The following is a 57671-nucleotide window of genomic DNA, read 5'->3' as shown; positions in this document are numbered from 1 at the left end:
GATCCCATCACTCGATTATCATTGTCGTGAATTTCTATCTAAGTCTCCTTTTCTAGTAATATCTACTTCAGATGAATTTGGTCATTGTGATGCATCACCAAGAGGGGATGCACCTGGATTTGTATATGTTTTAAATGAAAATCAAATTGTAATTCCAGAAAGACCGGGGAATCGGAGAGTGGATTCTATCCTTAATATTTTATCTAACTCACGGGTGGGACTTATCTTTTTTATTCCAGGGCTTGGAGAATCATTACGGATAAATGGGCGTGCAACTATCACAAAAGACGAAGAGATTTTAGAGAAAATGCAAGTAAGGGGTCGCAATCCACTTCTCGGAATCGTTGTAAAAATAGAGGAGTGTTTCATCCATTGTGCAAAAGCATTTATACGTTCTGAATTATGGAATCCAGATTCTTGGTTAGAAAAAGAAGCATTACCATCAGCAGCAAAAATGCTTGCTGATCATGCAAAAGTAAATGCAAATGAAGAAGAAGTCGCACGTTCTTTAGAAGAAAGTTATACAAAAAGATTATATTGAAAATATTGCATAGTACATTGATTGATAAAATATATAAATATAATTAATGATTTAGGAATCTAAAGAGCATTCATTCTATTGGTAATCAGTATTTAAAATCAAAAGCATAATTGTTTTACTTGATATTTTTATCCCGCATTAACGGGCAGTAAGACCCCCACCTCAAAATTTGGAAAAGCAAAGAAGTTAGAAGGGGGATGAACTGCCCGTAAAAGCCCGATTGGTGAGGGCTAATAATCAGTGGGGGATGAAGAAAACCCCCACTGATTAAAGTTTCACTTTATGTGAATTCAAATTTAAAAAGGTAATTATGTAGGTTTAATCATTTTTTTAGTAGTTTAAATTATTATCTTGAAATAAGTTATAAAAGTGTAATTATCTTGTGGAAAATAAAAGGTATGATTTTTTTCTCAAAAACGGGATTGATTTTTCGGATTTTCGTAATTATAATAATTTAACAAATAGACATGAACGAAAAGTAACGATAAGGACATGAGATAATTTTTACGGTTTACAGAGAGGGAAGCCAAAGGCTGTGAGCTTCCTAACACGGGGACTTCTCTTACCACCTTTGAACTTCAATAGTGAACGAGTAATCTAGTAATTATTGACGGTCTCAGCCGTTATCTGATCTTGAGCAATCCGAGGTGAATGTATATTTGGATTGGAACAAGGGTGGAACCACGAAAGCACATTCGTCCCTTTTATAGGGATGAGTGTGTTTTTTTATACAAAGTTAATATTCGAAAATTAAAAATATAAAAAATATTCCTTGCTTTTGTATGATATGTACGTATAATAATTTAACAAATAGATATGAACGAAAAGTAGTGATAAGGACATGAGATAATTTTTACGGTTTGCAGAGAGGGAGGCCAAAGGCTGTGAGCTTCCTAACACGAGAAATAATCTTACCACCTTTGAACTTCAATAGTGAACGAGTAATCTAGTAATTATTGACGGTTTCAGCCGTTATCTGATCTTGAGCAATCCGAAGCGAATGTATATTTGGATTGGAACAAGGGTGGAACCACGAAAACACATTCGTCCCTTTTATAGGGATGAGTGTGTTTTTTTTATAAAATGTATTACTGAATTGAAAGGAGGTGCAGTGGAGTGAAACGAGTGATCCGAACGAGAATCACCATTAACTGCGCAAATAGGAAGAAGATAATGGTCAAGTAGTTTAAAAAATAGGAGGAGATTAAAAAATGAGCAATGTAGTACATGTTGGAGTATTAGGACTTGGAACAGTAGGGAGCGGTGTCGTTCATATTTTGGAAGATCACAAGGAGAAAATAAGTCTTGATACAGGATATGAAGTAAAGGTAAAGGCAGTGGCAGTACGTGATGTGGAAAAAGAACGAGATGTTTCAATTGATGGAATCATGATAACAAATGATGCAGATGAAATTTTAGAAGATCCCAATATTGATATCGTAGTAGAGGTGATGGGTGGAATTCAAGAAGCAAAACAGGCTATTATAAGGGCGTTATGTAATAAGAAACATGTCGTAACTGCAAACAAAGATTTAATGGCTGTATACGGTAATGAATTGTTAAAATTAGCGAATGCAAATGGTTGTCAGTTGTATTATGAAGCAAGTGTAGCTGGAGGAATTCCAATTTTAAGAGGACTAGTAGACGGCTTAGCTTCTGATCATATTGAAAAGATTATGGGAATTGTAAATGGCACAACGAATTATATACTAACAAAAATGAGTCAAAATGGTTGGTCGTATGAACAGGCGCTTCAAGAAGCTCAAAAGCTAGGCTTTGCAGAATCAGATCCGTCAGCAGATGTAGATGGGCTGGATGCTGCACGAAAGGTAGCTATTCTTGCAAACTTAGGATTTTCGATGAATGTTTCTTTAGATGATGTACATGTTCGAGGTATTCGAAATATAGAAAAAGAAGATTTAGAAATGGCTGGGAAGCTAGGTTTTACTATGAAGCTAGTCGGGAAAGCGGAGAAGCAAGGTTCAGCTGTTAATTTAAGCGTAGCACCTACTTTATTACCGAGTCAGCATCCATTATCCAGTGTGAATAACGAATTTAACGCTGTATATGTACACGGTCATGCGGTTGGTGAAGTTATGTTTTATGGGCCAGGGGCTGGAAAATTGCCAACAGGATCTGCTGTAGTAAGTGATATTATTTCAATCGTTAAAAATATGAATCAAATAGTGAAAAGTAAAGGTGTGTTAAAAGAGTCAGTGCCTTATACACTAAAAGGGGATGAAGAAGTTGTCTCGAAATATTTTTTACGCATTTTATTACGTGATGAACCAGGGATGTTTCAGGAAATTACAGAATGTTTCGTCAATGAATCGATTAGCTTAGAAGAAATTGTGCAACTTCCATTAAATCAAGAGCTTGCGGAAATTGTGATTGTGACGCATCAAACTTCAAAGTACCAATTCGAAAAAGTTTTAACATTACTAGAGAATGTAGCAAATGAAATAAAAAGTTATTACGCTATTGAGGAGGAAAAACAATATGTATAAAGGATTATTAAAACAATATGCTTCTTATTTACCAGTGAATGACAATACACCAGATGTAAGCTTGATGGAAGGGAATACACCACTCATTCCACTTCTGAATATTTCTAAAGAATTAGGGATTCATTTGTATGGAAAATATGAAGGTGCTAACCCTACAGGATCTTTTAAAGATAGAGGGATGGTGATGGCAGTTGCGAAAGCAAAAGAAGAAGGATCACAGGCAATTATTTGTGCATCAACAGGTAATACATCAGCAGCGGCAGCGGCATACGCTGCTCGTCTTGGGCTGAAGTGTATTATCGTTATACCAGAAGGGAAAATTGCTCATGGGAAATTAGCACAAGCTATTGCGTATGGAGCAGAGATTATTTCAATTGAAGGAAACTTTGATGACGCACTTCGAGCTGTACGTCAGATTGCAGATGAAGAACCAATTACATTAGTAAACTCTGTTAATTCATATCGAATTGAAGGACAAAAAACAGCTGCGTTTGAAATTTGTGATCAGTTGCAAAAAGCACCAGATGTCCTTGCTATTCCGGTTGGAAATGCAGGGAATATTACGGCATACTGGAAAGGTTTTTGTGAATATGAGAAAGAAAAGGGATTCAAGAAACCTAGAATTCACGGTTTTGAAGCCGAAGGAGCAGCTGCAATTGTAAAAGGTCATGTCATTGATTCACCCGAAACAATCGCAACTGCAATTCGTATTGGTAATCCAGCAAGCTGGTCCTATGCTGTAGAAGCAGCAGAGCAATCAAACGGTGAAATTGATATGGTATCAGACGAAGAAATCTTAAGTGCCTATCAGTTGCTAGCAAAAACAGAAGGAGTTTTTGCAGAACCAGGGTCAAGTGCTTCTCTAGCAGGTGTAATTAAACATGTTCAAGCAGGGAAAATCAAAAAGGGAGAGACAGTTGTTGCTGTATTAACAGGAAATGGTTTAAAAGATCCTGATATTGCTATTGCCTCTAATCACTTAGAGATTGCAAGTGTTTCAAACGATATGGAACAAATAAAAGAACATATTAAAGGAGTGATTGTTTCGTGATTCCATTTAAAGTTCGTGTTCCAGCTAGTACGGCAAATGTAGGTCCGGGTTTTGATTCTGTTGGAATAGCATTATCATTATATTTGGAAGTGGCTGTGAAGGAACAATCAGCTCATTGGCATGTTATACATTCATTCGATTCTTCTATCCCAAATGATGAGAGAAACTTAATTGTAAGTACAGCACTTAAAGTATGTCCTTCGTTATCTTCCTATATAATAGAAGTTACTAGTAATATTCCACTTACGCGAGGATTGGGGAGCAGCGCATCAGCGATTGTAGCAGGAATAGAACTTGCCAATGAACTTGGAGAATTACATTTAACAACAGATGAGAAAGTTCATCTTGCTACAAGTTTTGAGGGACACCCTGATAATGTAGCTGCTTCTATTTTAGGAGGTACTGTTATTGGCGCGATGGATGGGAATCATGTATCTGTTGTTAGAATAGAGAGTAAAGAATTAGGTGTAATCTCTCTTATTCCTGATGAAGAATTAAATACAAATAAAAGTCGTTCTGTATTGCCAGAAATATTTCAGTTTCATGATGCTGTTCGTGCAAGTGCAGTCAGCAATGTTTTAGTAGCAGCGTTATGCCAAAAGAAGTGGGAAATTGTTGGTGAAATGATGGAAAGAGATCAATTTCATGAACCATACCGTTCACAGCTTGTTACATTTTTACCCGCAGTTCGGATGTATGCGAAAAAGTTTGGAGCATATGGGACAGCACTTAGTGGGGCTGGTCCATCTCTTTTTATATTGACTCCATATGAAAAACGCGAGGAAGTTGCTGAACAATTAGCAAAAGTATTTCCGGCGATGCAAGTTTGTGAGCTAGAAATTGATCATGAAGGAACAGTTGTGAAAAGGGAACAAAGTGCTGGTAGAACAGAAGAGAAGTATAGTATATAGATAAGGGATTAAAGAAGAGAAGTTTCTTATATAATAGACATAAAGGAGTCGAACTCTTTTCTTGTTTTAGGTTGGTGTAGTAACGACCGTAATACAAGAATTTTGAGACAGGCTTCTTTTTGTATGCTCTTTGCCATATTCCTGTAACAAACCACCTATATATTCAGTGGTGGAGGTGCAGAAGATGAAAAAAATGATGACAATATGTCTTCTTACAACAATGACAATTACGGCTTTGACGGGATGCAATTGGAAACAAAAAAATGTTTCACAGGAATTCAAAGCAAAAAAAGTAACATATAAAGATTTTACGTATGAGGTTAATCCAGAAACGTTTGCTTTAACAATAGACCATGATGGAGTGAAGGAGCAAGCATCACAGCCTTTACCGAAAATGAAAGTATCAAAGTTGAAAAAAGATGATACACATACATCATGGGAATATCCTGATCAGAAAATAAAAGTGAATTTAGAAAAGAAAAAAGATCATGTAGATATTGCGATTGAATCTACAGGTGCAGAAAGCTTTACTTGGCCAAAAGTACAAGCTGAAAATTATACACTTCCTTTATGGGAAGGTAAGTATATTCCGAGCAATGATGAAAATTGGAAGAAATTCTTAAAGGATGAAACGTATTCATTTGCGGAATCATTTTCAATGAAATTTTTTGCGTTAAATGGTTCGAAATATTCCATGGTATTTGTTGCAAACAATATGTTTAATAATGAAGTTGAATTTCATTCTGATCCGAAAATTGGATTTGATTTTACTCATGAATTTCCGAGTATTAACAAAAATAAATCGTACGGTTTTCAACTGTATGTGACTGATAATGATGCGGTAAATATTGCAAAATTGTATAAGAATAATATTGTAGAGAAAGGTGAATTTAAAACATTACAAGAGAAAGCAAAACAAAATAAAGAAGTTGAAAAGTTATACGGAGCAGCTCACTTTTATTTTTGGAATCAAAATGCTTTATCGCAAAGTAATGTAGATTGGCCAAAACTAAGACAACAAATCAATAGTCCTATATTTGGGTGGATGAAAGAACTGATTCAAAAATATAGTAAAGAGCCTGGCGAATTAAATGTATTTGATCAAATTAATAAGCAAGATTTTATTGATAAGTATCAGAAAAATATTGTTTTACGTTATATAAATGAAGTATTGGGAATGAAGGAGTTTTATAAAGAAGATATGTTTCCGAAAGTTGATGATGAGGCAAATCAATTATTGAAAAAAGGCGTAGATCACTTAACTGAAACGGAATTGTATAATTTAAATAAACATTTGTTAAAATCAACACTTGGTGATGCAGTTGAGGATGTTGACAAATGGGGTAGTGCAGATGGAACGAATGTATTAAAAGAGATGGATGAAGCTGGTATTGAACATGCATGGATTGGACTGCCGAACTGGGAACAAGGATTCATTCAACCAGAATTTGTGAAGCTAGCTGAGAAAATAGGATATTTAGTTGGTCCATATGATTCTTATCATTCCATTCATGAAAAAGGAGATAAAAATTGGAATACAGCTTCCTTTAAAGATCCTTCACTATTTGAAGATGCAACGGTTGCCAAAAAAAATGGTGAGAAAATACAAGGATTTCTAGGAAAAGGTCGTAAATTAAATCCGACATTATCTTTGCCTAGTGTGAAAGAACGAGTTAGTGGCATATTAAATAATGGTACCCCATTTAATTCATGGTTTATTGATTGTGACGCCACAGGGGAAATTTATGATGATTATTCTCCAAAACATATTACAACACAAGAACAAGATTTAAAAGCACGTTTAGCACGAATGGATTATATAGCGAAAGAAAAAGGTATGGTTGTTGGCTCTGAGGGTGGAAATGATTTTGCAAGTCAAGTGATTGCTTTTGCACATGGTATTGAAACACCCGTTATTAAATGGGCCGATGAAGATATGAGAAAGAATAAGACAAGTCCATATTATGTTGGGGGTTACTGGTCGCCAAATCAAAATGTTCCAGAAAAGTATGTAAAACAAGTACCAGTGAAGGAAGAATATAAACAAGTGTACTTAAACCCAGTGTATTCAATACCTTTATATAAATTAGTGTACAATGACTCTGTCATTACAACGCATCATTGGGAATGGGGTAGCTTGAAGGTAAAAGATGAAGTCGGAAATCGTATGTTATATGAACTATTGTATAACGTTCCTCCTTTATATCACTTAGATGAAGTTGAATGGAAGAAGCATAAAAATGAAATTACACATCATTTAAAAACATGGGAAGCATTTCATAAAAAAGCAGTAAAAGAAGAGATGACGAATTTTGCATATCTTTCAAAAGACAAACTTGTGCAAACAGCTTCCTATGGAAAGGACATAAAAGTAATTGTAAACTTCTCTGATCAAGATGTAAAAACAGAAGATACAAAAATACCTGCAAAATCGGCTATTATTTTTGACGAAGGTAAGAAAATGATTTACAAACCTGAAATAAATAAACAGTGATAAATGTAGCAGGTTCCCACTGGTATGGTAACGAAAGTGCTAAACTGGTGGGGATTTTTTACTAGTATACAAAATAATTGTAAATTTTTTGAAATTATCATTTGATGTCTTGTTAAAATCCAACACGAGAGTATAATGTGAAATGAAATACATATTGATTTTACTTCTTTATAACGAAACCTTACAAAAATGTAAGGTGAATGAAATGAAATTCAATATGAAGATTGATAGACATGGAGTATACTAGGAAAAGAGAAGGAGAGGAGAATAGACATGAGCTCTGAATTAGAACAAAACACAAGAAGTAAAAAGAAACGTTCTAAAAGAAAATCTGTGAAGTGGTTCATTTTGATTCCATTTTTACTACTCATTTTTGGTGGAGTAGGATATGGTTCGTTTTTATATAATAAAGCAAATGCGGTTGTAAGTGATGCGTATGCAAAAATTGAGAAATCAACTAAACGCGATAAAGAGGTTGAACCGTTAAAAGATAATATTTCTGTTTTAATTATGGGTGTTGATGGAAGTGATATTCGAAAAGGACAATATGGAGAAGCTGTTCGTACGGATGCGCTATTATTGGCAACAATTAATAAAGATGATAAATCAGTAAAATTAGTAAGTATTCCACGTGATTCTCGCGTGTATATTCCATCAAAAAAGAAATTGGATAAAATTACGCATGCCCATGTATTTGGTGGAGTTGAAAGTACACGGGATACAGTAGAGAGATTTTTAAATGTTCCAGTTGACTATTATGTGAAATTTAACTTTGATTCCTTTGTGAAAATTGTAGATTCACTTGGTGGTATTGATGTGGATGTACCAGTTGCATTTACAGAACAAGATAGTAAAGATCAAGCAGGTATGATTCATTTAGAAAAAGGTTACCAACATTTAAACGGAGAGCAAGCTCTTGCGTTAGCACGAACTCGTAAAATTGATAGTGATGCAATGCGTGGTCAAAGACAACAGCTCGTTATTGAAGCAATTGCGAAAAAAGCAATGTCTGTTCAATCGATTAGTAAATTAGGTCCCCTTTTAGATGCAGTTGATAGCAAAATGAAAACAAACTTAACATTTGATGATATGCTTTCCATTACAAGAAATATGGCCGGAACTGATTTACAGATGGAGAAAATGCAAATAGAAGGTACGGATAAACGTATCGGTGGTATTTATTACTACATTCCAAATGAAAAAAATGTGCAAGACATTTCTAAAAAGTTAAATGAACATCTAGGTGTTACGCCAAAAGCAGCACGAAACTAATTGTAAAAGGTTGGCGCCTGGCCAACCTTTTTTGATTTATAATATATATGGGTATTAAATAAATCAAAATATTATTGGAGTTATTTAAAAATGTTTACATATATAATAAAATGCATATATATAGTTAGCGAGGAATTACGAAGTACACGAATTAGGGTAAAACTTCCTTTGTATACAGTTTGTTAATGTTCATTTTAGAAGATTGAAAAGAAATTGAATAGATATACTAATATGAATGGAAGAATTATATAAGATTAATAGAAAGGAATTTAATAGAATGGGAAATGTATTTAATGTAAAAAGCATTGTAGTCACAATAGTGGCTGTTGTTGCGATCGCAGTGGGGTATTTTATGTTTCAATCAGTCACATCACCAGCTAGGGCAGTAGCAAATCAAGCGAATTCTATACAGCTTGCAAGTGAGCAGTCAAAAGTGGAGATGAATAAAACAGCACCAAGTCAATTTAATGGTCAAGTTAGAAAAGTTGCCTACCTTACATTTGATGATGGGCCAGGAAAATATACGGCTGAACTACTTAATATATTAAAACAAAATGATGCGAAAGCAACATTTTTCTTAATCGGTGCAAATGTAAAACAATTTGCAGATTTAGTAAAGCGTGAGAAAGCAGAAGGTCATTATGTGGGTATGCATAGTATGACACATGATTTTAAAAAATTGTATACAAATGGCGAGTATGTGAATGAAATGAAAGAAGATCAAGGCTTAATAGCAAATATTATTGGAGAATTTCCGAAATTAACACGTCCTCCGTACGGTTCTATGCCTGGTTTAAATGAAGCGCTTCGTAATAAAGTAGTAGAAGATGGCTTAAAAGTTTGGGATTGGACGATTGACTCTTTAGATTGGAAATATAATAAAATGCCTGTTGATGCTGCTTCAGCAAAAATTGTTGAAAATGTAATTACGGGTGCAACGAATCCTAAAGAAGTTATCTTAATGCATGATATTCATCCGCAATCTGTTGCAGCAGTACCGGCAATTATAAAAGGGTTAAAAGAAAAAGGTTATGAATTTGAAGCGTATCATGAAGGTGATCACTTCCCGTTGAATTTTTGGCATGACAAACGTATGTAACATAGGAGGAAAAGAAGTTGGGTTATAGAAAATTAGCACTAGTTGGAGCATTATCAGTAGGATTATTATCAGGTTGTTTTGGCGAAAAGCCAGAAGAAAATCTATTTGTTGCATTTGAAAACGCAGCTAAACAAGAAAAGTCATTGTTTGAAGATGCGAAAAAATTAGAGACGTTGGAAAAACAAGGCCAGGAATTATATGCTCAAATTATAAAAGAAGGAAAAGAGCATAATGAAGCTGTTGCCCAAAAATTAGACCAAGCAGTTTTAAATGTGGGCGAGCGTGAAAAAATATTAAAAAATGAAAAAGATGCATTAGAGAAAGCACAGAAAGAGACGAACTCAGTTCAAAGTAATGTAGAGAAAATTGAAGATAAAAAAATACAAAAACAAGCGAAAAAAGTAGAAGAATCTTATAAGAATCGTTATGATGCTTTTCAAAAAATGAACGAAAGCTATGTGAAATCAATGGCGATTGAAAAAGAACTTTATGCGAAGTTAAAAGTAAAAGAAACAAAGTTAAAAGAAATCGGTGAGAAAGTGAAAGCTGTAAATCAATTAACGGAAGAAATGCAAAAAGAAAAAGAGAAGTTTAATGGATATACAAAAGAGTATAATGAAGGAAAACTAGCATTCTATAAGGAAGCGAAAATCAAGGTTAAGGAACAAAAATAAAGTATATAAATCCAAATTAAAAAACCGACATAAATCCTTTCTTTTTAGGGGAGAGAGCATCCGGCCATGCATAGAAGCGGTCAGATCATCTTCTTGCCCTATGCCAAGTGAAAACAGAGAGAGAAAACGAGTGCAAGTCATCTTTTTTCTTCGTAGCAGCGATTTATATGTCGAAAAATCAAAGTGGATTTATATAGTATGATGTTAGGTAATACATAAATTTAAGGTGTAAGGCTCAAATGCGAAAAGGTAATGAAATACCTTAATCAAATAATATAGACAAAAAAGCTGAAAGACATTTAAATTATAATGTTTTTCGGCTTTTTTAACTTGTAGGACAGAAAAGACTGGAAATGAAATTCTAAAAGAGTTATAGTTTAATGTTTAAGGAGAAAAAAGATGTTTAAGAAAAGAAATGATGAACATCATATAAGTAAGGAGAATGAAAAATGACATATGAATTTTTACTCAAATTAGGTTTGGCACTCTTTTTAGGTTTATTTATAGGCATTGACAGGCAACTAAAGAATAAACCACTCGGTGTGAAAACAAGTATGGTCATTTCTGTAGCAAGTTGTTTAATTACGATGGTTTCGATTGAATCTGTGAATGTTTACTCTTCACCAGGACATACAAATATGGACCCAATGCGTTTAGCAGCACAAATTGTAAGTGGTGTTGGTTTCCTTGGAGCAGGTGTAATTTTAAGAAGAAATAATGATGTGATTTCAGGATTAACAACAGCATCAATGGTTTGGGCAGCATCTGCTTTAGGGATTGCAATTGGGGCAGGTTTTTATATACAAGCAATCGTTGCAATGATTCTTATTATATTAGCCATAAATGTATTGCCACACCTTGTTAAAATAGCAGGTCCTTATTCTTTAAGACAAAGGGATTTAGCGATTAAAATTATCGTAAAAGAGCACCGAGAATTAGATGGCATTTTTAAACAAATTAAAAACTTAAACATGCAAGTGAAACGCGTGAAAATTAAAGATATTGATAGTGAATCTCAGCAATTAGAAATGGTTATATTAGCACCTGAAGATTTATATACAACCGAATTATACAGTTCCTTAAAGGAAATTGATCATATTGTTTCGGTTGAGGTTGAAAGTAGATAATTATAAAGTTTAATGAGTGAAACAAGGTTAAATCAAAAAAGGGTGATGAAATTCACCCTTTTTTATTTGAAAAGTATTGTTTTTTTACACTATTATGAGTAGTAATAACCAACCTTCAATTTTAGAAAAAATAAAGAAGTTAAGCGAATGATGAAGAACCTCCCATGATTAAAATTCCACTTTATCAGTAGGGAAAACAAGACCGATTTGTTGTCTAGCCTCCTTCATAATTTTTTTGCTCTAACCTTGAATAAACCGCTGTAAGAGAAAAGTCTTGTAATATACGTGAATCTTTGATAGATCTAGTTGCGATTGTATTTGTTCCAACTATTCCAACTTTAAAATGTTTTTGATATGAATTGCCATAGGAAATTAATTATATAGGGAAGAATGGGAAATATTAAATGATTTGCTTAATTGATATAGATGCTATGTTACCCTTTGGTATAATGAGGGACAAGAGGGGGAGACGAAATGGATATAACAATTAGAAAGGCAACAGAAAAGGATATAAAAGGGATCGCAAAAGTGCATGTTGATAGTTGGAAGATAACATATAAAGGAATAATATATGATGAAATCATAGACAATGCAACGTATGAAAGTCGGGAAAAGCAATGGGAAAATATCTTTAAACAAGCGGTAGGAAATGAATATAGGTATGTGGCAGAAACGTTTGATCAGAAAATTATAGGATTTATTGATGGTGGTCATGAAAGAACAGGAAAGTATAATTGTGACGGAGAACTGTATGCGATTTACTTATTGAAAGAATATCAAGGAAATAAATTAGGAAAGAGATTATTTCAAGAACTTGTGTCAGAATTTATAAAAAATGATATGTCTTCTGTATTAGTATGGGTTGTTTCTAGTAATCCTTCTAAGCTTTTTTATGAAAAATTCAGACCAGAACTTATTGATACAAAATTTTTGGAAAGGTTAGCTGTAGAAGAAACGGCATATTGTTGGAGAAATATTAAAAGTCTGTATAAGAGCTTAACATATTGAACTACCCCCACCTACCTCTATAAGAGCTTGAGGTGGGGGATTCTCCTGTCTCTGTCCTCACAAAAACAGTTCCTCTCGTTCAACAAAGAGGATACAACAATATAGAGTTCGGTAGTGTCTGTATGTAATGTAAGACGACCCATTCTATCTTCCGACGAAAGGTAAACAAAATAGGTACAGCTACTTTGTTCTTATATCGAGGATAGAACACTTTGTCATGCATCCAGTTCCTAGACTTGTTATCTGCTCTGGTAATAAGCGTGAAAATCTGGGACAAAGTGCTCTTTTTTATCATGCAAATAGTTTTGCTAGTTTTTTCTTTTCATTTTCAAACAAGTGTAACCGTTCGATTTGTAAGACTTCTTTCGGTTGATCTACATCGTATAGCTGATAGAAATGATGCGTGCGAATATCCAATCGATTGTTTAATTGATGCCAATGGCTCCAGTGATGTGCGTCTTTCTTTGGAATATAAGGCTGAAGCACCCCAGGTACTTTTTCTTTATACCCTAACCCTCGGCGCCCAATCGTAAAAGCCGCGGATTGATGAATAGAGATGCCGAATTTCCGCATGTATTTCATCTTTCCGGAGATTGAAGTGTAAGCGGGATTCACTTGAAAGACAGCCACACCCCTTTTATCTGCACGATTCAGAATTGCACTTGTCATCTTCTCATAAGCAAACATACTCCTCATTCGATTCGCATGTTTATTTCCATATCGATTCCCTGTTTTCGATTGGGTTGTATCTAACTTCTCGATGACAATCGGCTTGTTATACCGCTCCGCTAAGTCCACTAAGCGAATCGCTTCCACTTCGATGATCTTTGTGATTTGTCCTGTGGATTTACCCATGATAGAAAAACCAAGGGAACCACTTCCTTTGTAATTCCCATCCTTCGTTACATTCGCCCACGCAAAATGCTCAAGATTACAATCCAAACCAATGACACCATCTGATTTACTATAATTTGTGTGAGGATTTTCCGGTACATCGACTAAACATTTTACAATGTAATATTCCCCATAGTCTTCCACAGACCACGTAATTGGTTTACCGTGTTTTTTCTTATTTTCACACTGTAATTGAGTTATGATCACTTCCTCAATGATTTCTTGTCCATACGGGAACGTAACAGCTGGAAACATCAGTGTTTTTCCGGAACTTGTCGTCATCCATAATCCCTGTGTCTCAGGCACATACTGAAACACAAAATTCCCATGTTTGGCATCTTTACGGCCAGATAGAATGAGTTGTTTATTTCGAGAACGGGAAAAGAATGTTTTCCATTTGTCGTGGTTACGTACAAACTCGCGGGTGGTAAATTGAGAGCGAAATAGTTTTTTGCTTCCAAATACTGCGCTTGGAATATGCGTTTTATATGATGGAAGTTTCTGAGTTAAACGGTATTGGCTGTGGGTTAAAAGGCCGATTTTCGCCTGAATCCTTTTGATTTGAACATCTAAGTATTGGGGCTCAAACAGATATTCATTCAGCCAAATCAATGTGTCTTTTTTACGGGATAAGGAAATGAGGTTGTTGTGCTTTGCGAAGCGAGTGTTTTTTGGAAACGTCAGCTTTCCTTTTACACAACTTTGTTTGATTTTACGAAGGTTTGTCAGTTTTGTCCGTTCTTGTTTCAACTTTTTCTTAAGTTTCTTAATTTTCTCTTGTGTTTGTTTCTCATATCGTTTTTGTAATTCCATTAAACCTGTAAACAACGCCTTCGCTTCTTGCGCCGCACTGTTTGCATAGTAATCATTCAATTGATATTTCCGCTTGAGAACGAGATGAAGACTGTCTGTATATATCTTACGGTTCCAACGTTTTTCCCGAACAATCGTTTGAAATGCAAATCGTTTCGCCCGATTACATGTTTCGATTGTCTGTGTGACTACATCTACCATCTCATGGGGTAAATCTGTCTTATAGATCCGTTTCGAAAAATACGCTTTCTTCACCTGTTTTCACCTCATTTTATTTGATAAGATCATTATACATCAAAACAAACATACGTTCTGAAAAAAGAGACGTTTTCTTTAAAAAGAAAAAACCGAGAAGACCCCCACCTTCACTTGGTCTAGAGGAGGGGGTCTTTTCGGTTAACATAATAAAATATGAAGTTTTCAGCTTACGAATGTATTTAGCCCATGGGAAGGTGTATTCATACTAGGACTTTTATTCCAAAATTAAAAAATGTATTTTTTTACCAATAAATACCAAGTATAAAACGTGTAATTTTTAAACATTTTAATATATAAAGGAGGTGAACGGTAATGGCTAGAAATCGTAATTCAAATCAGTTAGTATCAAACGGAGCACAAGCAGCTCTTGATCAAATGAAGTATGAAATTGCACAGGAATTTGGTGTACAACTTGGAGCCGATACTTCTTCACGTGCGAATGGTTCTGTAGGTGGTGAAATCACAAAACGCCTTGTAGCTATGGCAGAACAACAGCTTGGTGGCGGGTATACTCGTTAATTTAAAGCAGTATGAGAGAAAGGAAGAATTCTTCCTTTCTTTTTTGTATAGTTTTTACTAAAACAAAAGTGAGTTTTCCATTTAATAGCACGAATATACTGTTGTAAGGATTGGAAAAATAGAAGTAATGCTATGATATACTCCAATTTCTTTTGTTATATAAGTTGAAAAGCAGACAAAATGTGATAGCCCTGATGAAATTTAAAAATGAATTTCATCAGGGTTACTATATGGAAAGAAATACGTGAGGAAGGGTCTCGAAATCAACATGCTAAAAAAAGAAAACTGTTGTTTAATTGCACTTGCATCTGTTCCACTTGTTATGACATTAGGAAATTCCATGCTAATTCCAATCCTTCCGACACTTGAAAAAAAACTCCATATCTCTTCTTTTCAAGTATCCATGATTATTACAATATATTCTATCGTTGCTATTGTATTGATTCCGATTGCTGGGTATTTATCGGATCGCTGGGGACGTAAAATGGTAATGGTTCCAAGTTTGTTAATTGCAGCTATCGGTGGTGCAATAACGGGTTGGGTATCATGGAAAGTGGAAAATCCATATGTTTGGATTCTAATTGGAAGAGCGATTCAAGGGATAGGTGCTGCTGGAGCGATGCCAGTTGTAATCCCATGTGTTGGTGATTTATATAAAGATGAAAAACAAGTAAGTACGGGATTAGGGATTATTGAAACGTCAAATACATTTGGGAAAGTTCTAAGTCCAATATTAGGTTCTGCTCTCGCAGCAGTAGTATGGTTTTTACCATTTTGGGCCATTCCAGTTTTATGTGCTGTTGCTATCATCTTATTATTACTGTTAGTAAAAGCAAAGAAACAAGAAAATCAAGCACCACCTTTCAAAGAATTCATTCAATCAATCGGTTCAACTTTCCAAGAAAAGGGAAGATGGTTAGTCGCAATTTTTGCATTAGGTGCTATCATTATGCTCATATTATTTGGAATTCTTTTTTATTTGTCTACGATATTGGAAGAGAAATATAACATTCATGGAATTTGGAAAGGCTGTATACTTGCGATTCCGTTGCTTGTATTATCAATAAGTTCATACATGGCAGGAAAGAAAATTGGTGATGACCAAGATGTTATGAAAAAATGTATATATATCGGATTTATATTAGCAGCCGCGTCTGTTATACTTCCATTATTTTTAAAAGGCATTTACTTGTTAATTCTTTGTCTTGTTGTTATGGGAATGGGAATCGGGATTGCTTTACCGTGTTTAGATGCTCTTATTACACAAGGGATTGAAAAAGAACAAAGAGGAACTGTTACCTCTTTTTATAGTTCAATGCGTTTTACTGGTGTAGCAGCGGGACCACCTCTGTATGCTTACTTTATGAAGGGGACAGATCATGAAGTATTTTATTTAACCTGCATATTTGCAGTTGCTGGAGCAATTATTACAATAGTGTGGATTAAGCCTAAAAAGAATAATAAACCTTTAAATTCAGTTCCGGAACCTACATCTTAATTCAAAATTTTATAAGGTCTATCAAAAAGTCCATCTGCAAATGATTGCAAATGGACTTTTTTAATATATCATTTCAACCTGTTAATTCTCTTTCGTATGATCAACATAGTGATCATAATCAGGTATTGCCAGTTAATCAAAATTTTCAACAAGTTTATTTAGGCACGCTGTTAATGGCTTACCGGATATCGGAATTCCATATAAGTAACTGCTCCTTTTATGAACATTATACAAGAAATACAACTTTAATTATTGTTTAACAATTATCTATAAAGTGAAACTTTAATCAGTGGGGGGTTTCTTCATCCCCCACTGATTATTAGTTGAACTAATCGGGCTTTTACGGGCAGTTCATCCCCCTCCTAACTCCGTTGCTTTTGCCAAATTTTGAGGTGGGGGTCTTACTGCCCGTTAATGCGGGATAAATATACTGAACCGTTATACTTTCTTTTCTAAAAAATGAGTTGTTTTAACATGTAAAGAGCAACTCCCCAAATAATAACCCCTGAAATTTTATTTAGAATTGCAATTGAGTTTCCTGATGAATTTAATTTTCCCAGCACGTGCCCTGCAAATGCTAAGCCAATAAACCAAAGCCAAGAAACTATAATTGTTGTAAAAGTAAAGGCCCATTTTTCGTTGCCTACATATTGAATAGAGTTTGTGCCAATGACGCCAATTGTATCTAAAATTGCATGAGGATTCAATAAGGAAACAGAAGCGGCAAAGATAATTTGCTTTTTGATAGTCATCGTTTTTGCTTCAATCGTCTCTTTTGTAGAATCACTTTTCCAAATCATCCATCCCATATAAATCAGAAAGAAAAATCCAATTACATAAAGTATTGTTGTTAGCCATGAAAAGGTCAGAAGCATAAGTGATACACCTTGTACTGCAATCAAAATTAAAATTGTATCGCAGATTGATGCGGTTAGAACAACTGGTGTAGCCCGTAAAATATTTGGCTGACTAGCACCTTGGTTAAAGACAAAGACGTTTTGTACACCTAATGGAATAATGAGTCCAAACGCAAGAACCATTCCGTGAAGAATTGCTTCAATCATTTTATTTCCTCCCATATAAATTACTGAAATATGATAGTGTATATTGTATAGAAGAAAATCGAAATTGTATCCATCCATATGGTTGGATAATAAACCAACCAAAAAGAAGTGAGGTGATAAAATGGAGCGATTTGACTGGAAGCCAAATGGATTCTCTCCGATTCCCTTATATAAACAAATTGAGGAATATATAAAAGAGAAGATTATAAATGGAGAATGGACGATTGGTACAAAATTACCGTCACAGCGAGCTTTTTCACAAGCATTTGAAGTGAATCGAAGTACAATTATAATGGCTTTAGATGAATTAGCAGCGCAAGGATTGATTGAGGGAAAGGGTAGAAGAGGAACAATTGTGAGAAACGATACATGGAGTGTATCAACTTTGGTGCCTCCTCCTAACTGGAATTCTTATGTAGAAACAGGTATTTATTATCCGAATCTTCCCACCATTCAAGAGATTAATGAAGCCGAATTTTATCCACATATCATTCGATTGGGTACTGGTGAACTTTCACCAGAACTTTTACCTGAAAAGAAAACGAAGCAAATCATGAAAGAACTTTCTCGTGGGAAAATTCCTTTAGGATATGAGGAACCAAGAGGAGACTTCAAGTTGAGAGAACAAATAGCCACGTATTTACAAAAATATGATATTTTTGCATCGCCGGCATCTATATTAATTGTTTCGGGAGCAATTCAAGCACTGCAACTTATTTCGATGGGACTTCTATGCAAAGGCTCATCCATTTTACTTGAAAAACCATCTTATTTATACTCCCTCAATGTTTTTCAATCTGCAGGAATGCGTTTGTTTGGTATTCCGATGGATGAAAATGGGGTTCAGCCATCACTTATTTCAAAATATAAAAGACGATTCAATGGTTCAATTTTATATACTATTCCGTCTTTTCATAATCCAACAAGTCTTGTCATGAATGAACAAAGAAGGCAAGACGTTATGAAAGTATGTAATGAAATTGGATTACCTATAATTGAAGATGCCGTGTATCAAGATTTATGGCTTGATTCGTCTCCACCAAAACCATTGAAGGCATATGATACAAATGGGATCGTATTACATATTGGAAGTATGTCAAAAGTCATTAGTCCGGGTTTAAGAATCGGCTGGGTTGTTGGACCAGAACCAGTCATTAAAAGATTGGCAGATATAAAAATGCAAATGGATTACGGCTCGAGTTCGTTATCACAACGAGTTGCTGCAGAATGGTTTGCAAGTGAGTTATATGAGAAACATATACAGCAAATACGAATTGAGTTGAAAAAACGGAGAGACTTTATGCTTGCAATGCTAGAGAAATACTGCAGAGATATAGCAACTTGGCAAATACCAAGCGGTGGATTTTATATTTGGCTACATATTGAACAAAACATTTCGATGCGGGAGTTGTTTGAAAAAGCATTACAAGAAAAAATTCTACTCAATCCTGGAAATGTGTATGATAGAAATGCAAGCCAATATTTACGTCTTTCTTATTCATATGCCTCAATGCATGATATAGAGAAAGGGATTGAAATGGTTGCGAGATTGATAAAGAATCTCTCAGTACAATAATCACAATTTTTAGAAGTGAAAAATGATATCATAAATACCAGTAATTGGAAAAGGAGAAGAAATATGAAACAATATGTCATTTGTCAGGTTATCGATGGAACAAAGTATTTAGCTGCCTATGCAGAAACAAAACAAGAAGCGATTGAAAAAGCAGAATTATTAGGGTTAAGGACGGGAAGCCGCTACGTTGTTGTTACTGCTGAAGAAGCGGAGGGATTACAGTATCCCTAATTGTTAAGCTACTAAAATAGAGAAAAAGAGTGAATCTAAGATTCGCTCTTTTTTCATATTTGTATAAAATTAACTTCAAATATCATTTCTTTGTTTCTAAGATAATACTATACTTATTTCTGTATATTATAATATTTTATTTGGAAACAGTAATAAGAATGCTGTATGAGCTTATAAGTATTATTTTAACCATAGAAAATACATAGATGATAGAGGAGAGAATAAAATGAATGAAGTAAACATACGGCCTAAAAAAAGGTCTAAGTATCGTATTATGTTAGGAACGTGGTATTACTCTGTAAAAAGGAATATTCAATGGTTAACGGATGGGAAAAAGTATGCTAAAACTTTTCAACAAGAAAAGTTACCTTGTACTGTTATACAGCATCGAACAATACTGCTTCGTAAACTTAAAGATGTAGATATGTGGTATCAAGAGAATAAAATTATTAATTTGAAAATCGCTATTAAACAGTTAAATGGTGTTGTAATTAAGCCGGGAGAAACATTTTCTTATTGGCGTTTAATAGGTAAGACTACAAAGAGAAAAGGGTATGTAGAAGGAATGGTATTGCATTATGGTACTTTTAAACCAGGAGTTGGAGGTGGGCTTTGTCAACTTTCAAATTTAATATACTGGATGACATTACATACAACACTAACCGTAACAGAGCGATATCGTCATAGCTATGATGTATTTCCTGATTCAAAGCGTACACAGCCGTTTGGAAGTGGTGCGACTTGCTCCTATAACTATCTTGATTTACAAATAAAAAATGAAACAGATCAAGCTTATCAACTTCATCTTTACGTGACAGACGAACACTTAGTAGGGGAATGGAGAACAGCCTATCCTCAGCTTTACCAATATGAAGTATATGAAAAAGAACATGCAATTAAGCCAGCGTATTGGGGTGGCTATATCCGATGTAATGTCATACATCGTAGAGCGTTTAATCAACAAAAACAGTTTGTTGAGGATCAATATGTAACGGGAAATCACGCAATAATGATGTATGAGCCACTTCTGGCTTATAGTAGTGGTAAAAGTGAGGAGTAGTACTTTATGAAGAAGCCTAATAAAATGAAACTTTAATTTTACGGGTAGTTAATCTTACCTCTAACATCTTTACTTTCGTTGGACTTTGAGTTGGAGGTATTATTGTTCGTAAGTAGTAGGATAAAACATTTAGTTTATTAGGCTTATTTCTTTTTTATGATTTAGTGGTCTTACAATATCCATGTGAAAATAATGAAAAAAGTAAATGAATACAGTAAGAAGTATTTTTCTAAGGATTCTATGGATAGTAATGCTAATTTCTTTTTCAAATTCGATTCCCATTTCTAAATCGATTAATATATGTTTTGAAATTCCAAGACTGTAAAAATTTTTCGGCAGCGTGAAAACCAGACTGATAAAGCCATTCTTTTTCCTCAGTAGTTAATTGGAATTTTGTACTTGTAATTGTTCCAGTTGGAATTGCAATGGTTCTTGCTTTCGATTCTTTATCTAGATGGCGTAAGTCATGTGCTTGCATCATCGTTTTGAATAAGCCTTTAAACATCGAGATGGGATCTTCATAAGGAACAGGTTCAGCTTGTATTTCATTTTTTACAAAATGAAAGCCAAAAGTTGGCCAACGGGGTATATTAGGTGAGTCAAAAATCCAAATTGGATAATTGCTAAGAAGACCTCCATCAACCATATAACAAGGTTGTTTCCATTTAGGTGTTTTCCATTTTACTGGTTCGAAATAGAAAGGGATAGTACTGCTCATTCTAACAGCTTTTGCGATAGAGAAATCTTGATTTGTAAATCCATAGTTTGGTAAATCATCAGGGAAAATAACCATCTTTCCATTACTAATATCTGAGGCAATGATTTTTAAGTTTTGTGGATTAGATAAGTCGCTAAAATTATGAATCCCTTTTTTGTGTAGTAAGTCTTCTAACCATGTTTCTAAAAAAACATTTGAATAAATCCCTAATTTAGCCCATGCATTTAATCCCTTTCCTACAAAAGGAATTTTATCAAGTAAAGTTTTTTTTATAAATTGATGATAATTAACGTTACTAATAATTGTTTTTAATTCTTCACAAGAGTAACCTGCTGCCAGAAGGGCTGCAATAATAGCTCCAGCTGATGTTCCCGCTACACGTTCACATTCATAGCCTTGCTTTGCTAATGCACAAATTGCACCAACATGTGCAATTCCTCGAACGCCGCCACCTTCAAAGACACCATCGATTTTCATAGGAATAATTCCTTTCAAAGATTGGATTTGCCGTATAGCAAAAAAGCACGTGATTCACGTGCTTTTTTACAATAGTTTTTAAAGCCACTTAGCAACCGATGAAGCCGCCACAGCAGCTAGCTCCAATGATGATTAGAAGGATGAATAAAACGATTAATAAAGCGAAACCGCCGTAACCGCAACCACCACCATAACCGCCGTAACCGTAACCGCCACCACAACTGTAGCCGTAACCGCCACCATAACCATAACCCATATGGAATGCCTCCTTATAATAAAAGTTGAAATAAAGAAAAATGAACAATTTGAGGATCTGCTATAAGGAATTATGAAAGATCGTGTTTGTAGGAACACTGTATACTATGCTGTTTTAAACTTATTCGCGTCCTAGGGATAAGCCTGTTTTTTTGAATAACTTATTTCGATTTTTTAGGATGAAGGATGTACTGTATGTGTGTTATGATACGGATAAGCACATTTACGTAAGGAGAAGTTATGAGAAACCAGATTGATTTATTAATTGATAAATATGATTTAACACATATAAAACCAGAACTATTAGCTACTATATTTCCATGTGTAAAAGTTATTCCGAGACAAGAGGAGTCACTTTCAATTGGCTGTTCAAAGATGGGGGGAATGCCTGATGTTCCATCTACATTTGAATACCCAACTTATGAAGGGAAAGCGTTAGATTTTATTGCACAATTCAATCTAGCTGACCTACAAGGCGTGAACATAGAGCATGACTTACCTGAAACAGGTATGTTGTATTTTTTCTATAATGGCAATTATCAATATGATGGTACTTGGCGTGTTCTATATTATAACGTTCCGCTAGAACAATTACAGAGGATAAGTGATCAACCATCAAAATATACACAATGTGCATTATCATTTAAGCTAACATATAAACTCCCTGAGCTATTTATTGAAGATGAAGCTGATTCGGATCGTTTTCTACAACTATTAGAGGAGTTAATGCCAGATCATTATGATAATCATCAAGTATTTGGTGAACCGTTCTCAGTGCAAAGAGAAGTATTTGAGGAGGCTGGAGAATATGCTGGTATTAATGATCAGGATATGACATTGTTATTCCAAGTTGACTCTGACTATACAAATTGTAATATGATGTGGGGAGATTTAGGGATGCTGTATTTCTGCATTGGAAATGAAGATTTAAAGCAACGTCGTTTTGAAAATACATGTTGTGTATTGCAGTCTTGTTAGAAGGAAAAGCAGTAGTTAATTCTTATTGAAGAGTTTACTGCTTTTCTTTTACGATATATTTTTTAAAAATTCGATATTTAGTGATGATAAAATAATGATTAATAAATATGCACAATCCCATATTTTCTTTTTGAAAAAGTATTGTATACTTTAAAAGTATATGAACATTTTTTATGATTTTAAGTAGAAGGGCGTGACAAGATGAGATGAAGAAATCAAACAAGTACTTAACAGCTGTCGCACTTTGTTCAACGATTATGATTGGTGGTTTACAAGTTCCTGCAGTATCTTATGCAGCTACAAATGAAAAAGTGGACGATATAAAACCGGATACCAAATTATTAAAAAATTTCCAAAAAGAATTAAAAAAACATATTGATAATCGTGAAGAAAATATTACAATCACATATAAAACAAAAGCTAAGAATGGTAGAGAAGTGATGGATACGCTCTATAAAGAGTATACTAAGATAGTAGATGCAGATGAGTACTTAAAATACAATGTAGCAAGTACAAAATATTCAATTCGTGGTATACCAGAAAATTATACTTTTACATTAAAAATTACATATCGTGAATCAAAAGAACAAACGCAACATGTAAAGGCGCAAGCAAAATCAATTATAAGTTCTATTTTGAAGGTTGGCATGGATGAGCATGAAAAAGTGAAAGCAATTCATGATTATGTTGTGAAACATGTTTCATACGATACTTCCTATAAAGCTTATACGGCGTATGAAGCGTTGGTGAATCGTTCAGCGGTTTGTCAAGGATATACATTATTAACCTATCAATTATTAAAAGAAGCAGGTATTCAATCCCATATCGTAACTGGGATGGGGGATGGGCAAGCGCATGCCTGGAATCTAGTGAATATCGATGGAAAATGGTATCATCTTGATACTACGTTTGATGATCCGGTTCCAGATAAAGAGGGACGTGTAACCTATTCATATTTTAATATGTCTGATGAACAATTCAGTAAAGATCATAGCTGGGATCAGAGTAAATATCCGGCAGCAACAACAAATTATTATAATGAATTAACAAGTAAAATCAAGGTAGGAAGTCCAAAAACACTGGTATATCAGCAAATGTTAAAGGATACAAATCTTGTATATTTATCTGCTAAATATGGAGCGGATAACTACAATGAATTAAAGAAAAAATTACAGAAGCAATTTGCAGGACAACCTAAAAAAGTAGAAGTGCGCTATAAGCGGTCTATGGATGGAACGATGCAAGATGTTAAAAAAGTATTAAATGAAATTTCTTGGCCAAACGGAGTGAAACGAGTTTCTTATCAAGTAGCCCCATATAGTGCGCAAGCTGACTATTCATTGGCGACGATTACGTTTAAGTATTAATGAAAAGAGTATCTTCCGTAGATACTCTTTTTTCTTAGTTGTTAGTAGAAAGAGAAGCTAAAATAGCTAAGTCATATAAAATGAAAATTTAATCAGTGGGGCTTTCTCCATTCCCCACTGATTATTAGCCCTCACCAATCCGGCTTTTACGGGCAGTTGATCCTCTTTGCTTCTGCTGAATTTTGAGGTGGGGATCTTACTGCCCACAAATAGAAGAAAACTATTATTTTTAGAATGGATAACACATAATTAAAACCCTATTTATTGTAAAGTTATGTTGAAATCATCAAAAATAGGAATCAGGTGAATGATGTGTCTTTATTTGAAAATGATATATTTGTAATGATTTACTTGTGCGTCATGATAGGCCTTATTGTGTTATTTGTCGTATCTTTCACTCTTTTCATTCGGAGATTACTAATAAATTCTTCCACAAAAAATGTTCATTCCGATCAGATAGAGAAGAAGCTCGATAAAATTATAGAATTACTTGAAAAAGATAAAAAATAATTAAATAGAATAGGTGAAGGATATATTGGAGGAGTTAAGATGGCTGATTATATTAGAAAATTAAGAACAAAAGTAGGGCATGATTATGTAATTTTGAATTTTTCTGGCGGCTGTGTTTTTAATGAAGTAGGTGAAGTGCTTCTTCAAAAAAGAGGGGATAATGGTGCATGGGGATTTCTTGGCGGGGCAATGGAAATTGGAGAATCGGCTGAAGAAACTGCAATTCGAGAAATAAGGGAAGAGACTGGGTATATGGTGCAAGTGGATGAGCTTATAGGCGTATATACAAAGTATTTTCATACATATCCGAATGGAGATCAAGCACAGACGATAGGAATGTTCTTTAAATGCTCCATAATTGGTGGAAGTAAAAATATAGATGGAGAAGAAACTTTAGATTTACAGTTTTTCCCGTTAGATCAAATGCCTGTACTATTTAATGAACAGCATAAGGATTGTTTGCAAGATATTCTGAAAGGGAAAACAGCTGTATATCGTTAACGAAAAAACTGCATTAAAAAGAATATCGTACATTTTTTATTTAGTTAATAGTTAGTTTGCTCTATTAGACAATAGACTTTAAAGACAAGAGGAAAAAGATATGACTTATGAATTTGTTTTTAAAGATTCCTTTATGGACCTGAGAAAAACTTATATACAAGAAACGAAAACGAATGAGGAAATACTACTTTATCCTAGATGGAGCTTTCCAAACGGAAAATATTCATTTTTTTGTAGGGAAGAAGAGTATAAGGCAATATCAACAAAAGAAAGCGTTATGTATAATGTATTTATAGTGTGTCATCCGGATGGAAGCGAAATTGCGAGAGTTAAAAATATACCATTGTTAAAAAAAGAGTCTATATTAAAAGAACTTAATTTAGTGTATGGTAAAAATAGTTATCAGATAAAGACTACGCTTGCATTTAAAAATATTACTATAAGTAAAGATGAAGAATTGATAATGACAGCCAATAAAATCTCCTCGATATATAAAAATGTTTTGAGTATGTATGATTACAATGTTAATGTTCATAATACGTTAGACTTGCCATTTGTAGTGTGGGTGGCAATTTTTAAAGGGATAGTGTTATTGATGAGACATTAATGCTTAAAAAATCCAGAAAAAGAAGCCAATATAAATTGACTTCTTTTTTCTTTATATGTTTATTTCCACCAATCATCAAACATTGATGCCGGTGTTTGTCTTTTATGTTCACTTACTGTATAACGTTTTTCGATTTTTTCTGCAACGTCTTCAGGAACTGCTTTTCCTTCTAAGTAATCATCTAGTTGATCGTATGTAATGCCTAATTCTGTTTCGTCAGCTTGACCTGGCTTTTCGTCTAATAAATCAGCTGTTGGCATTTTTAAGTAAAGACGCTCTTCAGCACCTAATTCTTGTAATAAAGCTCTTCCTTGACGTTTTGTTAAGCCTGTAAGTGGTAGAAGGTCAGCACCGCCATCTCCGAATTTTGTAAAGAATCCTGTTACAGCCTCAGCAGCGTGATCTGTTCCGATAACAAGTAAACCTTGTTGTCCACCAATTGCATATTGTGTGACCATACGAATGCGAGCCTTGACGTTTCCTTTATTGAAGTCTGTTAATGACTCTCCTAATAAGTCTTTATATTGATTTGAAAATGCATCAACTGTTGATGCAATATCAAAAGCAACAGATTGATCTGGCTGAATGAATTGTAACGCTAATTGTGCATCATCTTCATCTTTTTGCACGTGATATGGAAGACGTACAGCAATAAATGTTGCGTTGCCTCCTTCATTACGAACTTCTTCAACTGCAAGTTGTGCTAAGCGACCCGCTAGTGTGGAATCTTGTCCACCGCTAATTCCAAGCACAAATCCTTTTGCGCCGGTTTTTCTTAAATAGTCTTTTAAAAAATCAATTCGTTTACGAGTTTCTGCCTTCGGATCGATTACAGGTTGAACATGTAGTGCTTTCATAATTTGTTCTTGTAATGTCATTATGTTTTCCTCCTATTCATATAGAACAAGCAATACGTTTATATGTACTGATTCATATATCTCCACCCTTATTATTTCGCAAAATTAGCGAATATACAATAGGTTGAACGTATGAATATGAATGTAGTCATTATAAAAAAACTACGTTGTTTAATCAATTTTTCTGTAACCTTTCAAAAATGTAAGGTTTTTGTCATTTGAATCGATGGAAGATATTTCTTCGCTTCATTATGATTGCAGTATAGTGATTGGAAGGGCGGAGAAACAATATGAATATTAGGGAATTAGCGTTTCGTAATGTAACGCGAAATAGACGAACATATTCAGCTTATTTTTTGAGTAGTGCATTTGCAATTATGGCCTTTTTTGTTTATTCATTTTTTGCATTTCATCCAGCATTAAGCGCAGGCCAATTAGGTCAATATGTATTTGTAAGTATGTCTGTTGCACAGGTCATTATTTATCTTTTTACGTTTTTCTTTATTTTGTATTCAATGGGAATGTTTTTAAAAACAAGAAAGCGTGAATTGGGAATTTTAATGATGCTAGGTATGACGAAATTTCAATTAAAGCGTCTTATCTTTTTTGAAAATGTTATGATCGGTATCGCTGCAATTATTACAGGTATCATTTGCGGCATGCTGTTTTCGGGTATATTGATTTTGGTAGCGCCATTATTACTAAAGTTAGATTTATCTTTATCATACTATGTACCAACAACAGCAATCGGTGTAACAAGCATTATGTTTTTCATATTATTTATTATCATTTCATTCTTTAGTGCAGGGCTGATTCGTAAAAATCAGATTATGAAACTACTTAGAGGTGCAGTAAAAGCAAAGCCTGAACCAAAAGCTTCAATTATTTCTTCGTTCTTAGCTATAGTATTGCTTGGAGCGGGATATATAGGTGCTTTAATTTCGCATGGTGCCATGGTATTTATTATGTTGATTCCTGTAACGACAGTTGTCATTATTGGCACATACTTATTTTATAAGCAGCTCAGCGTATTTATTATTCGAGCATGTAAAAAGAGTAAACGGTTGTATTGGACGAGAACGAATATTATTACTCTTTCAGATTTAGCGTACCGTATGAGAGATAACGCGCGGATGTTCTTTATTGTTACCATTATTTCAACTGTAGCATTTTCAGCTATTGGTACATTAGTCGGCTTTGCTTCCATGACAAAGGGAATCATGAATCAACCAATTGCATTCCATTATCACTCTAAACAAGGGGATGAAAATGAGCCACAGCACGTACGATTCATTGGACAAACATTGAAGAGATATCATATATCTGCTGAAAAAATAGATATTGTATCAAAGAAAACTGAAAATAAACCACTAAGAGATGCGACATTTGTAAGAGAATCTGATTATAAAAAGTATGCAAAGTTAACGGGGGAGCCAGTTGATTTATTAACTGAAAATGCAGTACTATTTCTATCGATAGAAATACCAGGTCCACCGAAAAAAGAAAGAACAACAATTGAATTACCGAATGATAACAAATCGTTGCAGGTAAAAAAAGTTAACACATCTTCTCTTGGTAAAGTACTTACTGGAAATATCTATGTAGTTTCAGAAGCTCAATATAATTTACTACAAGATGGATTCAAAGAAGTAAAAGATTACATGTATAAAACAAACGAAACAAAAAATGAAATTGAAGCTGGAAAAGAACTTACCCACCAGATAAAAGCTTATCAAGAATATTCAAGATTTAGTGCTGCAGAATATGATCAAAATCAGGCTTTACAATTTGCTGGACCTATCTTTTTTGTAGGATTCTTTATTGGTATTGTATTCTTTGTTTGTGCAGGTAGTTTTTTATACTTCCGCTTATTCTCTGACTTAGAAGAGGACTATCGTTTATTTGATTCCATTCGAAAAGTAGGTTTAACAAGTGGTGAGTTAGCAAAAGTAGTAACGATCCGATTAGGGCTATTATTCTTTGTTCCAATTGGTGTTGCGACATTACATGGTGCAGTTGCGTTAACAGCTTTAGGGCAAATGTTTGAGTATTCACTTGTAAAAGAAAATGCGATTGTATTAAGTATCTTTGTAGGGATTCAAATTGTGTACTTTATCCTGATACGATCACGTTATTTAAAGCAATTGAAAGAAAGATTACGAATGAGTTAACATATAGTAGTTCATAAAACTCCCCTAACACATGAGGTTAGGGGAGTTTTTATTATATAAATAAAAACTTGGATATTTTTAAGAGTTTACATGTAATGTTTTAATAATTGTATATACAAATAGTAATTTGTAGTTTTTGTGAACAGTCTTGTTTTTCACATATATTTGTCCTACACTTTATTTGTTTGTAAGAAAGCAATATACATATAGTGTAAAGTTAATGATTAACTTTATTAAATGTTAATAATGTGTAAGGAGGGTTTGTATGTTGAAATGGTTACAGAGCACAACAGACTTTGCGAGTAGTAAAAAAGGTGCGAAAATCATTGTTGTATCTTGGATTATTATTATGCTTGTACTAACAGGAGTCTCCAAACCAGCAAAGAAATACGCAAATAATGTAAGTGGTGATGGCATTCCGAAAAGCGCAGCATCCTTGCAAGCTGAAAAACAAGTAGAAAAGTATTTTCCAAATGATGAAGGATTACCGGCTATTATTGTATTTGATCAAAAAGAGGAAATGAAGGAAGAAGAGTTACAACATATTCAAGAAATGACCAAGAGGCTAGAGGATAAGAAAATAAAGCATGTCGAGAAAATTGTACCAATTAGTGAAATGCCAGTTCAAATGTTAACAGGTTTTTTATCTAAAGATAAAACAAGTTTTATTTTACCTGTTACAATGACAAATAATCTAGAAGTAAAAGAGATTCACAATACTGTAAATCAAATAAAAAAAGAATTGAAACAGGAATTACCTTCTAGTATGGAGGCGAAGGTAACGGGTCCAGCGGGGATTGCTGCGGATACGTTAGAAATTTTTAAAAATGCTGATGTAGTACTTCTATTATCAACAATTGGGTTGATTTTTGTATTATTAATTATGATTTATCGTTCGCCACTATTAGCAGTTATTCCACTCATAGCGGCAATTATTGTGTACCAAGTAATCGACCGAACCCTTGGTTTATTTGGTAAATTTGGCCTCGAAATAAAATCACAATCCTTGTCGATTATGTCAATCTTATTATTCGCCGCGTTAACGGATTATGCTTTATTTATTTTTGCAAGGTACAAGGAAGAGTTGCAAAAGCGTGAAGATAAATATGAAAGTATGAAGCAAGCGATGAGAAGGGTAGGCGAACCGATTTTCTTTAGTGGGAGTACTGTGCTTGCTTCGATGTTAATGCTGTTTTTCGCAGTATATAATGGTTATCGAAACTTCGCCCCGCTATTTTCTATTGCGCTTGTTGTCATTATTCTAGGTGGAATTACATTACTACCTGCCCTCTTTACGCTGTTTGGTAGAAAAGCATTCTGGCCGTTTATTCCAAAAATTGGGCAGCAAAAAGAAAAACACGTGATATGGAAAAAGGTGAGTCATGTCGTAGTAAGTAGACCATATATTATTGGAGGAGCGGTTGCTGTATTTCTAATTGTATGCTCAATGAATATTTTTCAAATTAAGTATTCATTCAATCTATTAAAGTCTTTCCCGGACAATTTAGAATCCAGACAAGGATATGAATTAATTGAAAAGAAATACTCTCCTGGTCAATTGGCACCAATTACAGTTGTAGTAAATAAAGAGGGAAAATTATCAAATGAAGAAATCGTACAGTTTGTAGAAAAGCTAGACAAACAAAAAGGTGTAGAAGGGTTGAATCCTTCTATTGAAACGATTAAAAAGAACACAAGTCAATTATTGTCTGAGGATGGAAAAGCGGCAAAAGTACAATTAATTTTAAAAGATCAACCATACTCATTACAAGCAATGGACACGATTCAATCGCTTCAAAGTAAAGAAAGTGAATTTGTAAAGGATGGTCATGTTTATTTCGCAGGTGAAACAGCAAAGCAAGCGGATCTGTATGATATTAATAATCATGATACAACATTAATCGTTGTGTTAATCTCTAGCTTAATTTTTATTTTATTAGGTATTCAAACAAAATCACTCATTGCACCAATTTATATGATTGGAACGATATTGTTATCATATTGTGCGGCATTAGGGCTTAGTATGTTCTTATTCCAGCATTTGTTTGGATATACTGACATGAGTTATCGAATTCCATTATATACGTTTGTGTTCCTTGTTGCACTTGGTGTTGATTACAATATTATGCTCGTTTCACGCATTAAGGAAGAAGCAGCACAGCATTCGTTACAAGCAGCAATTGAAAATGGGTTAACAGCGACAGGAGGCGTCATTTCTTCTGCTGGTATCATATTAGCGGCTACATTTGCTGTATTAACTACTCAGCCCTTATTAGAGCTGTTTATGTTTGGATTTGTAGTTGCACTAGGGGTTATTATCGATACATTCCTTGTGCGGACATTGCTTGTTCCAGCAATTATGCTTTTATTAAAGAAATGGAGTTTGTGGCCGCAAAAAATGAAGTAATATAGGATTTCAAAAACGTCTTTTTCGTCAGAATATCTGGTGGAAAAGATGTTTTTTTTATATTGACAAAAATATTGAAGCAGGAAAATGGAAGTGAGAAAACGAATGTTATTTATAAATGTAAGCGCATTCAACGGGAGGGTAATATATTTTTAGGAGGGGTTATGGTGAACAGTAGTACAGCGAATAAACAAAAAGGTATTCAATTAATTCCGTTTACGGTCGATAAAGTAATAGAGCAAGTGAACGAAATTCCACCAGGTGTACAACTGATTCATGCTCCTGGTGCTTGGGAAAAGAGTGCAAAAGGAAAAGACATTGTCGTTGCTGTTTTAGATACAGGTTGTGATATAAATCATGTTGATTTAAAAGATCGAATTATTGGCGGGAGAAATTTTACTGAAGATTATGAAGGGGACCCGAAAGTCTATCTTGATAATAATGGTCACGGTACGCATGTTGCAGGAACAATTGCAGCAGCAGAAAATGGGGTAGGGGTACTGGGCGTTGCTCCACTTGCTAAGTTATTAGTGTTAAAAGTATTATCAGGAGATGGTTCAGGAAGCTATCAACAAATTATTGAGGCTATTGATTATGCAGTGCGCTGGAGAGGGCCTAATCAAGAACGGGTACGAATCATTTCTATGTCACTCGGCGGGCCACAAGATGTTCCAGAGTTACATGAAGTCATTCAACATGCGGTGAAACAGGACGTACTCGTTGTATGTGCAGCAGGAAATAATGGAGATTGCAGTGATGAAACAGAGGAATTAGACTTTCCAGGTGCTTATTCAGAAGTAATTGAAGTAGGTGCTGTTAATTTAGAAAGGAAACTTGCTTGTTTTAGTAATTCAAATCAGGAAATTGATTTAGTCGCTCCAGGAGAAGAAATACTTTCTACTTATCCTGAAGGAAAGTATGCGGTATTAAGTGGGACGTCAATGGCAACGCCGCATATTGCGGGAGCATTAGCCCTTCTGATTAAACAATGTGAAAGAGAATATGGAAGAAAGTTATCAGAACCAGAAATCTATGCACAACTCATTAAACGTACTGTACCATTAGGATATGAGCGAACATCTGAAGGGAATGGTTTAATAGATTTATTAAAAGAATAATTGCTATTAAAAAACATCTCATATTTATATGAGATGTTTTTTAATACGGTTCCGTTGCTTGCAAGACAGCATCTAATAGTCCAGGAAATCGAGCGTTTAAATCTTCCGTTCGAATCGAAATAAAACGCTGCGTTCCTTCTATACGTGTATACATTACACCTGATTCACGCAAAACTTTAAAATGATGGGATAAGGTTGATTTTGCCACAGGAATATTTAGTGCACCACATGATTGTTCATTTTGTTCCATTAGCATGTTTACAATTTGTAAACGAATTTGGTCGCTGAGGGCATATAAGACAGAAGAAAATTGAATTTCTTCTCGGTTTGGATGGTATAGTGTTCGCATATTGTCACCTACTTTTATAAGTTCTTTCAGTTGAAATATATCATATAGCATGATATATTTCTATTGTTCGAATATATTCGAATAATAGAAATATAGGGGGATGAAAATGAATTATACGACGTTGCAAAAGGGAGAATTACAGATTTCTCAAATTGGTTTAGGAACGAATGCAGTAGGGGGTCACAACTTATATTCGAATGTGAATGAACAAGAAGGTATGAAAATGATTGAGGAAGCTATAAGGCAAGGAATTACATTTATAGATACAGCGGACGCATATGGGGTTGGAAGGTCTGAAGAATTAATAGGGGAGACAATTAAAGGAAAACGACAAGATGTTGTGCTTGCTACAAAAGGAGGAATACAGCCTTTATTTAAGGGCTCTACTTGTATTAACAATGAACCAAATTATTTAAGAAGTGCAGTAGAAAATAGTTTGCGCAGACTTCAGACAGATTATATTGATTTATATTATTTACATTTTACCAATCCAGAAACTATGTACATAGATTCAATTGGGGAACTTGTTCGTTTAAAAGAAGAAGGAAAAATTCGTTCAATCGGAATATCAAATGTAAATCTAGCTCAGTTAAAAGAGGCAAATCAGTTTGGAGATATTGATGTACTGCAGGCTCCCTATAATATGTTAGATCGTACAGCAGAGAAGGAACTTTTACCATATTGCATAGAAGAAGGGATTTCATTTATTCCATATGGACCTCTTGCTTTTGGAATTTTAGGTGGTAAATATCCGGAAAATTTGAAATTAGATGAAAAAGATTGGCGCCATGATGTTTCATTATTTGAGGAACGTACATATAAGAAAAACTTTATGAAAGTTGAAAAATTAAAAGAGTTTGCTAGAGAAAAAGATACAACGTTATCTAATATAGCGTTAGCTTGGCTTCTAAATCAAAGGGGAATTGATACGGTGATTCCAGGTGGGAAACGTGCAGAGCAAGTAAGAGAAAATGTAAAGGTAGTAGATGTCTCGTTAAATGAGTGTGATTTGGAATATGTACAATCTATTCTAGAGGATTAACAAAGAGGGGGAAACGCTTCTTACCCCTTTCTTACCATTCTATTGTAAGTCGTTATAAACAACTATTAGGAGATTCTAAAACCTCACTTACTTACTTTGCATATTTTCTTTTTCAAACTGGTAACTTTGCAGCATTTTCATTTTTGGGAGTATGGTTAACAACTCAATTTAAGTTACAAGTAAATGAAGTAGGAACAGCAATGCTTATACTTGGACTAGGAAATCTAACAGGAAATATTGTAGGACCTAGACTTGTAAAAAGTATGCATTTTATGGTGGTATTTTTGTCGTAGCTGGCCTATATGTTATTTTACCGTATTTGAAACATATTCTATTGGTTGCGTTATTTTTCTTTATTGTATTTTTTATTACAGGAATTCTATTTGTACTCATGATGAGTCGTTTGCAAAAGATGTCTAGCACAGCCAGGGGAACAGGAGCGGCGTTAGCAAACTCTTCTATGTATATTGGACAAACAATTGGGGCGGCAATAGCGGGGGTGCTAATTGCAGCATTTGGTAATTTTATTTTCATTGGTTTATTTACGGCTATCTTATATGTGGTTTCACTTCTAGTGTTCCGAAAAAGCGATCGATACATGACGGGAGAAATAGGAGAAAAACAGAAGACCGCCTCTTTATAATCAATAATAATATTGTTATGTAAACAAAATGACAAAAAGCACTGTTTTAGTGATGCGTCTAAAACAGTGCTTTTCGTTTGGATTGAACAGTTGCAGCATTTTCATCTTCGATTCCTGCTTCTTCAATAATTCGTTTTTGGGCTTTATCCAATAGGTGATTGACTGCCTCACCAAAATAGTTAGCTTCGCGCTTTGTGCGGGCTGCTCGTAAACATTTATAGTTTTCTATCAGTTCCTCTTTTTCAGAGTCTGTTAAGAAATCTTCTATTGTCTTTTTTGGCATACGAAACACCCTTTCTTCTGACAGACGACGCAATTCAGAAATATTTATTCCCCATTATAACAGTAATTTTTAAATGAAGTATAGATTAACGCCGTAATAATTTGTCAATTTCTTGAATTTTTTCATCGGCTTTACTAATCTGTGTGTTTTTTGCCTGTTCACCGCCGAGGGCTTGATGAAGTAAGAATGTTTGCCCTGAAATGGCAGTGACAATGGACACTTTAATAATTTCTTTTATAGTAATCACATCAAATAAGACGAGTCCCAGAAGTGCAGCAAGACTACCAGTCAAAATATCAGTGAAAAACCCAAGATGAAAAAATGTTTTTAAACGGCGTGGAAGCAATAACTTGCCTTGGTTATTGATAAGATGGGAAACGAAACCAGTAATGCCACCAATGAGAACAGCAGTTAGCCATTGATACATCTCCATCAAATCCACTCCTTTTAGTGAATAAGATTCGTTTTTTACATCCGTATTCCTTTTTAAATTTTATATAAGTATATTGAGAAAATTTGGTTTGGCTACATGCTCGTTCACTTTTATTATAACAGAAAATTCTGGTATATTTCAGTCTATTATGTGACGTTCTTTTTCATTATCATAAAATCTAGAAAAGGAGGATGAAAAAATGAAAATAGATTACCGAATACGAAGTATAGAGAATTATACGCCAAATGTAGGACAACTTGTTAGCATGCAAGAGCGGTTACATTGTATGAAATAAAAGATTTAACAGTAGAAAATTTAGATTTTATCTTGGTCGATGGTGGGAATTCTATCGGCGCATTGCTAAAACATATTGCCGCAATAGAAAAAATTCATCAGCTCATTTCTTTCCAGAACCGAGATTTTACAAAAGAGGAGTTGAAGGGATGGAATAACGCTCTTTTCTTAGGAGAAGCGGGAAGAAGAATTCGCGGGCATGAGGTGCAATACTACGTACAACTTTTTAATAAAGTTCGAGAAGAATCGCTGCGATATTTAAAAGAAAAAGATGATGCTTGGTTAATGTCAGAAGGTCGATGGGATAACGGGGGCATATATAATCAGTACTATTTGTGGTTCCATGTACTAGAAGATGAAATCAGCCATCGCGGACAAATAAGGACGATAAAAAAGTATATATCTGAAAATTTAGTTAAATAAAGTAGCTTTTCAAAATAATATTACATATAATGAGATTAACGAAACTAAGAACGGAGTGATGTATTATGGCGATGATTTATATGGATGTTAAAGTAAGTACAAAGGTGGATGGAAAGAGCGAGACTTTGTAAAGAATCGCGTCATCCTTCCACTGAGCTCAAAATAGGGAGGATATAGATTTGAATCAAAATTGTTTAGAAACATTCGGATGGGATTCTTTTTTTGAGGATCAATCTTTAGAAAAGTATGAAATAGGTCGAATTTTACTTGAACATAAGCACATGTACCGTATTATTTGTGATGATGGCGAATATATGGCAGAGTTATCTGGAAAGTTTCGTCATGAAGCATTAGATAAAGGTGATTATCCAGCAGTTGGTGATTGGGTGCATGTAAAGAAAATAAAAGAGGAAAGCAAGGCAATTATTCATAGTGTTTTTCAAAGAAAAAGTTCCTTTTCTAGGCAAGCAGCTGGCGAAAGAACGGTTGAGCAGATTGTGGCAGCAAATGTTGATTATCTATTTTTAGTAAATGCGCTTAATCATGATTTTAATGTAAGAAGAATTGAACGTTATTTATTATTAGCTTATGAAAGTGGATCAATGCCTGTTATTGTTTTGACGAAAAGTGACTTGTGTGAAGATGTGGAGCAAAAGATATTGGAAACAGAGGCAATAGCTATTGGTGTTCCAATCTTTGCAGTGGATAGTTTACAGCAAGCGGGAGTTGAGTCCTTGCAACAATTTGTCACTTCTGGAAAAACGATTGCTCTTGTTGGTTCTTCAGGCGCCGGGAAATCTACTTTGCTAAATGCATTAATGGGAAGTGAAGTTGCAAAAACAGGTGGTATTCGCGAAGAGGATAGTAAAGGACGGCATACTACGACACATCGTGAGTTGTTTCAATTACCAAGTGGTGGTTTAGTAATTGATACGCCAGGAATGCGAGAACTTCAACTGTGGGAGGGAAGCGAAGCGATTCATGCGACGTTTTCTGATATTGAAAAATTTGCAGAAGAGTGCCGTTTTCGTGATTGCCAGCATGAAAATGAGCCTGGGTGTGCAGTTCGCACCGCTATTGATGAGGGGATTTTAGAAGCAAACCGTTTGCAGAATTATAAAAAATTGCAAAAGGAAATTGCATACGCAATGAGAAAACAAGATCTAGCGCTTGCTCGTGCTGAGCGGGAGAAGTGGAAAAAAATAGCGAAGCAGAATCGGAGAAAGTAGAATAGAATGAGAAGCCAAAAGCTAATAGAATGCTTTTGGTTTTTTGTCATTTATTCTATAAAAATAGGCAATTATAGTCGAAAAATAAAGGAATTTGTTATAAGTATGTATAATTATTGAAAAGTAGACTATTTATAAAGGAGAAGAGTATGGGAGTGTATTGGGGAACGAAAAGATATTCTTGGCTTAGCTATGCCTCATTTTGGTTAAGTATTTCATTTTTTCTTATCTTTTTGATTGAGGTGTTTGTACTTAAAACACTTTTAAATAGTTCGAGTGGTGCAATGCAAATTATTAAATATTTTTATTTCATATTTGTACCATTAAATATCGTGATTAGTTTAAGACTATTGTTTAAAAAGAATGAAAAGAAAACATTACCAATTTTCAGCTTTATTGTATCGGTACTATTCGCCAGCTTGATAGTGGTATTAGCTTTAGTTGCTATAGGGAAAGTATTTTGATGAAAAACAGGAATGATAAATGTCATTCCTGTTTTTTCATGATTTATATACAGTGAAACTTTAATCGGTGAGGCTTTTCTTCTCCCCACTGATTATCAGCCTTCCCCAATCGGGCTTTTACTGGCAGTTCATCCTCAACCTAATTTCTTAGCTTTCGCTGAATTTTGAGGTGGGAGTGTTACTGCCAGCAAATAGCGGGATAAAAGTAGTGGAGTATAATAGGCAGAAGAATATAGCAAGTCAATTGATGTATGGTACAATAAGCTTGATAGTGATAGAGAAAAAGGGTATATAAAATACTCATCGTTTTTTAGTAAGAGAGGGGTTATCTTATGCTATACGAGGATTTAATGTCATTATTTCAAGCTGCTCCAATGGAAGATGGAAAAAATGGCTGGAAATATGTAATCCAAGAAGAAGATGGTAAGTACTCAATTGTTAATAGTGTATCAACAGAACATATGAGTGTAGAATTGTTTTTTAATGAATATGATGAGTTGCGAATTACTTTATATAAAGAGGGTCAGCCGATTACAACTATACAACGAATAGTAATCTTAAAAACCGAGTTAGAAGAGGATGAAGAAGGTATTCAGTTTGTTTTAGAGCGTATGCCAAGCCGAATGATTCGGTTACAATTAAAGCCATTCCTCGCAGTAGAAATGGGTTTGTATTGGGAAGTATGTGAAGATTGTGAGTAAAAAAGCATCCGTACATAACGGATGCTTTTTTACTATGTTTTTTCAAGCTGTTTATATGCGATAATTGGAAGAAGAACGATGCTAACCCATCCGATTATTGGATACAAGATGTGAAGAAGTTCACTGTAACCAATATAGCTAAAACAATAACTAATTAGTAAAATAAAATAAATAATATTGTTGTTCTTCCAACCAGTGATAGACTGCATTTGTTTTGTCATCCCAAATACATTTCCAACTAATGTTGTAAACACTTCCCCAAAAATAATCAGGACAAAGAAGAAATGGAAGGTAGCATTAAATCTTCTTACTACTTCAGCCATAGGAATATTATATTGATAAAATTGGTCAATAGATAAAATGGCTAAATGACTACATAATAGAATAAAGCATAGTCCAGCTCCTCCTAAAATTCCGCCCCATAGAATCGCTTTTCGATCTTTTACTTCACTTGCTAACGGTACTAAAACACTTTGGGCGAGAGAAAGATTTAAGGCGACATATGTAAGTGGACTTGTTATCCATTTCATGTTCCAACTTTCTGTAGGAACAGTGTTAAAGATAGGTGTTGTGCCATGAATAAAAGTTGTAATAGCAAGTCCGATAATGAAAATCATCATAATTGGTACTACAAGTGTATTCACCTCAAATACACCTTGTAATCCACGACTACCAATAATGATACATGCGATAACTGTAATGAAAATACCGAGCTGTCGTGGTAGCCGAAGTTGTTCTTCGAATACAGCACCAGCGCCTGATAGCATAACACTTGTCACACCAAAAAGTACGAGTAATAACAAAGTGTTTACCACATTTCCAAATACATCACCAAATAAATATCTGTTAAATTCCTGAGCGGAAAATGCACCGATTTGTGAAGAGAGCAACATCATTTTCGTTCCTAACCAAATGAAAAAAAATCCACTTACGCATATTCCAATTGTTCCGTATAATCCGTTAATCGTAAAAAACTCAACAATTTCTCGCCCAGTTGCAAATCCAGCTCCGACGACAGTCCCAATATAAGTAGCAGCAACTTTTTTAGCTACTTGCCATTGTTGATTATCCATGTAATCCCTCTTTCTACTATGATGAGCTTGACCTATTATTATGCATATGTGTGAGCTTGGGCAATTAGACATGTGAAGTGCAAGAAAGGGTACATGGATTTCTCAACATTTAGGAATGATTAAAGTTGTTAAAACTTTGTTACATATAAGCGGATGATTTGGACGAGTAGGGAATTTATGGTACAATAAGAATGTATTATTAAAAGAGAATAATTCTAAAAATAAAGAGGAGTGGATTGAATGAGTACGAAAACAAATGTTGTTGAAGTATTAAACAAGCAGGTAGCAAACTGGAATGTGTTATATGTAAAAATTCATAACTATCACTGGTATGTGACAGGCCCACACTTCTTTACATTACATGAAAAATTTGAAGAATTTTATAATGAAGCAGCAACATATATTGATGAATTAGCAGAACGTATTTTAGCGTTAGAAGGAAAACCACTAGCAACAATGAAAGAGTATTTAGAAACATCTACTGTACATGAAGGAACAAGTAAAGAATCAGCTGAAGAAATGGTGAAAACATTAGTAAATGATTTCTCAGCAATCATTCAAGAATTAAAAGAAGGTATGGAAGTAGCGGATGAGGCTAAAGATGAAACATCAGCAGATATGCTATTAGCTATTCATACAACATTAGAACAACATGTTTGGATGTTGAGTGCCTTCTTAAAATAAGACAAAAAAACCTATTGAAAATTCTTTCAATAGGTTTTTTTATGATTTTTCAGCTTTCTTTCTATGGTATAATATAGTAAAAAGGAGGCGATGCAATGTTTCGCTTTTTCAAAAGTGGAAAAGAGGAGAGGTCAATTACGAAAGACGAATTAGAGCAAGCAATGGCTAAATTTCTGGAAACAAATGCAAATATTGTTTATACAGTATTAGTCAATGAAGATTATACAGTGAATTATGACTTGTTAAAACCGTATTTACCAGCATTTCCTACAAATACGTTCATTATAACGAAGGAAACGCTCGAGGTATTTGAACATACAGAAGAAAATCTAAAACTCGTAAAAGAGATTGATCTTGTGCAAAAAGCAGTAGACCAATATGTTACAGAAAAAGAAATGTTTCCTATTGTAGAAGATGATGAGGATCGTCTTATATGTGGAATGAAACTAGCGCCGTATTTAGATCGTATATTAAAGCGAAAATTATATATTTCAGAGAAGCATTATTTAGTTTCAAGTCAGCCAGATAAAAGTAAAAAAAATATTGTTTAACATGAAAACAACAATTATATATTGTTGTTTTTTTGTTGAAAAGAAATGTGAAAGTATAGTATAGTTCGATTTATAGATTGACTTTTCTGTTAATTCTGTATTTAATTGTATGTAAGAGATAGAAAGGAGTGATGTATTATGAAAAATTGTAAGTCAGTTAGCAAACGTCATCCTAAGAGTAGGGGGAGTTACTGTTAATCTGATATTCAAAAATTGACAGTATGTATTTACCGGAACCTTAGGATGACTGAAACCGTGTTAGAGAAGTATATATTTCTAAAAAGGTTACGGGAGGTAAGTGTGGATGAGTAAGATTACTTATATTGGTTTGTTAAATGAGACATTAGAATGTTATGCAAAGGATGGTAGTTTAGAAGCATACCATTATATTACCAAAAATGCTGATAAGATAACTGGTAATAAAGCTCAAATATATAATTTTAAATATGCATTAGCAAGCGCATCTGGGCTTGAGAAAGAAGCCTTACATATAATGAAAGAAGCGATTGTAGAAAATGAGTTTTGGTATGGGTATGAGTATTTAATTACAGATGCCGATTTGAACCCCCTTCATAGATATGAAGAATTTCATCAGATGATTCAGTTATGTAAAGAAAGAGAAGAAGTAGCAAAGAAATCTGAACAATTTGATTTGAAAGTTATACAAGGAAATAGCGGTATTCATAACAATCTACTTATTGCATTGCATGGTGATCAAGAAAATATAAAGATAGCAGAACCATATTGGCAATCCGTTGTATCTCAAGGGTATTTATTAGCATTACCGCAGTCTTCTCAAATTCAATTTTCAGAAGGATACGTATGGGATGATATAGAAAAGGGCTCTCGTGAGTTAAAGGAACACTATGAAAGTATTGTAGCTAGTAATCATGGTGAGGTAGAGCATGTAATTATTGGAGGATTTTCCGCTGGAGCAAGAGTTGCGTTACATGCAATCTTAAACGAACATATTATTGTAAAAGGCTTTGTTTTTGTAGCGCCATGGATTCCTGAAATTGAAGAGTGGGAAGACTTGCTGGATAAATTGAAAGATAAAGGTATTAAGGGATATATTATTTGTGGAGATCAGGATGAAGATTGCTTTGAATGTACACAGAAGTTTGTGAAACGATTGGAAACGAAAAATATAAATCATGAGTATAAGGTTATTTCTAACTTAAATCACGATTACCCTGAGAATTTTGAAGAAATCTTACAAGAAGCAGTTAAATATATTGAGGGTACAGATTTATAAAAAACTTAGGCTGAAAAAAAGTGCATCACTTTATGTGACGCACTTTTTTTTGTATATTATAAATGAAAAGCTTCTGCTAATAAACGATACGATTTTAATTTGTCCTCAAATTGATGGGTGATGGTTACAATCATAAATTCCTCAGTATTGTAAGCTTTACTCAAGTTTAAGATTTGTTCTTTGACGTAACGTTGATCACCTACAATCATACGTTGCCGATTTTCTTTAATGCGGAACAAATCATAGGCACTATAAGGATAGTTTTGTGCTGTTTCAATGGAAGGGGTACCAGTTGTGCGTTTTCCTTGTTCTAATAATAGAATTGATAAATCTAGACTAGACGCAATTTTCTCAGCTTCTTCAGTCGTTTCTCCACAAACAACAAAAATAGAAACAATTGATTTTGGTTTGTCTCCTAAGAAAGATGGTTGGAATTGTTCTTGATAAGCTTTCATCACTTCAGGACCACCATAGCCGTTGATAAACTGAGCGAAGGCAAAAGAAGCCCCTTGTTTTGCTGCAACCATGGCACTTTCTCCACTGGATCCAAGCATCCATATTTCAGGTGCAGTAGGAATGACAGGCGAAGCTTTTAGGTTTGCATATTGATGATTTTCAGGTACGTTGTCATGTAAGTACATGGCTACATCCTGAATTTGTTCTGGATATTGGTCGAGTGAAATCATTTTTCCTTCTTGCAGCGCGCGAGTTGCGATGGGCATACCACCTGGTGCTCTACCAACTCCAAGATCGATTCGATTTGGATAAAGCGCTTCTAATACACGGAAATTTTCAGCGACTTTATATGAGCTATAGTGTGGAAGCATAACGCCACCGGACCCCACACGGATGCGATTTGTTTTCGCTGCAATATGAGATATGAGCACTTCAGGACTTGAACCAGCTAAACTGACAGAATTATGATGTTCAGACACCCAAAAGCGAGTAAATCCTAGTTTTTCCACTTCTTGAGCAAGTGTTACTGTATTGGAAAAAGCTTCAGTTGCTGTACTGCCATCGGAAATAGGGGATTGATCTAATACACTTAGTTTAATCATAGAAAATACCTCTCTATCTTAATGTACATTCTATTATATATTTACTTACGAAAAATGCGTAAAGAAATGCTCACATGAAAAAGCGAATGCTTTCACATCCGCTTGTTATGAGAAATTCCACGTTCATAATGATTCATTTCCACTAATGTTAAAATATATTCGTAGTTATCGATTTCCATCTTAATTTGATTACGATCATCTTCACTTAAATTTACATCCAATAATTTTTTGCATAGTAGTTGTTTTTTCAATTCCAAATGTTTTTTTGTTTCAGGATAGTCGTAAGTACGTTTCATATTTATCAATCCCTTCCTTACATTTCCTATCTATATCTTCATTATATGATAAGAAAGGGATGATGAGAGCAAATCTCTGTGAATTATTAGTGAATATTCAGAAAAATGTGTTGTTCTACTATACTCATGAATACAATTCAGAGAATCACTGTTTTGTATTTTCAAAGTAAGGGGTGGAATGATGCGAGTGCATACACAATCCCATGTCACAACTGATGAAATGGTGGGAATTATTGATAAGGGATTACCGAAAACAGTAGAGCCAAAACAAATCATTGTAATTGGTGCTGGAATGGCTGGTTTAGTATCAGCATCCTTACTTAAAAGCGCAGGACATCATGTGAAAATTTTAGAAGCGAATAACCGTATAGGAGGCCGAATTGAGACTATTAGAATGGAAGACACCGGATTATATTTAGATGTTGGAGCAATGCGCATTCCATATATACATACATTAACGATGGCTTATATAAGAAAGTTTGGGCTACAAGTGACCCCCTTTATTAATCGAAATGAGACGGATATTATTTATGTGAATGGTAGAAAAACGACATTACAACAATACGAGAAAAATCCAAGTATTTTAAGATATCCAGTAGTGATGAATGAAGAAGGAAAAACATCTGAAGAATTATTATTGTTAGCAGTGCAGCCAATTATTGATTTCATTAAAAGAAATCCAGATAAAAATTGGGAAATTGTTGAAAAAGACTTTGGGAAGTATTCAACAGCACAGTTTTTAAAATATCATCCTTATCAATATAATACGTATTTTTCACCAGTAGCAATTGAGATGATTGGTGTACTTTTAGATTTAGAAGGATTTTTAGAAAGATCATTTGTTGAAACGTTACGTTTTATATATATTTTGCAGCAAGAAAGTGGTTTTTGTGAAATTAGTGGGGGCAATGATAAATTGCCAAAATCTTTTTTGCCTCAGTTAAAGGGAGATATTATTTACAATCAAAAATTAATGAAGCTTCAACAACATGATAAAGGTGTGACAGCATATTGCAGACATGAAGAGACATTTGGATATAGCAGTATAACAGGTGATTTAGTTATTATTACAATTCCATTTTCCACAATGCGATTTGTTGAAATTGATCCATTTGATTCTGTATCACATGAAAAGTGGAGAGCAATTCGTGAACTACATTATATGGCGGCTACTAAAATAGGAATTCAATTTAAAAGTCGCTTTTGGGAAGAACAGGGTCAATTAGGGGGGAGGATTATTACAGATTTACCAATTCGCTATGCGTATTATCCAAGCCATGGTATTGGGACTAAGGGACCGGCTATGATGCTTGGGAGCTATACATGGTCGTACGATGCATTATTATGGGATGGATTGTCGAAAGGTGATCGTATTTATTATACATTACAAAACTTAGCGACTATATTAGGTGGGCAAGTATATGATGAATTTATGTCAGGAGTAGCAAAAAATTGGACACTGGACCCGTATGCATTAGGAGGGTTTGCGATTTTTCAAGCGGGTCAAGAAACAGAACTGCAGCCAGCTATTGTAAAACCCGAGGGGAAAATATATTTTGCAGGAGACCATACAACACTTTATCATGGGTGGATACAAGGCGCAATTGAGTCTGGAATACGTACAGCTGTAGAGGTGAATCAATTGATTGTATGAGTATTAATAGTAAGAGGAAGGAAAGTGTCGTGACGAATATAATTAGAGATAGGTATGTATGAATTTGGTTTGAAAATAAGTGAAGTTCAGAAAAGTTATTTATTATATAAGTCGCTGCTACGGAGAAAAAAGTGACTTGCACTTGTTTTCTCTCTTTGTTTTCACTGGGCATGGGGCAGGAAAAGGATTTGACCGCTTCTATGCATGGTCGGATGCTCTCTTCCATCTGAAAAAGAAAGACTTTATGCCGTTTTTTAATTTGTATTTATATATAGTGTTAAATGTTATTATATATAAAAGAACAATAGGGAGTGTTTGTAATGAATCCATTATTACTTGATTTTCCTTCTGAATTTTACACAGACAGGCTTCTCATTCGAATGCCAAAGCCAGGGGATGGAAAGGCAGTATATGAAGCTATCAATGCATCGTTAGAAGAATTAAAACCTTGGATGACTTTTGCTCAAAAAGAACAAACAGAAGAAGAAATCGAAGCGAGTATAAGAAGATCATATATTCAATTTTTACAACGTGAAGATTTGAGATTACTAGTATTTTTAAAAGACACAGGCGAATTTGTAGCTTCTGCTGGATTGCATCGTATTAATTGGGAGATACCAAGATTTGAAATTGGATACTGGATAGATTCGCGCTTTGGTGGAAAAGGTTATATGACAGAAGCTGCGCAAGGTATTATGGATTATGCTTTTTCTGAGTTAAAGGCAAACAGGATAGAGATTCGCTGTGATTTACGAAATGTAAAAAGTAGAGCGATACCTGAGAGGCTAGGTTTTAAATTAGAAGGGATTTTAGAAAGCAGCAGTGTAGCAGTAGATGGCAAGGGACTCAGGGATACATGTGTGTTTGCGATGACAAGAAACAGGTATGAAAAAGAAGAGCTATAATGTATTAGCTCTTCTTTTTGAATTGTATTATTAATTAAGTTTTAGTCATTATAAGAACTGTTTAATGATTTTTACCCATCCTAAATAGGAAGCTCCTAAAATAATAGCCCATAAGAATGCAAGTCGTGCACTTCTTGGAATAGATAACCAAATTTCGAATAATTTCCAAGAGTAATTTTTATTTGAGTTATTCATTAATGGATATCCTTTTTGTGGCAATTATAACATAAAAAGGAGTGGGGTATTCAATACCTACTATAATGTGCTAGCACATTAAGGTACGGGATGTCCATTCGAACTTTCAAAGATGGTAAACCATTGCTGACGATCTAATGTAAGTTTTGTTGCAGCGATAGCTGACTTCACGCGATCTAATTTACCAGAGCCAACGATTGGCATCATTTTTGCTGGATGAGCAAGTAGCCATGCATACATGACAATATCGATGCCATCAGCATTCAGTTCATTTGCGACTTTTTGTAAAGTTTTGCGTAAGCGTACAGCACGTTCATTTTGTCCTGTAAAGATTTCTCCACCAGCAAGAGGAGACCAAATCATAGGGCTAATTCTTTTTTCTTGGCATAAGTCGATTGTACCTTTTTCAAAATGTTCAAGCTGCATCGCAGATACTTCAATTTGGTTTGTGATGAGCGGGAAATCTAAGTATGAGCTAAGCATATTAAATTGAGACGGTAAAAAGTTAGATACACCGAAATGACGGACTTTTCCTTCTTGTTTTACACGTGTGAAAGCTTCTGCCACTTCACTTGGGTCCATAAATGGATCAGGTCGATGAATCAGTAACAAATCAATATAATCAGTATGTAAGTTTTGTAGTGACTGTTCCACGCTTTTTACAATATGTTTCGTACTTGTATTATAGTGAGCGACATATCGCTTTGGAAACTTCGGAGATAAGGGAGCGATTCCACATTTTGTGACAATTTGCATGTTATCACGTAAAGAAGGCTGTAATTGTAATGCTTCCCCGAATAATGATTCACACGTATATCCTCCATAAATATCGGCGTGGTCAAAAGTTGTAATCCCCATCTCCATACAATTTTTGATAAAAGAAAGTAATTCTTGTTTTGGCATATTCCATTCTGCTAAACGCCAAAATCCTTGAATGATACGAGAGAATTCAAGGTTATTAGCCATTTGAATTCGTTCCATTTTGAGTAGACCCCCTTGATGAATGATGATATTTTTGAAAAGGCTTTCTTGTTCGGTACTATTATATAGTTATTGGACTGTACTTACAATGAATATGTCTTTGTTGTAAAAAACGATTTTACCTCGCATTAACGGGCAGTAAGCCCCCACCTCAAGAGTAAGAGCGAAACGAGGAAGATAGGTGGGGGATGAAGAAAAACCCTACTGATGGAAGTTTCACTTTATCTGTATGGTATAATGTACGAAGATATAGCTATAAGGAGATGTACGAAATGATTCCAGTAACAATTTTAACTGGTTTTCTTGGATCGGGGAAAACAACATTATTAAATCGTATTTTATCGGAAGAACATGGAAAGAAATTAGCGGTTATCGTAAATGAAATAGGGCAAATTGGCATCGATAATCAATTAATTATGAATGTAGAAGAAGAAATTATGGAAATGACAAATGGCTGTTTATGCTGTACAGTGCGTGAAGATTTACTTGTTGCTTTAAAACAGTTATTGGATGTAAAAGCAGAAGGGAAAATGGATTTTGATGGTCTAGTGATTGAAACGACAGGTCTTGCAAACCCAGGGCCGATTATCCAAACGTTCTTTTTAGATCCAGTTATTCAGTCAGCATACAAAATTAATGGTGTTGTGACAGTGGTAGATAGTTATCATATACATAAACATTTTGAAAAAGGGCTAGAAGCGAAAGAACAAATTGCTTTTGCAGATATGGTTTTAGTAAATAAATTAGATTTAGTTGGAGAGGAAGAAGAGAAAGAACTCCTTACTGAATTACAAGGGATTAATCCAACAGCAAAATTAATCCCAACGACAAATTGTGAAGTAGATATACCGGTCTTGTTAGAAATCCAAACGTTTAAAACGCGTGATACATTAGAGATTTATCCACATAAAGAGCATCATCATTTAGAAGGTGTAAAATCATTTGTATTACGTGAAGAGCGGCCGTTAGATTTGCAAAAGTTAAACGAATGGATGTCAGCTGTAGTTCAAGAGTTAGGAGAGTATTTATATCGATATAAAGGAATTCTATCGATCGATGGAGTAGATTGCCGTATTGTTTTTCAAGGTGTTCATACACTATTTGCTGCTTCTTACGATAGAGAGTGGCAAGAGGGAGAAGAGCGCGTGAGTGAAGTGGTCTTTATCGGGAAAGATATTAATAAAGAATGGTTCCAAGAACATTTTAAAGAGTGCGTAAAATAAGCCTGCTAATTTAGCAGGCTTATTTTTGTTATTAATCTCTGCCGGCTTCAACTAATTTCTTCGCGACAATTGCTGGTTTAGCATGAAACATAGTCATGTGATCACCTTGTGTAGTTACTAAACGAAATAATCCAAGGCGATTTGACATGTGAGGGTGCCATCCTGAATCTTTACCTTGTGGAACTGCCATATCTTCAGTTAAATAGAAATAACTTTTTGGAATATTTAATTGATAAAATTTCGTAAGGTCCAGCTTTTCAAAAAGTGGTCCAGCTGGTTCTGGTGTAACAGTTTCGTAAATTTTTTTCGCTAAGTCGAGATTAGCATTATTCATAAAGGTTTCTCGCCAAATAGGAAAAGGCAATTGGATAGCATTATTTTTCGATTTTTTCGCAAGCTCGGTCCAAAGCGTTTTTCCTTCGGCTGGGATTTCATCAGCTGCACTTTCTCCATTTGCTAGAACAAATGCATTCATAAAGACAAGTCTGTGGATTCGATCTGGAATTTGTTCGGCAACTTTTGAAATAACAGTACCACCAAAACTATGACCAACAAGAACAAAATCCGTTATGTTTCTTTCCTTCACATAGTTGACTACTGATTTGACATAATCAGTGTGTTTTACAGCTTTATTCGTATCTTTTCCATGCCCAGGTAAGGTAGGAGTATATACTTTATGTCCCATTTGTTTCAACTCATTAGCTGTTTTATCCCAATAGCTAGAATCTCCCCAAGCGCCGTGAACGAGTACAAACGTAATTGGTTTTTGACGTATTACATCAATATCTGTCTCTATTTTAGCTTCTGCTGGGATATGGAAGCTATTACTGCTAAGCATGATTAAAATAGCAGAAAGGCTTACGAATAAGAACTTGAATATTTTCAAAACAAACCCTCCATTTACTACTGATTTTGCATATATGTACATATATTTTCGCTGAAAGATTGTTTTTATTCTTTTGGAGTATAGTTATTAAAAGTAGTAGTGTTTACTTTGTAGAAAAAAGGACATTATTGTACGGTAAATGTTTAGCATTACATCTTTAGTTAATGAAAAAAAGTGAAACAATTATATTTTTGATGCGGAGGTAGAATAGGAAACATGACCATCTTGTTCTTCTATTAATAAACAAAGATTAGTAGAAAATAATAAAAAGCCTGTTTTCACAGGCTTATACTTTCATTTATCCGTAATTCCATTACAACACCAACAACTGGTCCTTCATCGTCTATATCACCAGTTAAGTGAAAACCGAAAGACTCATATAGTTTCATTGCTAGTTTGTTTTCTGGATGAAAACTTAAATAAATCTTTTTGCATTGAAATTTTTGTTGTAAATACTGGATAAGCAGATGGAGAAAACGTTTCGCATAGCCATTTCCTTGAAAATGGTAATCAATCATAAAACGATCTAGCCATACGCTATCATCTTTTTTTGAATACCAACCATACATTGCGTAGCCAACAAGTGTTTCTCCATCATATAAGCCTACTGACGTTCCGTTTTCTTCATATAGGGATTCCGCTAAAGAAAATGCATTGCTTTCAATAAATTGCTGCTGCTCCTTTGCTACGTCTAAAGCAGCGACTGAACGCCAATTATTTGCTGTTACTTCACAAATGTGAAGATTCATAGTTCCAACTCGCTTTCATAACATAGTATATCTTTAAAACTAATATGGATAATTTTACTTGTTATTTTGTTGAAGTCAAGCTGCTGAATATGAAAAAAGACAGTTGAATATGTTTCAACTGTCTGAAAGGAAATATAAATTTAGTTTGTAGCTTCTTTTAAAGTGTTCACGTTTTCTTCCATTAATGTGAAGTAATCTTTATTTTTCTTTGCATCATCTTCAGAAATAGTAGCAAGGTGATTTAAACGTAAAATTTTCGTTCCTGTTTCTTTTTGAATAACTTCTGCTACTTTTGGAGTAGAGAATGTTTCAAATAAAATATATTTTAAACCATGCTCTTTTGCTGTTTTTGTAATGTTAGCAAGTTCTTTTTGTGATGGTTCATCAGAAGCGGAGATGCCAGCAACTGGTATTTGTTTTAAGCCATAGCGTTTTTCCCAATATCCATATGCAGCGTGAGAAACTAAAATATCTTTCGTTTTTGCCTCTGAAACAACAGATTTAAAGTGATCATCTAAGTCAGTGAACTTTGTTTGTAGGGCGGCGAAGTTTTTCTCAAATTCTTTTTTATGATCTGGTTGCAATTCTACGAGTGCATCTTTAATTTTTTCAGCCTGCTTCATCGCGAGTGTAGGATCAAGCCATACGTGTGGGTCTTTGTCATGATGGTGATTTTCTTCTTCTTTATGACCTTCCTCGTGCTCATGCTCTTCTTCTGATGAAGCGATAAGATCGAAACCTTTAGATGCATTAACAACTTTTACGTTCTCTTTTTTTAATGTTTTTTCCATTTTTTCTGCAAACGGCTCTAATTCCGCGCCGTTATATACGAATAGGTCTGCCTTCGCAACTTGTACCGTTTGTTTTTGACTTGGCTCATATGTATGAGAGTCAGCGCCAGGTGGATAAATTGTTTCAACATTTACATAGTCACCACCGATTTTTTTAGCGAAATCAGCAAGTGGAAAAATAGTTGTATATACAGAAAGTTTTCCATCTTTTTTTTCAGTTCCGTCTTTTTTGCTGGCACACCCAGCAAAAATTAATGTAAAAATAAGTATAAAAGAAAATACCATTAACCTTTTCTTCATGTAATTCTCCTCTTTTCTTTCTTTTCCAATTTTATTTTCTCCAAAATAAGAGAAAAAATATCTTTTTGTTATAAAACGGAATAATTACGTTTTAAGTTGCGAACTTAGTATAATACATCTTTACGAAAGTTGCAATAAATAATAATCATTCCGATTTGATTTTGTTATAAAGTTGTCAAAAAGAACAGTATTAATTTTTATGAATGTCGCATATGTGACAACACTCCTTTCATATATTGAGGTAGAGGGTATGAAAAGGGGATGAGTAATTGGATTACATAATGGAAGCAATCTTATTGATACTAGCAGTAGTTTTGCCATTAACATGTGTTTTGATTTTCCTCAAGACATTAATAAGTAATCTAGGTGACTCTAGGATAATAACCAAGCTACCAACAGAGAAAAAAGGAGAGAAGAGTAAGTAAAGCACTTGCATCACGCATAGTGCTTTACTTATGATAGAATAAGAAAAAGGAAACTCCTAGAAATAGGATTTGTACTGCCTGTTTGGACGGTATAAAATTGGATAAAGAGGTATAAAGATAAATGAATAAAAGAACAGCCTTAGTACTCGGTGCGAGTGGTTTAGTTGGACAAGAAGTGACGCAGCTATTACTTGACTCAGATTACTATGATTCGGTTATGGTTTTTGTAAGAAAGCCACTGCAATGGGAACATGAAAAGTTACAGCAGAAACAAGTTGACTTTTCTATATTAGAAGAGTATAAAGAATTTTTTGCTGTTGATGATGTTTTTAGCTGTCTTGGGACAACAATTAAGAAAGCGAAAACGAAAGCGAATTTTAAAAAAGTAGACTATGAATATACATTACGAGCGGCCTGTTTAGCAGAAAAACAAGGTGTACAAAATTTTCTTGTTATTTCTTCTATGGGTGCTAATCCAAAATCACTTTTCTTTTATTCACAAGTAAAAGGGAAGATGGAGGAGGAACTTCAAAAGTTAGTGATCGGTGGGATTCATATATTTAGACCATCACTATTGCTAGGAGATCGAGAAGAATTTCGTTTTGGAGAAAGAATGGCTGAGAAGATATCTGGTGTTTTGCCATTTGTATTTAATGGTACTTTAAAAAAGTATAAGCCGATTACAGCTGAGCAGGTTGCAAAAGGGATGTACTTAGCGGCACTACGTGAAGAATCTGGTGTCCATATTTATAATTCTACAGAGATTACAATGATGGAATAATGAAAACGAGAAGGGGAGCCCTTCTCGTTTTCATTATTGTGTATTAGCGGCGAGTCGGGGCTGTTTTACCACGAGCACGTTGATATTGGTGGGGCTCTTGTAATTCAAATCCAAGTTCATTAGCTGCTGTTCTTGGAAAATATGGATTGCGAAGTAACTCGCGACCGATAAAGATTAAGTCCGCTTCATTATTTGCTAAAATTTCTTCTGCTTGTATCCCGCTTGTAATCAATCCTACTGCACCTGTCGCAATGTGTGCTTGTCCTTTTATATGATTTGCATACTCTACTTGATAGCCAGGGTAAACGTCGATTTGTGCAGGTATAACTGCCCCAGAACTACAATCAATTACATCTACATCTTGTTCTTTCATCCATTTTGCAAATTGAACATAGTCATGGACTATTAATCCTTTAGGGTGATAGTCATTTGCAGAAATACGAACGAATAAAGGACCATTCCAAACTTCATTTACAGCATCAATGATTTCTTTTAAGAAACGGTAACGGTTTTCAGGTGATCCGCCATATTCATCAGTTCGTTTGTTTGATAATGGAGAGAGAAATTCATTAATGAGATAGCCGTGAGCCGCGTGGAGTTCAATAATATCGAATCCTGCTTGTTTGGAACGACATGCGGCATCTTGAAAAGCAGAAATTGTTTTTTTGATTAGCTGTTTATTCATTTCTATTGGGGTTTTCATTGTATCATTAAATGCAATAGCCGAGGGTGCTACAGAGTCTGTATGTAATTCAGCTTTTCGACCAGCATGGGCTAACTGAATAGCTGCTTTTGCCCCATTTTCATGGATGAGGGACACCGTTTTTTGTAACCCTGGAATATGATCATTATTCCATATACCTAAATCTTTATTAGAAATACGTCCTTCAGGTACAACAGCTGTAGCTTCAAGCATAACAAGGCCTACTTGACCAGCTGCGCGAGACGCATAATGGATATGATGGAAATTTGTCACTTTTCCATCTTCGTTTTCTGAAGAGTACATACACATCGGTGACATAACAATACGATTTTTTAATGTAACATCTTTAATCGTATAAGGTGAAAAAAGCTGATAGTCCATATCTATTCCCCCTTATTGTAGTTTCCTTTATTGTATCATCATCATTTTTGTTTCCATAATGAAACGCTTATTCCCGAAATTTTGTACATTTATGTTACAATTATTGAAATAAATTAAATTGGGGGATAGGGGCATGTACCGAGCTTATTATGAAAGCGAAATAGGTTTGCTTGAAATTACTGCAAATGATGAAGGAATTACTTCTGTTATTTTTGTAGAGGAACGGAAAGAAGAGAATAAAAATCAAATTGTAGAACAGTGCCTCGCTGAATTAGATGAATATTTTAATCGAAAGAGAACTGAATTTACAGTACCACTGTCAGCGGTTGGAACACCATTTCAAAAGAGTGTTTGGGATGCACTTTATACGATTCCATATGGAGTGAATGCTTCCTATCTGGATATTGCAGAAAAGGTTGGTAACACAAAGGCGGTGCGTGCGATAGGAGGAGCGAATAGTCGCAATCCGATTTCTATTATTGTTCCGTGTCATCGTGTAATTGGAAAAAGTGGAAAGTTAGTTGGATATGCAGGTGGTCTATGGCGAAAAGAATGGTTATTGAAACATGAGGGGATTTTGCAATAAGATAAAACTCTTTTCAAATGGAGATAGTAGTTTTCATTGCTTAGAGGATAACAAAGTCTAGTAGAAAGTAAGTATTTCTGAGTTTCATACGAATGGTTTAACCTGTTATTTGCGGGGAAGAATCATCTTGTTAAATAGCTAAATTTTTTAGTATGCTGGACAACAGAAGTATAAGTAGGGGATAAATCAGGGAAAGAGGGATTATTTTGCGTTGTATAAATTGTGGGAATCCTTGTCCTGACGGTCAATTTAATTGTGAAGATTGTCAGCAAACTTTACATAATGGAACAAAAGAGGAGACCTCACCAATCGAAAAAAATATGGAACAATATGTGGGAGCGCATTATCCATATTATAAAAGAAAATGGGACAAAGAAAAGAAACGAATAGCAAGGTGGAGCTGGAATGGATGGGCTGCTATTTTCAATGTCGGATGGTTTGGTTATCGAAAATATTACGTACCTGCTTGTTTGTTTGTAATTTTATTAGTAGCTTGTGATGCATTTTCATACTATATGGGATTCAATGTAGCACTCCCCATTATTAACATGGTTCCCCTTACCTTTTTATTGCTCATTTTAATGATGATAGGGGTCGGAATTTTTGCAAATGGGTTATATTATCGATTTGCTGAGCGGAAAATATACCGGATAAAAGCAAGAGGGGTAACGAATGGAGATGTTGAGCGTTATCTCATCCGTGATAGTGGAGGAACAAGCAAAATGGGAGCGGCTATTGTTACAATTTTGACAGCTGCTAGTATATTCATGAGTCACTTTTTCTTTCCTACAGATCAAGATGTTATTCAAAAAGTACGAGCAAGTTCCCTTTATGAGTATCCTTTTTTTTCTATTGGGGAATCTTTTGAACAGCATTTTAAGCAACCAACCTGGGTTTATTACCGCGGGGGAGATGGATTGGAATTAGTAGAATTTCATGGATACAATCATGGTATGACAAGACAAAAAATTATCATTCAATTTGTTGTCGATTACAGGTTGCATGAAATTGAACCCTATTCTCTTACAGTTAACGGTGAGCCCCAAGGTGAAAAAGAGTTTTTGAAAATGATGGAAGATGTGTTTCGTACGCAAGATCTTTTTGAGTTGGATGACGGATTACAAAAAGATGAAAAAAAAGAAATGTTATAAGAAATGAATGTAAAAGCAGATGGAGCAGCTTTTACATTCATTTCTTTTTTTATTTTAGGAAAGAAAAATATTTAAAATAATCAGAATTTTTTGTATAATAATATTATACATGCTTTATTGTATACATACAGATTGGGGGAAGGAATAATGAAGAAAAAAGTTTCAACGCTTGCTGCACTTGCATTATCAACAAGTATGTTCGTTGCAGGTTGCGGGAATGGGGAGAAAGCATCGACAACGAAGAAAGAAACAGGTAAGGGGATGGCCGATAAACAAGTGCTAAACTTACTAGAAACAGCAGAAATTCCTTCGATGGATACATCAAAATCAACAGATTCCGTATCATTCCGAGTATTTGTAAATGCAATGGAGGGTTTATATCGATTAGATAAAGATAATAAGCGAACTCCAGGTATGGCAAAAGATGTGAAGATTAGTGAAGATAAGAAAACATATACTTTTGAATTACGAGATGCAAAGTGGTCGAATGGTGAGCCAGTTCGTGCACAAGATTTTGTATATGGCTGGCAACGTGCGCTTGATAAAGCAACAGCAGCTGAATACGCATTTATTTTATTTGATGTAAAAAATGCTCAAAAAGTTAATAAGGGGGAGCTACCACTTGATCAGCTAGGTGTAAAAGCAAAGGATGATAAGACACTAGTGGTAGAACTAGAACAACCAACTCCATATTTTCTTGATCTTACATCATTTCCAACATTCTTCCCTTTAAATGAGAAGTTTGTAAAAAAACAAGGTGATAAGTATGCATTAGAAGCTGATAAAATTTTATACAATGGACCATTTACGTTAAGTGAATGGAAGCATGAGCAAAGCTATCAATTAAAGAAAAATCCAAATTATTGGGATAAAGATACTGTAAAACTAGAAGAAATTAATGTCGGTGTCGTAAAAGAAACGAGCACAGGTGTGAACCTATATGATAATGATCAAGCGGACCGCGTAATTTTAACTTCAGAGTTTGTTGATAAATATAAAAAGAATAAGCCAGATGAATTCAAAACGAAACTAGATCCGCGTATGTATTTCTTACGTTTTAATCAACAAAATGCAACATTTAAAAATCAAAAAGTGCGTGAAGCAATTGATTTAGCTTATGATAAAAAAGGTATTGCAAATGTCATTTTAAATGATGGCTCATTACCAGCATATTTCTTAGTACCAGAAAAATTCACAACAGGTCCGGATGGAAAAGATTTTCGTACTGTAAATAAAAACTTCCGTGATAATAAAGACAATGCGGAAAAAGCGAAGAAGTTATGGGAAGAAGCGAAAAAAGAACTGGGTCAAGATACAATTACGGTAGAATTACTAAACGATGATAATGGTAGCCGGAAAAAAGTTGGCGACTTTATTAAAGAAGAGCTTGAGAAAAATTTACCTGGAATTAAAGTGAATTTGAAACAACAACCGTATAAACAGAAATTAGATTTAGAGAAGAAATTACAATATGAGTTTTCACTATCAGCATGGGGCCCGGATTATCCAGATCCAATGACATATATTGATATGTTTATTACAGGAAGTACATTTAATGAAATGGCGTATTCAAATCCGAAATATGATGACTTAGTTGCTAAATCGAAAGGTGAGTTGTTAAAAGATGATGCAGCACGCTGGAAAGCACTTGCAGAAGCTGAAAAAATCTTAATTGGAGAAGATGCAGCGATTTCACCTACTTATCAGCAAAGTACAGCATATTTAGAAAAAACATATGTAAAAGGAATTGCAAATCATACATTCGGCGGCGATTTTAGTTATAAATGGGCGTATATTACAAAAAAATAGTATAATAAGAGATGCGCGAATTTTCGCTCATCTCTTATTTTGTAAGGAGGACTTATGTTGATAAATGGCTTTAATCATCTTTGTTTTTCGGTTTCAGATTTAGAAAGATCTATTCAATTTTATGAAACAGTATTAGAGGGAAAGTTATTAGTAAAAGGAAGAAAACTCGCATATTTTGATATATGTGGAGTGTGGGTGGCACTCAATGAAGAAGCAGATATTGCACGAAATGAAATTCATCAGTCATATACACATCTTGCATTTTCTGTTAAACAAGAGGATTTTGGTCGACTATTAAAGCGATTAGAGGAGAATAAAGTTCATATTTTACAAGGAAGAGAACGTGATGTAAGAGATTGTCAGTCTATTTATTTTATTGATCCAGATGGACATAAGTTTGAGTTTCATTCAGGTACACTGCAGGATCGCTTAAAGTATTATAAGGAAGCAAAACCACATATGAAATTTTATTGATGAAATAAAGGGGGATGGGAAGAGCATGCATGCGCTCGTTATTGGAGGGACAGGGATGCTGAAGAAAGTGTCCGTTTGACTTTGTAATCAAGGGCTTTATGTTTCTGTTATTGGACGAGATAGGAATAGGTTAGAAGATGTAAAAAATACATGTAATGCTCCAAGAAATGTTACATGTATTTCTCTTGATTACCACGATAGCGATGCTTTGAAACAATCTATTAAAGATACGATTAAACAAAATGGACCTATCAGATTAGTCGTAGCTTGGGTACATACAACTGCTAAAAAGGCGCTTCAAGTAATTTGTGAAGAAATTGAATTACATTCTAAATC

Annotated in this window: 56 protein-coding genes, 2 pseudogenes and 2 other annotated features (2 of these 60 cut by a window edge); of the genes and pseudogenes, 41 read left to right on the top strand and 17 right to left on the bottom strand. The window is 34.5% G+C overall.

All coding sequences use genetic code 11. The annotated features are described in order from the left end of the window. The 10 genes from C568_RS0109490 to C568_RS0109445 form a co-directional block, all read left to right on the top strand. Positions 1–541, top strand: the 3' portion of a protein-coding gene (locus tag C568_RS0109490; protein ID WP_003196998.1) for a pyridoxamine 5'-phosphate oxidase family protein. 98 nt of this gene lie to the left of the window's left edge; the window shows 541 of its 639 coding nt (coding positions 99–639); its start codon lies beyond the left edge, outside the window; its stop codon occupies positions 539–541. 472 nt (positions 542–1013) lie between these two features. Then, positions 1014–1247, top strand: a binding site (T-box leader). A 115-nt stretch (positions 1248–1362) separates the two neighbouring features. Further along, positions 1363–1596 (top strand) — a binding site (T-box leader). A 156-nt stretch (positions 1597–1752) separates the two neighbouring features. Next, positions 1753–3048: a homoserine dehydrogenase gene (locus tag C568_RS0109485; protein WP_018781348.1), complete on the top strand. Its 1296-nt coding sequence runs from the start codon at positions 1753–1755 to the stop codon at positions 3046–3048. Next, complete coding sequence (gene thrC / locus C568_RS0109480; protein WP_018781347.1) at positions 3041–4099, top strand: threonine synthase; 1059 nt, start codon at positions 3041–3043, stop codon at positions 4097–4099. The genes C568_RS0109485 and thrC overlap by 8 nt, the downstream gene beginning before the upstream one ends. Continuing rightward, the gene (gene thrB / locus C568_RS0109475; RefSeq protein ID WP_018781346.1) at positions 4096–5010 is read left to right on the top strand and encodes a homoserine kinase; all 915 of its coding nucleotides are present in this window, start codon (positions 4096–4098) and stop codon (positions 5008–5010) included. Before thrC ends, thrB begins: the two co-directional genes overlap by 4 nt. A 184-nt stretch (positions 5011–5194) precedes the next feature. Then, positions 5195–7504: a glycoside hydrolase gene (locus C568_RS0109470; RefSeq protein WP_018781345.1), complete on the top strand. Its 2310-nt coding sequence runs from the start codon at positions 5195–5197 to the stop codon at positions 7502–7504. Positions 7505–7777: 273 nt separating this feature from the next. After that, positions 7778–8776, top strand: coding sequence for an LCP family protein (locus C568_RS0109465; RefSeq protein ID WP_003197007.1), 999 nt, complete (start codon positions 7778–7780; stop codon positions 8774–8776). A 277-nt stretch (positions 8777–9053) separates the two neighbouring features. Continuing rightward, positions 9054–9875 (top strand): peptidoglycan-N-acetylglucosamine deacetylase, encoded by an 822-nt coding sequence (locus tag C568_RS0109460; protein WP_018781344.1) that lies wholly within the window; start codon positions 9054–9056, stop codon positions 9873–9875. A gap of 17 nt (positions 9876–9892) precedes the next feature. Continuing rightward, complete coding sequence (locus C568_RS0109455; protein ID WP_006094574.1) at positions 9893–10549, top strand: YkyA family protein; 657 nt, start codon at positions 9893–9895, stop codon at positions 10547–10549. A gap of 449 nt (positions 10550–10998) precedes the next feature. Beyond that, positions 10999–11676 carry an MgtC/SapB family protein gene (locus tag C568_RS0109450; RefSeq protein WP_003197014.1) on the top strand — a complete coding sequence of 226 codons (678 nt, stop codon included), beginning with the start codon at positions 10999–11001 and terminating at the stop codon, positions 11674–11676. A gap of 474 nt (positions 11677–12150) precedes the next feature. Next, positions 12151–12684, top strand: coding sequence for a GNAT family N-acetyltransferase (locus C568_RS0109445; RefSeq protein WP_006094575.1), 534 nt, complete (start codon positions 12151–12153; stop codon positions 12682–12684). Positions 12685–12975: 291 nt separating this feature from the next. Here the strand turns inward: C568_RS0109445 and C568_RS0109440 are convergent, their stop codons facing one another. Further along, entirely contained in the window at positions 12976–14646 is a 1671-nt protein-coding gene (locus C568_RS0109440) for an IS200/IS605 family accessory protein TnpB-related protein (protein ID WP_018781343.1), read from the bottom strand. Positions 14647–14961: 315 nt separating this feature from the next. Here C568_RS0109440 and C568_RS0109435 point away from each other — a divergent pair, with 315 nt between their 5' ends. Together C568_RS0109435 and C568_RS0109430 are read left to right on the top strand one after the other, a co-directional pair. Beyond that, the gene (locus C568_RS0109435; RefSeq protein ID WP_003197017.1) at positions 14962–15168 is read left to right on the top strand and encodes an alpha/beta-type small acid-soluble spore protein; all 207 of its coding nucleotides are present in this window, start codon (positions 14962–14964) and stop codon (positions 15166–15168) included. Between the two features lie 268 nt (positions 15169–15436). After that, positions 15437–16666, top strand: coding sequence for an MFS transporter (locus tag C568_RS0109430; protein ID WP_003197019.1), 1230 nt, complete (start codon positions 15437–15439; stop codon positions 16664–16666). Positions 16667–17118: 452 nt separating this feature from the next. Here C568_RS0109430 and C568_RS0109425 read toward each other — a convergent pair whose 3' ends face one another. Next, positions 17119–17730, bottom strand: coding sequence for a LysE/ArgO family amino acid transporter (locus C568_RS0109425; protein WP_018781342.1), 612 nt, complete (start codon positions 17728–17730; stop codon positions 17119–17121). A gap of 121 nt (positions 17731–17851) precedes the next feature. Between C568_RS0109425 and C568_RS0109420 the strand changes: the two genes are divergently transcribed. From C568_RS0109420 to C568_RS0109410, 3 genes are all read left to right on the top strand, one after another. Then, on the top strand, positions 17852–19306 hold the full coding sequence (locus C568_RS0109420) for an aminotransferase-like domain-containing protein (RefSeq protein WP_006094594.1): 1455 nt from the start codon (positions 17852–17854) through the stop codon (positions 19304–19306). Positions 19307–19369: 63 nt separating this feature from the next. Further along, positions 19370–19537 (top strand): DUF3933 family protein, encoded by a 168-nt coding sequence (locus C568_RS32760; RefSeq protein WP_003197025.1) that lies wholly within the window; start codon positions 19370–19372, stop codon positions 19535–19537. A gap of 226 nt (positions 19538–19763) precedes the next feature. Next, positions 19764–20597 carry a VanW family protein gene (locus C568_RS0109410; protein WP_018781341.1) on the top strand — a complete coding sequence of 278 codons (834 nt, stop codon included), beginning with the start codon at positions 19764–19766 and terminating at the stop codon, positions 20595–20597. Between the two features lie 265 nt (positions 20598–20862). Here C568_RS0109410 and C568_RS0109405 read toward each other — a convergent pair whose 3' ends face one another. Continuing rightward, positions 20863–21792 (bottom strand): patatin-like phospholipase family protein, encoded by a 930-nt coding sequence (locus C568_RS0109405; RefSeq protein ID WP_018781340.1) that lies wholly within the window; start codon positions 21790–21792, stop codon positions 20863–20865. 88 nt (positions 21793–21880) lie between these two features. Continuing rightward, positions 21881–22048 (bottom strand): YjcZ family sporulation protein, encoded by a 168-nt coding sequence (locus tag C568_RS0109400; protein WP_003197032.1) that lies wholly within the window; start codon positions 22046–22048, stop codon positions 21881–21883. A 239-nt stretch (positions 22049–22287) separates the two neighbouring features. On the opposite strand from C568_RS0109400, the gene C568_RS0109395 reads away from it, so the two are divergent. The 5 genes from C568_RS0109395 (at position 22288) to C568_RS0109375 (ending at position 26010) form a co-directional block, all read left to right on the top strand. Continuing rightward, the gene (locus C568_RS0109395) at positions 22288–23025 is read left to right on the top strand and encodes a YwqG family protein (protein WP_003197034.1); all 738 of its coding nucleotides are present in this window, start codon (positions 22288–22290) and stop codon (positions 23023–23025) included. A gap of 206 nt (positions 23026–23231) precedes the next feature. Then, positions 23232–24392, top strand: coding sequence for a transglutaminase domain-containing protein (locus tag C568_RS0109390; RefSeq protein WP_006094592.1), 1161 nt, complete (start codon positions 23232–23234; stop codon positions 24390–24392). Between the two features lie 312 nt (positions 24393–24704). Next, positions 24705–24902, top strand: coding sequence for a DUF4083 domain-containing protein (locus tag C568_RS0109385; protein WP_018781339.1), 198 nt, complete (start codon positions 24705–24707; stop codon positions 24900–24902). Between the two features lie 39 nt (positions 24903–24941). Continuing rightward, a complete protein-coding gene (locus tag C568_RS0109380) occupies positions 24942–25403 on the top strand; it encodes an NUDIX hydrolase (protein ID WP_006094590.1) in 462 nt (153 codons plus the stop codon). 100 nt (positions 25404–25503) lie between these two features. Continuing rightward, entirely contained in the window at positions 25504–26010 is a 507-nt protein-coding gene (locus C568_RS0109375; protein WP_006094589.1) for a hypothetical protein, read from the top strand. Positions 26011–26069: 59 nt separating this feature from the next. On the opposite strand, the gene nadE is transcribed toward C568_RS0109375, so the two are convergent. Further along, a complete protein-coding gene (nadE, locus tag C568_RS0109370; RefSeq protein WP_003197043.1) occupies positions 26070–26888 on the bottom strand; it encodes an ammonia-dependent NAD(+) synthetase in 819 nt (272 codons plus the stop codon). Between the two features lie 269 nt (positions 26889–27157). Between nadE and C568_RS0109365 the strand changes: the two genes are divergently transcribed. The 3 genes from C568_RS0109365 (at position 27158) to C568_RS0109355 (ending at position 32563) form a co-directional block, all read left to right on the top strand. Beyond that, positions 27158–29038 (top strand): FtsX-like permease family protein, encoded by a 1881-nt coding sequence (locus C568_RS0109365; RefSeq protein ID WP_006094588.1) that lies wholly within the window; start codon positions 27158–27160, stop codon positions 29036–29038. Positions 29039–29303: 265 nt separating this feature from the next. Beyond that, entirely contained in the window at positions 29304–31445 is a 2142-nt protein-coding gene (locus C568_RS0109360; RefSeq protein WP_006094587.1) for an MMPL family transporter, read from the top strand. A 167-nt stretch (positions 31446–31612) separates the two neighbouring features. Next, positions 31613–32563, top strand: a complete 951-nt coding sequence (locus tag C568_RS0109355) for a S8 family peptidase (RefSeq protein WP_018765452.1) — start codon at positions 31613–31615, stop codon at positions 32561–32563. Between the two features lie 40 nt (positions 32564–32603). On the opposite strand, the gene C568_RS0109350 is transcribed toward C568_RS0109355, so the two are convergent. Next, a complete protein-coding gene (locus C568_RS0109350; protein WP_018781338.1) occupies positions 32604–32912 on the bottom strand; it encodes an ArsR/SmtB family transcription factor in 309 nt (102 codons plus the stop codon). A gap of 106 nt (positions 32913–33018) precedes the next feature. Here C568_RS0109350 and C568_RS0109345 point away from each other — a divergent pair, with 106 nt between their 5' ends. Both C568_RS0109345 and C568_RS35275 read left to right on the top strand, forming a co-directional pair. Continuing rightward, positions 33019–33954 carry an aldo/keto reductase gene (locus C568_RS0109345; RefSeq protein WP_018781337.1) on the top strand — a complete coding sequence of 312 codons (936 nt, stop codon included), beginning with the start codon at positions 33019–33021 and terminating at the stop codon, positions 33952–33954. Between the two features lie 38 nt (positions 33955–33992). After that, positions 33993–34597: pseudogene (locus C568_RS35275) on the top strand (MFS transporter); the annotation flags it as partial. Positions 34598–34655: 58 nt separating this feature from the next. Here C568_RS35275 and C568_RS0109335 read toward each other — a convergent pair. Together C568_RS0109335 and C568_RS0109330 are read right to left on the bottom strand one after the other, a co-directional pair. Next, the gene (locus C568_RS0109335; RefSeq protein ID WP_006094581.1) at positions 34656–34880 is read right to left on the bottom strand and encodes a hypothetical protein; all 225 of its coding nucleotides are present in this window, start codon (positions 34878–34880) and stop codon (positions 34656–34658) included. A gap of 85 nt (positions 34881–34965) precedes the next feature. Then, positions 34966–35313 (bottom strand): DUF4257 domain-containing protein, encoded by a 348-nt coding sequence (locus tag C568_RS0109330; RefSeq protein WP_018781335.1) that lies wholly within the window; start codon positions 35311–35313, stop codon positions 34966–34968. Positions 35314–35512: 199 nt separating this feature from the next. On the opposite strand from C568_RS0109330, the pseudogene C568_RS0109320 reads away from it, so the two are divergent. The 4 genes and pseudogenes from C568_RS0109320 (at position 35513) to C568_RS0109305 (ending at position 38424) form a co-directional block, all read left to right on the top strand. Then, positions 35513–36030, top strand: a pseudogene (locus C568_RS0109320) (DinB family protein). A 179-nt stretch (positions 36031–36209) separates the two neighbouring features. Further along, a complete protein-coding gene (gene rsgA, locus C568_RS0109315) occupies positions 36210–37259 on the top strand; it encodes a ribosome small subunit-dependent GTPase A (RefSeq protein ID WP_003197062.1) in 1050 nt (349 codons plus the stop codon). A gap of 149 nt (positions 37260–37408) precedes the next feature. After that, the gene (locus tag C568_RS0109310) at positions 37409–37723 is read left to right on the top strand and encodes a hypothetical protein (protein WP_006094578.1); all 315 of its coding nucleotides are present in this window, start codon (positions 37409–37411) and stop codon (positions 37721–37723) included. Between the two features lie 332 nt (positions 37724–38055). Then, the gene (locus C568_RS0109305) at positions 38056–38424 is read left to right on the top strand and encodes a DUF3979 family protein (protein WP_018765458.1); all 369 of its coding nucleotides are present in this window, start codon (positions 38056–38058) and stop codon (positions 38422–38424) included. 32 nt (positions 38425–38456) lie between these two features. Here the strand turns inward: C568_RS0109305 and C568_RS0109300 are convergent, their stop codons facing one another. Next, entirely contained in the window at positions 38457–39497 is a 1041-nt protein-coding gene (locus C568_RS0109300; protein WP_006094577.1) for a YkvI family membrane protein, read from the bottom strand. Positions 39498–39737: 240 nt separating this feature from the next. On the opposite strand from C568_RS0109300, the gene C568_RS0109295 reads away from it, so the two are divergent. From C568_RS0109295 to C568_RS0109285, 3 genes are all read left to right on the top strand, one after another. Further along, positions 39738–40181, top strand: coding sequence for a Dps family protein (locus tag C568_RS0109295; protein ID WP_003197069.1), 444 nt, complete (start codon positions 39738–39740; stop codon positions 40179–40181). A 95-nt stretch (positions 40182–40276) separates the two neighbouring features. After that, positions 40277–40732, top strand: coding sequence for a DUF3939 domain-containing protein (locus C568_RS0109290; RefSeq protein WP_003197072.1), 456 nt, complete (start codon positions 40277–40279; stop codon positions 40730–40732). A gap of 304 nt (positions 40733–41036) precedes the next feature. Next, positions 41037–41987, top strand: coding sequence for an alpha/beta hydrolase (locus tag C568_RS0109285; RefSeq protein ID WP_018781332.1), 951 nt, complete (start codon positions 41037–41039; stop codon positions 41985–41987). Between the two features lie 56 nt (positions 41988–42043). On the opposite strand, the gene C568_RS0109280 is transcribed toward C568_RS0109285, so the two are convergent. Then, positions 42044–43045 carry an LLM class flavin-dependent oxidoreductase gene (locus C568_RS0109280; RefSeq protein WP_003206914.1) on the bottom strand — a complete coding sequence of 334 codons (1002 nt, stop codon included), beginning with the start codon at positions 43043–43045 and terminating at the stop codon, positions 42044–42046. Between the two features lie 92 nt (positions 43046–43137). Continuing rightward, entirely contained in the window at positions 43138–43341 is a 204-nt protein-coding gene (locus tag C568_RS0109275; protein WP_003197079.1) for a DUF3896 family protein, read from the bottom strand. A gap of 181 nt (positions 43342–43522) precedes the next feature. Here C568_RS0109275 and C568_RS0109270 point away from each other — a divergent pair, with 181 nt between their 5' ends. Then, the gene (locus tag C568_RS0109270; RefSeq protein ID WP_018781331.1) at positions 43523–44995 is read left to right on the top strand and encodes a flavin monoamine oxidase family protein; all 1473 of its coding nucleotides are present in this window, start codon (positions 43523–43525) and stop codon (positions 44993–44995) included. Between the two features lie 320 nt (positions 44996–45315). Then, on the top strand, positions 45316–45900 hold the full coding sequence (locus C568_RS0109260) for a GNAT family N-acetyltransferase (RefSeq protein ID WP_006094597.1): 585 nt from the start codon (positions 45316–45318) through the stop codon (positions 45898–45900). Positions 45901–45948: 48 nt separating this feature from the next. On the opposite strand, the gene C568_RS34660 is transcribed toward C568_RS0109260, so the two are convergent. Beyond that, positions 45949–46095 (bottom strand): hypothetical protein, encoded by a 147-nt coding sequence (locus tag C568_RS34660; protein ID WP_018765463.1) that lies wholly within the window; start codon positions 46093–46095, stop codon positions 45949–45951. 78 nt (positions 46096–46173) lie between these two features. Next, positions 46174–47076, bottom strand: a complete 903-nt coding sequence (locus C568_RS0109250; RefSeq protein WP_003197089.1) for an aldo/keto reductase — start codon at positions 47074–47076, stop codon at positions 46174–46176. A gap of 272 nt (positions 47077–47348) precedes the next feature. Between C568_RS0109250 and C568_RS0109245 the strand changes: the two genes are divergently transcribed. Beyond that, positions 47349–48299 carry a CobW family GTP-binding protein gene (locus C568_RS0109245; RefSeq protein WP_018765464.1) on the top strand — a complete coding sequence of 317 codons (951 nt, stop codon included), beginning with the start codon at positions 47349–47351 and terminating at the stop codon, positions 48297–48299. A 31-nt stretch (positions 48300–48330) separates the two neighbouring features. Here C568_RS0109245 and C568_RS0109240 read toward each other — a convergent pair whose 3' ends face one another. The 3 genes from C568_RS0109240 to C568_RS0109230 all read right to left on the bottom strand — a co-directional run bounded on the left by C568_RS0109240 (position 48331) and on the right by C568_RS0109230 (position 51025). Beyond that, positions 48331–49185: an alpha/beta hydrolase gene (locus C568_RS0109240; protein ID WP_018765465.1), complete on the bottom strand. Its 855-nt coding sequence runs from the start codon at positions 49183–49185 to the stop codon at positions 48331–48333. Positions 49186–49463: 278 nt separating this feature from the next. After that, positions 49464–49934, bottom strand: a complete 471-nt coding sequence (locus tag C568_RS0109235; RefSeq protein ID WP_006094599.1) for a GNAT family N-acetyltransferase — start codon at positions 49932–49934, stop codon at positions 49464–49466. Between the two features lie 140 nt (positions 49935–50074). After that, positions 50075–51025 (bottom strand): metal ABC transporter substrate-binding protein, encoded by a 951-nt coding sequence (locus C568_RS0109230; protein ID WP_018781330.1) that lies wholly within the window; start codon positions 51023–51025, stop codon positions 50075–50077. 546 nt (positions 51026–51571) lie between these two features. On the opposite strand from C568_RS0109230, the gene C568_RS0109220 reads away from it, so the two are divergent. After that, positions 51572–52231, top strand: a complete 660-nt coding sequence (locus tag C568_RS0109220; RefSeq protein ID WP_003197100.1) for an oxidoreductase — start codon at positions 51572–51574, stop codon at positions 52229–52231. A 43-nt stretch (positions 52232–52274) separates the two neighbouring features. On the opposite strand, the gene namA is transcribed toward C568_RS0109220, so the two are convergent. Next, positions 52275–53315 (bottom strand): NADPH dehydrogenase NamA, encoded by a 1041-nt coding sequence (gene namA / locus C568_RS0109215; protein ID WP_018781329.1) that lies wholly within the window; start codon positions 53313–53315, stop codon positions 52275–52277. 133 nt (positions 53316–53448) lie between these two features. Here namA and C568_RS0109210 point away from each other — a divergent pair, with 133 nt between their 5' ends. The 5 genes from C568_RS0109210 to C568_RS31775 form a co-directional block, all read left to right on the top strand. Beyond that, positions 53449–53901, top strand: a complete 453-nt coding sequence (locus tag C568_RS0109210) for a methylated-DNA--[protein]-cysteine S-methyltransferase (protein WP_003197104.1) — start codon at positions 53449–53451, stop codon at positions 53899–53901. 206 nt (positions 53902–54107) lie between these two features. Next, positions 54108–55052 carry a DUF2628 domain-containing protein gene (locus tag C568_RS0109205; RefSeq protein ID WP_006094602.1) on the top strand — a complete coding sequence of 315 codons (945 nt, stop codon included), beginning with the start codon at positions 54108–54110 and terminating at the stop codon, positions 55050–55052. A 147-nt stretch (positions 55053–55199) separates the two neighbouring features. Beyond that, positions 55200–56861, top strand: coding sequence for a peptide ABC transporter substrate-binding protein (locus C568_RS0109200; RefSeq protein ID WP_006094603.1), 1662 nt, complete (start codon positions 55200–55202; stop codon positions 56859–56861). Positions 56862–56918: 57 nt separating this feature from the next. Continuing rightward, positions 56919–57335, top strand: a complete 417-nt coding sequence (gene fosB / locus C568_RS0109195) for a FosB/FosD family fosfomycin resistance bacillithiol transferase (protein WP_018765467.1) — start codon at positions 56919–56921, stop codon at positions 57333–57335. A gap of 109 nt (positions 57336–57444) precedes the next feature. After that, positions 57445–57671, top strand: partial view of a short-chain dehydrogenase gene (locus C568_RS31775; protein WP_231382318.1) — the start only. Its footprint extends 232 nt past the window's final position; only the first 227 of its 459 coding nucleotides appear in the window; its start codon is at positions 57445–57447; the stop codon falls past the right edge of the window.

Source organism: Bacillus sp. 95MFCvi2.1 (genome assembly GCF_000374965.1).
GTDB classification, from domain to species: domain Bacteria; phylum Bacillota; class Bacilli; order Bacillales; family Bacillaceae_G; genus Bacillus_A; species Bacillus_A pseudomycoides.
The sequence above is the reverse complement of the archived record's forward strand: the minus strand, read 5'-3'. Positions and strand labels throughout refer to the sequence as shown.

Excerpts from the sequence above, each read along its gene's own strand:
- C568_RS0109485 (WP_018781348.1), top strand. The coding sequence starts at position 1,753 with ATGAGCAATGTAGTACATGTTGGAGTATTAGGACTTGGAACAGTAGGG.
- thrC (WP_018781347.1), top strand. The coding sequence starts at position 3,041 with ATGTATAAAGGATTATTAAAACAATATGCTTCTTATTTACCAGTGAAT.
- C568_RS0109470 (WP_018781345.1), top strand. The coding sequence starts at position 5,195 with ATGAAAAAAATGATGACAATATGTCTTCTTACAACAATGACAATTACG.
- C568_RS0109465 (WP_003197007.1), top strand. The coding sequence starts at position 7,778 with ATGAGCTCTGAATTAGAACAAAACACAAGAAGTAAAAAGAAACGTTCT.
- C568_RS0109460 (WP_018781344.1), top strand. The coding sequence starts at position 9,054 with ATGGGAAATGTATTTAATGTAAAAAGCATTGTAGTCACAATAGTGGCT.
- C568_RS0109450 (WP_003197014.1), top strand. The coding sequence starts at position 10,999 with ATGACATATGAATTTTTACTCAAATTAGGTTTGGCACTCTTTTTAGGT.
- C568_RS0109445 (WP_006094575.1), top strand. The coding sequence starts at position 12,151 with ATGGATATAACAATTAGAAAGGCAACAGAAAAGGATATAAAAGGGATC.
- C568_RS0109435 (WP_003197017.1), top strand. The coding sequence starts at position 14,962 with ATGGCTAGAAATCGTAATTCAAATCAGTTAGTATCAAACGGAGCACAA.
- C568_RS0109430 (WP_003197019.1), top strand. The coding sequence starts at position 15,437 with ATGCTAAAAAAAGAAAACTGTTGTTTAATTGCACTTGCATCTGTTCCA.
- C568_RS0109425 (WP_018781342.1), bottom strand. The coding sequence starts at position 17,730 with ATGATTGAAGCAATTCTTCACGGAATGGTTCTTGCGTTTGGACTCATT.
- C568_RS0109420 (WP_006094594.1), top strand. The coding sequence starts at position 17,852 with ATGGAGCGATTTGACTGGAAGCCAAATGGATTCTCTCCGATTCCCTTA.
- C568_RS32760 (WP_003197025.1), top strand. The coding sequence starts at position 19,370 with ATGAAACAATATGTCATTTGTCAGGTTATCGATGGAACAAAGTATTTA.
- C568_RS0109410 (WP_018781341.1), top strand. The coding sequence starts at position 19,764 with ATGAATGAAGTAAACATACGGCCTAAAAAAAGGTCTAAGTATCGTATT.
- C568_RS0109405 (WP_018781340.1), bottom strand. The coding sequence starts at position 21,792 with ATGAAAATCGATGGTGTCTTTGAAGGTGGCGGCGTTCGAGGAATTGCA.
- C568_RS0109400 (WP_003197032.1), bottom strand. The coding sequence starts at position 22,048 with ATGGGTTATGGTTATGGTGGCGGTTACGGCTACAGTTGTGGTGGCGGT.
- C568_RS0109395 (WP_003197034.1), top strand. The coding sequence starts at position 22,288 with ATGAGAAACCAGATTGATTTATTAATTGATAAATATGATTTAACACAT.
- C568_RS0109390 (WP_006094592.1), top strand. The coding sequence starts at position 23,232 with ATGAAGAAATCAAACAAGTACTTAACAGCTGTCGCACTTTGTTCAACG.
- C568_RS0109380 (WP_006094590.1), top strand. The coding sequence starts at position 24,942 with ATGGCTGATTATATTAGAAAATTAAGAACAAAAGTAGGGCATGATTAT.
- C568_RS0109375 (WP_006094589.1), top strand. The coding sequence starts at position 25,504 with ATGACTTATGAATTTGTTTTTAAAGATTCCTTTATGGACCTGAGAAAA.
- nadE (WP_003197043.1), bottom strand. The coding sequence starts at position 26,888 with ATGACATTACAAGAACAAATTATGAAAGCACTACATGTTCAACCTGTA.
- C568_RS0109365 (WP_006094588.1), top strand. The coding sequence starts at position 27,158 with ATGAATATTAGGGAATTAGCGTTTCGTAATGTAACGCGAAATAGACGA.
- C568_RS0109360 (WP_006094587.1), top strand. The coding sequence starts at position 29,304 with ATGTTGAAATGGTTACAGAGCACAACAGACTTTGCGAGTAGTAAAAAA.
- C568_RS0109350 (WP_018781338.1), bottom strand. The coding sequence starts at position 32,912 with ATGCGAACACTATACCATCCAAACCGAGAAGAAATTCAATTTTCTTCT.
- C568_RS0109345 (WP_018781337.1), top strand. The coding sequence starts at position 33,019 with ATGAATTATACGACGTTGCAAAAGGGAGAATTACAGATTTCTCAAATT.
- C568_RS0109335 (WP_006094581.1), bottom strand. The coding sequence starts at position 34,880 with ATGCCAAAAAAGACAATAGAAGATTTCTTAACAGACTCTGAAAAAGAG.
- C568_RS0109330 (WP_018781335.1), bottom strand. The coding sequence starts at position 35,313 with ATGGAGATGTATCAATGGCTAACTGCTGTTCTCATTGGTGGCATTACT.
- C568_RS0109310 (WP_006094578.1), top strand. The coding sequence starts at position 37,409 with ATGGGAGTGTATTGGGGAACGAAAAGATATTCTTGGCTTAGCTATGCC.
- C568_RS0109305 (WP_018765458.1), top strand. The coding sequence starts at position 38,056 with ATGCTATACGAGGATTTAATGTCATTATTTCAAGCTGCTCCAATGGAA.
- C568_RS0109300 (WP_006094577.1), bottom strand. The coding sequence starts at position 39,497 with ATGGATAATCAACAATGGCAAGTAGCTAAAAAAGTTGCTGCTACTTAT.
- C568_RS0109295 (WP_003197069.1), top strand. The coding sequence starts at position 39,738 with ATGAGTACGAAAACAAATGTTGTTGAAGTATTAAACAAGCAGGTAGCA.
- C568_RS0109290 (WP_003197072.1), top strand. The coding sequence starts at position 40,277 with ATGTTTCGCTTTTTCAAAAGTGGAAAAGAGGAGAGGTCAATTACGAAA.
- C568_RS0109285 (WP_018781332.1), top strand. The coding sequence starts at position 41,037 with ATGAGTAAGATTACTTATATTGGTTTGTTAAATGAGACATTAGAATGT.
- C568_RS0109280 (WP_003206914.1), bottom strand. The coding sequence starts at position 43,045 with ATGATTAAACTAAGTGTATTAGATCAATCCCCTATTTCCGATGGCAGT.
- C568_RS0109275 (WP_003197079.1), bottom strand. The coding sequence starts at position 43,341 with ATGAAACGTACTTACGACTATCCTGAAACAAAAAAACATTTGGAATTG.
- C568_RS0109270 (WP_018781331.1), top strand. The coding sequence starts at position 43,523 with ATGCGAGTGCATACACAATCCCATGTCACAACTGATGAAATGGTGGGA.
- C568_RS0109260 (WP_006094597.1), top strand. The coding sequence starts at position 45,316 with ATGAATCCATTATTACTTGATTTTCCTTCTGAATTTTACACAGACAGG.
- C568_RS34660 (WP_018765463.1), bottom strand. The coding sequence starts at position 46,095 with ATGAATAACTCAAATAAAAATTACTCTTGGAAATTATTCGAAATTTGG.
- C568_RS0109250 (WP_003197089.1), bottom strand. The coding sequence starts at position 47,076 with ATGGAACGAATTCAAATGGCTAATAACCTTGAATTCTCTCGTATCATT.
- C568_RS0109245 (WP_018765464.1), top strand. The coding sequence starts at position 47,349 with ATGATTCCAGTAACAATTTTAACTGGTTTTCTTGGATCGGGGAAAACA.
- C568_RS0109235 (WP_006094599.1), bottom strand. The coding sequence starts at position 49,934 with ATGAATCTTCACATTTGTGAAGTAACAGCAAATAATTGGCGTTCAGTC.
- C568_RS0109230 (WP_018781330.1), bottom strand. The coding sequence starts at position 51,025 with ATGAAGAAAAGGTTAATGGTATTTTCTTTTATACTTATTTTTACATTA.
- C568_RS0109220 (WP_003197100.1), top strand. The coding sequence starts at position 51,572 with ATGAATAAAAGAACAGCCTTAGTACTCGGTGCGAGTGGTTTAGTTGGA.
- namA (WP_018781329.1), bottom strand. The coding sequence starts at position 53,315 with ATGGACTATCAGCTTTTTTCACCTTATACGATTAAAGATGTTACATTA.
- C568_RS0109210 (WP_003197104.1), top strand. The coding sequence starts at position 53,449 with ATGTACCGAGCTTATTATGAAAGCGAAATAGGTTTGCTTGAAATTACT.
- C568_RS0109200 (WP_006094603.1), top strand. The coding sequence starts at position 55,200 with ATGAAGAAAAAAGTTTCAACGCTTGCTGCACTTGCATTATCAACAAGT.